Below are 44,585 nucleotides of genomic sequence, written 5' to 3' on the forward strand. Positions count from 1 at the left end.
AAGTTCTGGGCGCTCACGCTCAGCCTCGTGTGGATCTTCGTCATCACCTTCGTCATCGTCGCCGACCCCGGATTCGCGCACGGCATGAAGTAACCGGGGCGTCGTACCCTGGGGCCATGCCGAAAGCGCTGGTGGTCGCCGACGAGGTCGACGAGCGGTTGTGGACCGATGCGGTCCGCACCGTCTCCGTCGACCTCGTCATCGGCGCCGGCGACCTCCCCTACGACTACCTCGCGTTCCTGGCCGGCGCGCTCGACGTGCCGTGCGTGTTCGTGCCCGGCAACCACGACCCGGACCTGAGCGGCTACACGCGCTACGGCGGACTGTCCATGAAGGACGGTTTCCCCACGCCGTGGCCCGGTCCGGCGGGTGGTGTCAACGCCGACGGCCGGGTCGTCGACGTCGCCGGGCTGCGGTTCGCCGGGCTCGGCGGTTCGATCCGCTACAACGACGGCCCCAACCAGTGGACCCAGCGCCAGCAGGCCCGCCGGGCCCGCGGCCTGGTGCGGCGCGCGAAATGGCGGCGGTGGCGCGACGGCCGCGACGTCGACGTGCTGCTGACGCACTCGCCGCCGCTGGACCTCGGCGACCGGCCGGACCCGCCGCACCGCGGGTTCGCGTGCCTGCACCGGACGATCGACGTGCTGCGCCCGAAGTGGCTGCTGCACGGGCACATCCACCCCCACGGCGAGCCGGTGCCGGACCGGGTCGTCGGCGAAACCCGCATCCGCAACGTGGTGGGCCACCGGATCATGGAGTTCTCATGAAAGAGACGGGGTTCCCCCGCGCCGACGCGGAGAACGACTTCCTCCGCGCGCGCCGGGGCCAGGTGCTTTCGCGGCTTTCGACGTGGCTGCGCCGCGAGCCCGACGACGTCAACATCATGTTGCCGTTCCACGAGGTGGTGGAGGCGCTCGGCTACCTCGGCGAGCACCGGATCGGGTTGCGGGTGATCAAGCTGGACTCGATCGCCGGCACGGTCGACCGCAGCCGCGACTTCGACCGCCGCTTCCGCCCGACGTCGGCCCGGGTCCGCGAGCGCTGGGAACGCCTGGCGCTGGCCGCCCGCCGCGGCGAGGAGATCCCGCCGATCGAGGTCTACCGCGTCGGCGAGCTGCACTTCATCATCGACGGCCACCACCGGGTGTCGGTCGCGCTCGCGCAGGGACTGTCCACAATAGAGGCTTCGGTGACGGTCGTGAAGACCAAGCTGGACCCGAGCGGCATCCGCCACCGCGGCGACCTGATCGTCAAGGACTACCGTCGGCTGTTCCTGGAGCGCGTCCCGCTGACCGGCCACGCGCGGGCGTCGGTGATCGTGTCGGACCCGTGGGACTACGCGAAGCTGGGCGAACACGTGGAGGCGTGGGGGTTCCGGCTGATGCAGGACGAAGGCAAGTTCTGCGACCGGGCGAACGTGGCGCAGCGGTGGTTCGAGGAGGAGTTCGTCCCGGTCGTGGCGATGCTGCGGCAGGCGGGGCTGATCGGCGACCGGACCGACGCCGAGGCGTACATGTGGGTGGCGGCGGAACGGTACCGGCTGATCCGGACCCACCGCTGGGACGACGAGGTCATCGAGGCGCTGCGATCCCGCCGGCACTAGGCAGGTGGTAGACGACCAGCGTCTGCTCGGGCCGTTCGGCGACGGGGAACGCGGCGTGCGCCATGGTGATCACGCCCAGCCGGGGATGCCGGAAGCGCTTGCGGCCCGCGTGGCTGAACTGGATGTCGTACCGCGGCCACCACTCGCGCACCTCGGGGCTCGCGTCGGTCAGCTCCGCCACGAGCCGCTTCACGCGCGGGTGGCCGGGGTGCCGCCCCGCGACCGCGCGCAGCCGGGCCAGGATGGTGCGCGCCTCCTGCTCCCAGTCGACGAGCACCTCGCGCGCGGCGGGCTCGGTGAACACCCAGCGCACGACGTTGCCGCCCGGCCCGATGCCCCGGAGCAGCTCCGCGGCGGCGGCGTTGTGCGCGAGGACGTCGTAACAGATGCCGGTGACGTACGCGGGGTTGTCGCCCAGCAACGCCGGGACGCCCGCGACCTCGGGCGCGACCTCCTCGGGGGCGTCCTCCGCGGCCGTCGCTCCTCCCCCGGCGAGGCGGCGCAGGTGCTCCTGCTCGGCGGCGCTCAGCCGCAGTGCCCGGGCCAGGGCGTCGAGCACCTGGCCGGACGGGCGGACGTCGCGGCCCTGCTCGAGGTAGGTGAGCCAGGTGGCGCTGATGCCGGCCAGCAGGGCCAGCTCCTCGCGGCGCAGCCCGGGCGTACGGCGGCGCCCGGTGACCGGCAGGCCCGCGTCGGCCGGGGACAGCCGCTCCCGGCGGCTGCGCAGGAACGTGCCCAGCTCGACGCTCACCCTGGAACCTCCAATACCAGAATAACCCGATTCTGGATACCAGCTTAACGAGTCGCGAGGCTGGTCCCATGCGAGCTTGGACTGTGACTGCACAAGACGACGACGTACGCCTCTCCGACGTGCCTGCCCCCACCCTCCAGGGCGGTGGCGTACTCGTGGAAGTGCTCGCCGCGCACCTCCCGGCGTACACGAAAGCGGTGGTGCAAGGGAACCGCGGCACCCTGCCGGTCCCCCTGATCCTGGGTCCCTCCTGCGTCGGGCGCGTGCTCGACGTCGCGCCCGACGTGTTCCACGTCGCCCCGGGTGACATCGTGCTGGACACGGCGTTGCTCGACGCGGGCGGCGGCGACGAGATCCTGGTGGGCTGGGTCGGCCTGGGCGGTTCCGGCGCCGGCAGCGAACGCACGGATCGCATGCGCGCGGTGTGGCGCGACGGCGTCTTCGCGGAAAAGGCGCTCTGCGCCAAGGAAACGCTGGTCAAGCTGCCCGGTGCGGAGAACCACCCGGACCCGGCCCGCCTGGCGTTCCTGCCGTGGCTCGGCATCGCCGCCGCGGGCCTGCGCGCGGCGGGCCCGCTGACCGGCCGCGACGTCGCGGTGGTCGGGGCGACGGGCCAGCTGGGCGGCGCGGCGGTGCTGACGGCGCTGGCGGAAGGCGCGGCGACGGTGACGGCGGTGGGCCGCAACGAAAAGGCGCTCGACCGGCTGGCCGCGCTCGGCCCCCGGGTGCGCGTCCACCGGCTGACTGGCGACCGCGCGGCGGACGCGGCGGGCATCGGCCCGGTGGACATCGCTCTCGACGCCCTCGGCGCCACGCCGACCGCGGACGCGACCATGGCCGCCTACGACAGCTTGCGCGTGCGCGGCACCCTGGTGGTCATCGGCGGCGTGCGCCAGGACCTCACCATCCCGTACGGCGACCTGATGCACCGCAGGCTCACCCTGCGCGGCTCCTGGATGAGCGACGACGAGACGGTGACCAAGGTGTGGCACCTGGTCCGCGCCGGGCTCTTGGACCTCTCGGCGGTCGAACCGCGGACGGTCGGCCTGGACGACCCGGCGGCCGCCCTCGACCTGGCGGAGCGGACGACGGGCCTCGGTTTCGTGGCCCTGGTGCCCTAGAAGTCCAATCCCGGCGTCAACGCCAGCTGCCGCACCTGGGCGAGGGTCAGCGTCGGCTCCGGGCGCTGCTTCGGCAGGTGGACGCCCATCTGCTGCAGCACCCCGCTGTTGTTCGACGTGAACTGCACCTGCGCGCCCGGTGCGGACAGTGCCACGCGGTGGGTCACGACATCGCCGGAGCGCAGCGTCGACTGCCACAGCACTCCCTGGGGCGTCGGTTCCACGCGGCAGGCGATCTCTTCCGGGTTGTCGCCGCACGGCGGGCCACCCGAGTTGCTGCTGGGCACGAGCAGGACGTACACCGACCCGGAACCCCGCGCGTCGGTCACCCGGACCCCCATGTGGAACAACGCGTCCTGGGGCCGGGGCGAGTCCCCGGCCGGGTCGGCGATCAGGTGGAACGGGTCCGCCGGCGGCGTCTCCCCCGGGATCGTCAACCGCGTGATCTGCGCGTCGGAAGGCAGCAGCGCACGCACCGCGTTGCCGATGACACAGCTCAGCCGGTCGACCAGAGCCTCGCGCGTGGCCGACGCCGTCGGGCACGGGCGGCTCGCGACTTCGGCCCGGTGCGGCAGGACCACGACCGCGAGCCCCAGCGCCAGAATCACCACGGCCAACGCCACCGCCCCCGTGAGCAGGTACCGGCGGCGCGAAAGGCGCGCCGCCGCGAGGACCTCCTCCCCGGACAGGCCGATCGGCGGTTCGCCTTCGGTCACGTACGCCGTCAACGCGGTCCGGACGTCTTCCATCACGACTCCTCCGTCGTCGGCGCCGGCAGGGCCGCGCGCAAGGCCTCGACCCCGCGGGCCGTCTGGGACTTGACCGTGCCTTCGGCGACGCCGAGCAGGGCCGCGACCTCGGTCACCGGGAGGTCTTCGAGGAACCGCAGCACGACCATCGCGCGCTGGCGAGGCGTCAACCCGGCCAACGCGCGCTCCACGTCGAGCCGCAGAGACGTGTCCCGGCTCGGAAGCGACGCCGTGTCCGGCACGAAAGACGTCACGTACTCCCGCCCGGACCTCCGCTGCCCGGCGAGGAAGAGGTTCAGCAGGATCCGGCGCGCGTAGGCGTCGACGGTGTCCGGCCGCACCCGCCGCCAGCGCCGGTACAGCTGGACGAACATGGTCTGGACCAGATCCTCGGCCGCGTGCCAGTCACCGCAGAGCGCGAAGGCCACGCGGCGGAACCGCTGCACGCGCGCGGCGAAGTACTCGCTGAAATCGAGGTCTCTCGACGTCGCCACCGTGCCTCCTTCCCCCGCTCCCAGTGTTACTAGTGCGCCGGGGCCCGGAAAGGTTCAAGTGACTTGTCCCCCGTGCGAGCTACGCGCAGGTGTCCACCGCGAGGTGACGATTCCCGGCCGCCGGATCCCTAGCGTTCTTCGCAGCCGCGGCAGGCAGGCCCGCGGGATTCGAAGGAGTTCTTCATGAGGCTGGTCTGGCAACTGCTGGCCGTCGCGGCGGTCGCGTTCGTCGGCGGTCAAGTCGTCAACGCGGTGGGGAATCCGTGGCTGACGCTCGTCCTCGGAGCCCTGACCGCCGTGCTCGCGGTGGTCGTCTACCGGTGGGTGGTGCGGCGGACCGAGCACCGCCCGGTCACCGAGCTGGCCCGACCGGGTGCCGGGCTCGCGTTCGGCCGGGGCGCGCTGGCCGGGGTCGCGCTGTGCGGGCTCGTCATCGCGAACATCGCGCTGCTGGGCGACTACGAGGTCCGCGGCTGGGGCTCGGTGCCGGCCGCGGTGGGGCTCGTCGGCTTCATGGCCGCCGCCGCGGTGACGGAGGAGCTGCTGTTCCGCGGCGTCCTGTTCCGGATCGTCGAAGAACGCACGGGGACGGGGATCGCCCTGGCGCTGACCGGCGTCCTGTTCGGCCTGGTGCACTTGTTCAACGCGGACGCGACGCTGTGGGGCGCCATCGCCATCGCGATCGAGGCCGGCGGCCTGCTGACCGCCGCGTACGTCGCCACCCGCAAGCTGTGGCTCCCGATCGGCCTGCACTTCGGCTGGAACTTCGCCTTGGCCGGCATCTTCGGCACGGAGGTCTCGGGCAACGGCACCCCGCAGGGGCTGCTGGACGCCGCGACGTCGGGTCCCGTGGCCATCACCGGTGGCGACTTCGGTCCGGAGGGCAGCCTCTACTCGGTGCTGTTCTGCGTGCTGGCGACGGGCGCTTTCCTGTGGCTGGCCCGCCGGCGCGGCAATCTGGTGCCCCGCCGTCGCACCGGACGCCTCGACGACGTCACTACACTTTCCCGGTGATCGATCACCGGGCGGCCTTGGCGCGGTGGCGCCGGCTCGACGTCGTGGTCCGGGACCTCCCGCTCGGGTTGCTGTTCCTGGCGGCGACGTTCGTGCCGGCCCTCGAAAGCCACGGGACCGAACTCGGCGGCGTGCCGTCACGCTCCTTCGACGCGCTGGCCGTCGGGGTGGTCCTCCTCGAATGCCTCCCGCTCTCCGTGCGACGGCGGTGGCCGGCCCTCTGCCTCACGCTGGTGTCGCTCGGCTTCGCCGTCGACCAGGTCCGCGGCTACCACCTGGCCGCGGGCGCCGCACTGGCCGTCGCGCTGATGAGCGCGGGAGCCCACCTCGAGCGACGACGGCGCGCCACGGCCGCCGGGTTTTCGGTGGCGTACGCGCTGCTGGCGGTCGTCCTCTTCCGGCTCGGTTCGGAGCCGCCCGTCGAGTTCGTCACCTTCTACCTGCTGCTGGTGTTCGCCTGGGGAACCGGCTCGTGGCTGCGCGCCACCCGTGCCGCGGAAGCGGAACGCCGCCACCGCGTCGCCGACGACACCCGGGCCGCCGAACGCAACCGCATCGCCCGCGAACTCCACGACGTCGTCACCCACCACGTGACGGCGATGGTCGTGCAGGCCGAGGCGGCGCGGTACCTCACCGCCGCACCCGACCGCCTCGACGAGACGCTGACCGCGATCACCGGCACCGGCCGCCGGGCCATCGCCGACCTGCGGCACCTGCTCGACCTGCTCAACCCCGACCACGGCCCCGAGATCACGCCGCCACCCGGCGGCCTGCGCACGCTCGTGGAGCACGCCCGCGAGGCCGGGCAGCCGGTGGAGTTCGCCGAGGAGGGCACGGCGGCGGAGTCGGCGGGCAGCGCCGACCTCGTGGCCTACCGGGTCGTGCAGGAAGCCCTGACGAACGCCCTCAAGCACGCGCACGGCAGCCGGACCTCGGTGCGGGTCCGCCACGACGAACGGGAGATCGAGGTGGAGGTCGGCACGGACGGTCCCGGCTCGCGGGACGCGTCCCCCGGCGGGAGCGGGCGGGGCCTCGCCGGCCTCCGCGAACGGGTTCGCGTCCTGGGCGGCGACTTCAGCGCGGAGCAGGCCGACGCGGGCTTTGTCGTCCGGGCGCGGATTCCCACCGGGAACCGGTCGTGACCGCGCCGATCCGGGTCCTGGTCTGCGACGACCAGATGCTGATCCGCACCGGGCTCGTCACGATCATCGGCGCGCAACCCGACTTCGAGGTGGCGGGCGAATGCGGCGACGGGCGCGCCGCGGTCGACCTCGCCGGAAAGCTGCGCCCGGACGTCGTCGTGATGGACGTGCGCATGCCGGTGCTCGACGGCATCGAAGCCACCCGCCTGCTGGCCGGCGCCGGCGTCCCGCACCCGGTGAAGGTGCTCGTGCTGACGACCTTCAACCTCGACGAGTACGTCTACGAGGCGCTGCGCGCGGGGGCGAGCGGGTTCCTGCTCAAGGACGCGCCGCCGGACCGGCTGCTGCACGGGATCCGGACCGTCGCCTCGGGCGCGGCCCTGCTGGACCCCGAGGTGACTCGCCGGCTGGTGGGGCGGCACGCGGCCCGCATCCGGCCCGCCGCCACGACACCCGATCTTCCGTTGACGCCTCGCGAACTGGAGGTTCTGCGGCTCATCGCGGACGGCCTTTCCAACAGCGAAATCGCCGCGAGCCTCGTGATCAGCCCGGAGACCGTCAAGACGTTCGTGTCGCGCATCCTCGCCAAGCTCGACCTGCGCGACCGCGTCCAGGCGGTCGTCTACGCCTACCGCCACGGCCTGGTGACTTGAACGGGCCTCCCCGGGAGGAGGCCCGTTCACCCACGACAGGAACTACAGGTGGACGGCACCCGGCGCCGCTTCGCCCTTCGGGACGCCCGGGCGCAGCAGGAACGCGGTCAGCACCGCGCCCGCCACGTAGATCACGGCCGCCCAGGTGAACGCCGTCGTGTAGCTCTCGATCGACGCCTCGGCCGCGAGCTGCGGCGTCGGGACCTTGCCCGCGAGGTACGCCGTCGCCGCGTTGCCGGCCAGCGTCGACAGCAGCGCCGTGCCGATCGAGCCGCCGACCTGCTGCATCGTGTTCACCGCCGCCGACGCGACGCCCGCGTCGTGCGCCTCGACTCCGAACGTCGCGACGCTCATCGCCGGCGCCATCGCCAGCCCGATGCCGAAGCCCATCACCAGGAGCGGGCCCAGGACGCCGGACGCGTACGTGCTGTCGAGGCCGATCCCGCTGAGCCAGAACAGGCCCGCGGCGGCGATCGCCATGCCGGTCGGCACCAGCGGCCTCGGGCCGAAGCGCGGCAGCAGCACGGCCGTCGCCGACGTGGCGGACAGCATCAGCGTCGCCACCATCGGCAGGAACCCGACGCCGCTCTGGATGGGCGTGAACTGGAGGTTCTGCTGCACGTAGAACGTCAGGAACAGGAAGATCGCGAACATGCCGATGGCGAGCAGGAACATCGCCAGGTACGAGCCGCCGCGGTCCCGGTCGAGCAGCACGCGCAGCGGCAGCAGCGGGTGTTCGACGCGCTGCTGCAGCCACACGAACACGCCCAGCAGCACCACGCCCGCGGTCAGGAAGCCCCAGACCGAGGCCGACGACCACGAGTCCGACGCGGCGTTCGCGAAGCCGTAGACCAGGGCGAACAGACCGGCCGACGCGGTGATCGTGCCCGGCAGGTCCAGCTTCGGGCGCGGGCCGGCGTCCCTCTGGTTGCGCAGGAGGACCATGCTGCCGGCGAGCGCGACGACCGCGAAGATGATGTTCACGAACATGCACCAGCGCCAGTCGAGGTACTCGGTGAGCACGCCGCCGAGCAGCAGCCCGACCGCCGCGCCGCCACCGCCGATGGCGCCGAACACGCCGAACGCGCGGCCGCGTTCCTTCGGGTCGGTGAACGTCGTGGTCAGCAGCGAAAGCGTGGCGGGCGCGAGCAGCGCGCCGAACACGCCCTGGGCCGCACGGGCGACCAGCAGCATTTCGATGTTGGTGGCCGCGCCCCCGAGCGCGGACACCGCGGCGAAGCCGGCCAGGCCGACGAGAAGGGTGTTCTTGCGGCCGAAGAGGTCCGCGAGCCGGCCGCCGAGCAGCAGCAGGCTGCCGAACGCGAGGGCGTACGCCGTGACGACCCACTGCCGGGCGTCGTTGGAGAAGCCGAGGTCGACCTGGGCGGACGGCAGCGCGATGTTCACGACGGTCGCGTCCAGCACGACCATCAGCTGCGCGATCCCGATCATCACCAGGATCAGCCACCGTCTGGCGTGGTGGGGGTTCTCGGCGGCGCGCGTGTCCCCCGACGGCGCGACGGCGAGCGTGGACTCGGTCATGGAATGTCCTCACAGAGAGTGATCAAGACACTATGTGGAGTAGGTATCTCCCCTTACGTGGCCCAAGGTACACAAGAACCGGAGACGGTGCCTCTACTTCAGGGGTTAGACTGGCGGTATGGCACGGGACACTGGTCCCGCCGCACCGGCGCGGCCGCTGCGACGTGACGCTGAACTCAACCGCCGTCGCATCCTCGCGGCGGCCCGCGAAGTGTTCGGCCTGCGCGGGCTCGAAGCCACGCTGGACGACATCGCCCACCACGCCGGCCTCGGCGTCGGCACGGTCTACCGCCGGTTCCCCAGCAAGGAACACCTGGTCGAGGCCATGTTCGCCGAGCGGATGGAAGAAATCGGCCGGCTCGCCGAGGACGCGCTGAAGACCGAAGACGCGTGGCAGGCGTTCGTCGACTTCACCTGGAAAGCCGTCGAACTGCACTCCTCCGACCGCGGGCTCCGCGAGATCATGCTGTCCAACAAGTTCGGCCACGAGCACGTCGCCGAAGAGAAAGCCCGCTTGGTGCCGTTGGTCACACAGCTCGTCGAGCGCGCCAAGGCGCAGGGCGGGCTGCGCGCCGACTTCGCCCCGACGGACATCCCGCTGCTGCACATGATGGTCGGCTCGGTGGTCGAGTTCACGTGCGCGGTGGACCCGGACCTGTGGCGCCGCTGCCTCGCGATGCTGCTCGACGGCCTCCGCGCCGAGCCCGGCAAGGCGTCGGAGCTGCCCCACCGGCCGCTCGAGGTGGCGGAAGTCGAAGAAGCGATGTCCTGCTGGCAGCCCTGATGGGGTGATCGCCACGGGATCCCGGCGCCGCCCTCCCGCCCGGACACTGCTGCCCGCGCGATCATGGCTGACGGGGAGGTGCGCGGGTTGGCGTATTACAGCGTTCCGGCGATCAGGCGGCTGCAGCTCGGGAGAGAGCTGAAGGCCTGGCGGGAACAGGCCGGGCTGACGCTGGAGCAAGCCGGCGGGGACCTCGATCTGTCGAAGAGCACGCTGTCGCGGCTGGAGAAGGGGCAAGGAGCCATTCACCCGCTCCACGCGCGGGCGATGGCGGAGCTGTATCGCGTGCCCGAGGACGATCTCGTCCGGTTGGTCGACATCGCCAGGGAAGCGCGGCGGCCCAACCAGAACCGGATCGAGGGGGTGTCGGCCAACAGCTACCCGGCGCTGGAGGCCGAGGCGGTCTCGGTCCGCAACTTCGAGCTGGCGTATGTGCCGGGACTCCTCCAGACCGAAAGCTTCACCCGCGCCCTGTACGCGCACCACGGCACTCGGGAACGCAACCACAAGCTGCACGTGCGTATGCGCCGCTGCGAGCGGTTGAAGGGCGACGATCCGCTGCGGCTGCACGCGATCGTGGACGAAACCGCACTGGTGCGGCCGATCGCGGAGCAGCACGTGCTCGTTGCTCAGTTGCTGCACATCGCCGAACTGACCGAGTTGCCGAACGTCACCGTCCAGGTGGTGCCTGCCGAAACCGGGCTGTACCGCGGGTTGCGGGGCGCATTTTCGCTGCTCAGCTTCCCGCCGGACACAATCGGCGATCTCGCCTACGTGGACCACGCCGCCGGTGCCCTGCAGTTGGTCAAGCCGGGCCAGCTCGTCGAGCTTTCCCGTCGATTCAAGGACATCGGTAAGCTCGCTCTGAGCGAGGCGGAATCCTGCAATCTCCTGCTCCGGCTCGCGGACCGGCTGAGCGAGTAGGGGTGTGCAGTGGACCTGGTATGGCGTAAGAGCAGCTACAGCGGCGACGAGAACCAAGCCTGCGTCGAGGTGGCCCTCACCTCTCCCGCCGTGGCCGTCCGGGACTCCAAGGACCCCGCCGGACCGCACTTCGCCGTCGGGGCCACCGCTTGGCGCGGCTTCCTCACCTCCGTCACTCGGACGGAATGACCGCCCACATGATCAGGTAGGCCACGAACTGCGGCCCGGGCAGCAGGCAGGACAGCACGGCCAGCAGCCGGACCGTTCCGGTCTTCATGCCGTACCGCTGCGCCAGGCCCGCGCAGACGCCGCCGATCATGCGGCCGTGGCGGGGACGGGACAGCCGTCGTGTGACCGGTGCGCTCATCGTCGTTTCCCTTTCCTCGAAGTTCCGATACCGCTACTTCACCACCGGAGTACCCGCTTCCGCATCGCTCGCGGGAAGGATCGTTCCCTTAGGGGATGGTAAATCCGAAAATCGTTCAGCCGCCTGGGGAACCATGCGAAGTCCGGGCGGAAATCCGATGACCTGCGCGTTCTTCTCCCGATGTCGGGTCAATAGTGAGACATGTCCCCGTCAGGGCTGGTTTTTCGGCCCGATGTGGTGATACTTGCACCCCGTGTACCCGCGTTCGAAATCCTTGGTCGTCGCGATGCTCTGCGCCCTGCTCGCCGCCGGTTGCGCGAAGACCCAGGCCGCGCCCGAGCAGAGTTCCGGGCCCACCCCGCTGACCGCTTCCGCCGCCCTCGGCGACTTCGGGAGCGTCGACTACTGCAGCCTGCTGGACGTCCCCGAGGTCGCGCCCGGCGCCGTGGCCGTCCCCACGTTCGAAAGCTGCCGGGCCACGCTCGGCCCGCGCACGATCCTCGTCGGGCCGCTGGCGTTCGACTCCGACCCGAACATCAAGCCCTACGCCTACCTCGGGCAGGTGCCCGACGGCGTCGCGATCCAGCAGTCGATGTTCAACGACCGCAGCGCGTGCACCCGTGCGATCACCTTCGCCGACGGCAACCGGCTCGACCTGTCGGTCACCGACACGGGCACTGACCAGGCCTCGCGCTGCGGCGTCGCGGACGCCGCCGTCGGCTCGGCGCTGGACGCGATCACCGCGGACAAGGTCCGGCGGCTGACGTTCCCGGACCGCTCGTGGGGCCGGGTCGCGCCGTGCGTCCTGCTCGACAGCCACGACCTCGACGCCGCCGCCGGGGCCGCCAGCCGGCCGACGACCGGCCTGTCCGGGCACAGCTGCATCCGCGGCAAGGTCAGCCTCAAGCTGACGGTGGAAACCGAGGTCGCGGACAGCCCACCCGAGGCACTGGGTGGCCGCGAGGCCCGGGTCCGCGTGGCGGGCGCGTTCTGCCTGGTCGACACCACCCAGCCGGCCCCGGGCCTGCCTGGACGCCGTGAGCTGGCGGAGATCAGCGTCGTCGAAACCGCGGGCACCGCGGGCGACGCCACGTGCGCACTGGCCCGCACGGCGGCGGCGTCGATCCTCCCCCGCCTCCCGACCCCCGGACAGCCGTGAAGGCCATCCCGGAACTCCGAGATGGCCTTCACGGACCTGCTCAGTCCTCGTAGGTGAGGTTCTTGCCGTTCGAGGGGTCGAACAGCTTGATCTTGTCCGCGTCGTACCAGACCTCGAGGTCCGCGTTCTCCGCCGCGGACGACTCCGCCGAGAGGCGGGCCACGATCTGGGACTCCGCGCCCGGCACGTCCGCGGACCCGCTGTCCGCGGCCAGCTCGGCCAGCTCCGCGGCGGTGGCGGCTTCGCCCTCCAGCGTGAAGTGGGCGAACTTCTCCGAGCCCATCGACTCGAGCACGTCGATGTGCGCGGTGAAGGTGGCGCCGCCCGTCTTCTGGCCGGCTTCCACCAGCGCCGCGTCTTCGAAGTGCTCCGGCCGGATGCCGACGATGACGTCGCGGGGCGCGTTCGCCCGCTCCACCAGCTGCCGGACGCGGTCCGTCAGCGGCGTCGTGCCCAGCGCACTCCGCAGTTCGTTGTTCTCCAGCGTCGCCGGGACGAAGTTCATCGACGGCGAACCGATGAACCCGGCCACGAACAGGTTCGCCGGGTTGTCGTAGAGGAACTGCGGCGAGCCGATCTGCTGCACGTACCCGGCCCGCAGCACCACGACCCGGTCGCCCAGGGTCATGGCCTCGGTCTGGTCGTGCGTCACGTACAGCGTCGTCGTGCCGAGCTGCTTCTGGATCTTCGACACCGAGGTCCGCATCTGGCCGCGGAGCTTGGCGTCCAGGTTGGACAGCGGCTCGTCCATCAGGAACGCCTTCGGGTTCCGGACGATCGCCCGGCCCATCGCGACGCGCTGGCGCTGGCCACCGGAAAGGTTGGCCGGCTTGCGGTCCAGGTGCTGGGTCAGGTCGAGGATCTGGGCCGCCTCCTCCACCTTCGCGCGCACCGTCTTGTCGTCGACCTTGGCCAGCCGCAGCGGGAACGCCATGTTCTCCCGGACGCTCATGTGCGGGTAGAGCGCGTAGGACTGGAACACCATCGCGATGTCCCGGTCCTTCGGGGCCTTCTCGTTGACGCGCTGCCCGTCGATGCGCAGCTCGCCGGAGGTGATGTCCTCCAGCCCGGCCACCATGTTCAGCATGGTCGACTTCCCGCAGCCGGACGGGCCGACCAGGACCAGGAACTCGCCGTCCCCGATCGTCATGTCCACTTCGGACACCGCGAGCGCGCCGTCGGGGTACTTCTTCGACACCTTGTCGAGCACGATCTCTGCCATAGCGCTACCCCTTCACCGCACCGGAGGTCAGCCCCGCCACGATGCGACGCTGGAAGAACAACACGAACACAATGATCGGGATGGTGATCACGACCGCGGCCGCGCACACCTGCCCGGTCGGGTCCTCGAACTGCGAGGACCCGGTGAAGAACGACAGCGCCGCCGGCACCGTGCGCGACGCCGTGGTCGATGTCAGCGAGATGGCGAACAGGAAGTCGTTCCAGCAGAAGATGAACACCAGGATCGCCGTGGTGAACACGCCCGGCGCGGCCAGCGGCGCGATCACCTTGCGGAACGCCTGGGCCGGCGTCGCGCCGTCCATCTTCGCCGCCTTTTCCAGCTCCCACGGGATTTCCCGGAAGAAGGCGGACAGCGTGTAGATCGACAGCGGCAGCGCGAACGTGATGTAGGGCAGGATCAGCCCGGGCCAGGTGTCGAACAGCCCGATGTTCCGCTCGATGTTGAACAACGGCGTCACCAGCGACACCTGCGGGAACATCGCGATCAGCAGCGACAGCCCGACGAGCAGCTGCTTGCCGGGGAAGTCGAGCCGGGCGACCGCGTACGCGGCCATCGTGCCCAGCACCACCGCGATCAGCGTGGAGATGATCGCGATGCCGATCGAGTTCACCAGCGCCAGCAGGAACTCCGAGGTCGCGAAGATGTCCGCGTAGTTCTGCCAGGTCCACGACTGCGGGATGAACGACCCGTCGGTGATCGTGTCCTTGGTCTTGAACGACAGCGAGATCACCCAGAGCACCGGCACCAGCGCGAACACCAGCACGAGGATGTCGACGAGGCCCCACCTGACCTTGCGGCCCGTCGTGACGGTTCCCATCGTCATCAGCGCTTACCCCCGTTGTCCGAACCCGGTGCGGCCGTGCCGAACACCTTGATGAAGATGAACGCGATGATCGCCACCGTGATGAAGATCAGCACCGCCATCGTCGACCCGACGCCGAGGTTGAGGCCCTTGACCAGGTTGTCGTAGGTCTGCATGGACACCGAACCGGTGTCCTGCGCGCCGTTGGTGAGCACGTAGATGTTGTCGAAGATGCGGAACGCGTCGAGCGTGCGGAACAGCAACGCCACCAGGATCGCCGGCTTCATCACCGGCACCATCACCTTCGTGAACCGCTGCCACGCGGTCGCGCCGTCCATCGCCGCGGCCTTGAGCAGGTCGTCCGGCACCAGCGCCAGGCCCGCCATCAGCAGCAGCGCCATGAACGGCGTGGTCTTCCACACCTCGGCGCCGATGATGATGAACAGCGACGGCCACTGCTCGGTGAGCGGGGCCGCGTCGGAGGCGAGGAGGTTCGCCAGGTAGCCGGTCTTCGGCGTCCACGCGTAGTACCACGAGAACGCCGCGACGACGGTGACGATGCCGTACGGGATCAGCGCGACGGTGCGGACCAGGCCACGGCCGACGAGCGTCCGGTGCATGATCAGCGCCAGCGCCATGCCGAGCACGAACTCGATCGCCACGGACACCACGGTGAGGAACATCGTCGTGCCGAACGCCGTCCACCAGTACGAACTGGACAGCACGGCCGCGTAGTTGTCGAACCCGATGAACTTCTGCTGCGCCGGGAACCGCAGGTCGTACCGCTGCAGCGACAACCAGAGCGAGTAGAGGATCGGGTAGCCGGTGACCGCGATCATCACGATGAACGCCGGCGCGCACAGCCACAGCCCGAGCCTTCTCTCGGCTTTCTTTCCTTCGGAGAGCACGGGTTTGGCCTTCTTGCGGGACGTCGCCTCCTCGGCGACGGTGGCCCCGGCCGGGGTCGAGTCCTGGACGGTCACGGGATCACTCCCTTCGACTGGAGCGCGTCACCGAGCTGCTCGCGCAGCTTGGCCGCGGTGGCCTGCGGGTCGATTTCCGACGGCGGCGAAAGGACCTTCGACATGACCGTCGAGGCGTTCTGGTACGCCGGGGTCAGCGGGCGCACCGCGGCGGTCTTGAGCGCGGTGAGGATCGCTTCGCGCATCGGGTACTGGATCGCCATGTTCGGATTGTCGGCCGACGCCGGCTTGCCCGGGTCGAGCGGGACGTCGTTGTGGTACACCGATTCGATGCTCGGCGGCACGCCGTCGTTGATCGCGGAGATCTTCTGGCTTTCCGGGCTGCGCAGGCACAACGCGGCCTCGAAGGCTTCCGGCTTGTGCTGCGAGTAGGTGCTCACCGCCAGGTCGAACCCGCCGATCGTGGTCCGGGCGGGCATCCCGGCCTGGGCCTCCGGGTAGACCGCCCACTTGAAGTGCGGGAGGTCGGCCTTCTTGTCCTTGGCGTAGGCGGCGTAGACGTACGGCCAGTTGAGCTGGAACGCGGCCTGGCCGCGCTGGAACGCCTGCCGGATGTCGTCCTCCTTCATGTTGCTCAGCGACGGATCGGTGAGCCCCGAGGTCGAGACCTTCTTGAGCAGTTCCAGCGCCTTCACGGCGCCGTCGTCCATCACGACGGACTTGCCGTCGTCGGACAGGATGTGCCCGCCCATCGACGCGACCAGCGTGTTGTAGAAGACCACCAGGCCTTCGTACTGCGCGCCGGTGAACACGATCTCGTAGGGCTTGCCCCGTTGCTTGAGCTCCTGGGACTGCTGCATCATCTCGTCCCACGTCTTCGGCGGCGTGGGCGTGACGCGGTCGTCGTACCAGAGCAGCTGGACGTTGGTGTTCTTCGTGGCCGCGTACAGCTTCCCGTTGTGGGTCGCCGTGTCCAGCGGCCCCTGCAGGACGCCCTGCGACGCCTCCACCTTGTTCTGGCCGGTCCATTCCTCGGCCCAGCCCGCTTCGGCGAACTCCGAGACCCACGTGACGTCGAGGCCCAGGATGTCCATGGCGGTGTCGCCCGCGGCCAGCCGGCGCGCCATCTGCAGCCGCTGGTCGTCCGCCCCGCGCTGCAGCTTGTTGTAGACGATTTCGTACTTCCCGGCCGCCTTCACGTTGCAGGCGTCGACAACCTTCTGGAAGTTGTCCTCGGGCGACATGTAGATATTGATCTTGAGTCCGGAACTCGTCCCGCACCCGGCCAGCATGCCCGTCACCAAAGCCCCTGCCCCCAGCAGGACCGCGGTGCGGCCGGGCGAGCGTCCCCGTTTGCCCGCGCCGATCCTCTTCCCCATCAGGCCTCCTCACCCGCGTGCACGCCGGTTACCGCGGTACCCGGTGGGCACCGCGACGCGATGAGGCGAACCGCGCCAGCACCCCGACGTGCTAGTGCTCGGGCCGCCGCGCTGGTTGGGCGAGGCCGCCCGACTGGTGTCGGCCAACTTATGCCGGGCGATCACACCCCGCAAGCAGTATCGGTAACGATTCAGCGCACCGCGCGCCGAATCGTGATTTTTCCCTGGTAAAGACCCGCTTTTTCAGGCGTTCGCGGACGGCGGTTTCAGAGCGAGCTTGGCGAGCAGTTCCCGGCCCTGCTCGGCCGAGCGCGGCTGGCACAGGACGTCGTAGCGGCCGGCGACCAGCTGGCTCGCCGACGAGAAGTCCCGCCGTCCCCGCGACATGCTGTACCCGATGGCGGCGAACATCAGCCCGGACAGCACACCGAGCACCAGCCCGGTCAGCAGCTGGAGCGCGAAGCCCTGGTTGACGAACAACCCGAGCAGCAGCCCCGCGAACAGACCGAACCACGCCCCGGACACCGCGCCGGTGCCGAGGACCCGGCCCCAGCTGAGCCTCCCGATGACGCGCTCGACCAGCATCAGATCGACGCCGACGATCGTGACGTCACCGACCGAAAACTCGCTGTCCGCGAGGAAGTCGACCGCCTGCTGCGCCTCGCCGTAGGTCGCGTACGACCCGATCGGCCAGCCGGTCGGCGGGGTCGGCAGCCGCGGCAGCCCACCTTGCGCCCGGCCCCCGCCAAAGGGACTACTCACCATCATCACCTGCGCACTCGTGGTCCTGGGTGTCCATCTTGTCAAGAACACCCGGACCGTGCGAGCCGCTTACCCCGAAAGGCCGGGCGGGAATTGTCGATTCGACGACAAAGCGCGTCCCGGACTTCACGAGCGGGACTTGTACTCCCGCAGCAGGCCGCGGCTGATGATGGTCTTCTGGATCTCGCTGGTGCCCTCGCCGATCAGCAGGAACGGCGCCTCGCGCATGAGCCGCTCGATCTCGTACTCCTTCGAGTACCCGTAGCCGCCGTGGATGCGGAACGCGTCCTGCGTGACCTCCGCGCAGTACTCGGACGCGATGAGCTTCGCCATCCCGGCCTCGACGTCGTTGCGCGCGCCGGAGTCCTTGAGCCGGGCCGCGTTCACCATCATCAGGTGGGCCGCCTCGACCTTGGTCGCCATCTCGGCCAGCTTGAACGCCACGGCCTGGTGCTCGGCGATCGCCTTGCCGAACGTCTTGCGCTGCTGGGCGTACTCCACCGCGAGCTCGAACGCCCGGATCGCGATGCCGCAGGCGCGCGCCGCGACGTTGACGCGGCCGACCTCGACACCGTCCATCATGTACGCGAAGCCCTTGCCCGGCGCTTCGCCGAGGACCATGTCGGCGCCGATCTTGTAGCCGTCGAAGACCGCTTCGGTCGTGTCGACGCCCTTGTAGCCCATCTTGTCGATCTTGCCGGGGATGGTCAGCCCGGGAGCCACCTCGCCGAAGCCCTCGGGCTTCTCGACCAGGAACGTCGTCAGGTTCTGGTGCGGCTTCTCGGCGCCTTCGTCGGTCTTGACGAGCAGCGCGATCAGGTTGGACGAGCCGCCGTTGGTCAGCCACATCTTCGAGCCGTCGATGACGTACCCGTCGCCGGTCTTCTTCGCCTTCGTCTTGATCGCGGCGACGTCCGAGCCGAGGTCGGGTTCCGACATCGAGAAGGAGCCGCGGACTTCGCCGGTCGCCATCCGCGGCAGGAAGTGCTGCTTCTGCGCTTCGGTGCCGTGGCGGGAGATCATGTGCGCGACGATGAAGTGCGTGTTGATCACCCCGGACACGCTCATCCAGCCCCGCGCGATCTCCTCGACGACCAGCGCGTAGGTGAGCAGCGACTCGCCGAGCCCGCCGTACTCCTCCGGGATCGTGATCCCGAACAGGCCCATCTCCTTCATGCCCTCGACGATGTCGGCGGGGTAGGTGTCGGCGTGCTCGAGCTCCTGCGCGTGCGGGATGACCTCCTTGTCCACGAACTGGCGGACGGTCGCGAGGATCTCCGACTGCACGTCGGACAGGCCGGCGGTCTGGGCGAGACGGGCCATCACAGCTCCCTTTCCGGAGTACGACGCCGCTCCCGGCGCTGGGTTACCGGTGAGTATGACCCGAAAGCCGCAACGCTGCTATGAGGACGCTCACGCTCCCGGCGGTCACGGTCGGTGGATCTCCCGCGGGCGGCGGCCGGCGAGCGGCTAACGTGGGAGCCCTGCACGCATCGAGGGGACTCGTCATGACCGACCCGTCCGGGGACAAGGACCGTCCGGCCACCGACCCGACCGCGGCGTACGACCCGCCGCCGACCGGCGACCCGGCGCCGTACGCGCCGGAGAACTACGACCCGCCGGCGTCCGACGCGACCACGTCCGACACTGCGGTGTCCGACACGACGGTGCCGGACCCGGCCATCGACGGCACCACGGCCGCTCAGGACACCCCTGCCGCCCACGACAACACCGCCGCCTCCGACAACCCCGCCGCCCCCGACAGCACCGTCACCTCCGAGCAGCCCGGTCAGCTGCCGCCCGGTGCGTTCGAGACGCCCGCGGCACACATCCCCGGCACGCCCTACGCCGCTCCGGGCGAACCGCAGCCGGTGTACCAGCCGCCGTTCCAGCAGCAGACCTTCCAGCAGCCCTACCCGCCGCCGTACGGGCAGCCGTACGCGCCGCCTGCGCCGTACGGGCAGCCGTACCCGGCTCCGCCGCGCGGGCAGGACAACGCCCTCGCGATCGGCGCCCTGGTCTGCTCGATCCTCGGCTTCTGCTCCGGCATCACGGCGCTCGCCGGGCTGATCATGGGCCACATCGCGCTGAGCAAGACGAACCGCGGCGAAGCGGGCGGCCGCGGGCTGGCCACGGCCGCCGTGATCGTCGGCTACGTCGTGATCGCGCTCTGGGTCGGCTTCTTCACCACCCTGATCATCCTCGGCGCCAACGGCTACCTGAACTAGTCGGCTGCGGGCAGCACGGCGTCGCCGGGGCTGCGCGGCGACGGCGCCGCGTGGCCGTTCGCCTCCGGCTTCGCCTCCACGGCTTCGGGTTCCGGCTTGGCCTCGGCAGCGGGTGCCGCGGCCGCGGGCTTCGGCGTCTGCGCGTCCAGGAACCGCAGCAGCTCCACCGGGAACGGCAGCACCAGCGTCGAGTTCTTCTCCGACGACACCTGCACGACCGTCTCGAGCAGCCGCAGCTGCAGCGCCGCCGGGGTGTCGGCCATCTGCGCGGCCGCCTGCGAGAGCTTGTACGACGCCTGCAGCTCGCCGTCGGCGGAGATGACGCGCGCGCGCCGTTCCCGCTCCGCCTCGGCCTGCCGCGACATCGAGCGCTTCATCGCCTCCGGCAGCGCGACGTCCTTGATCTCGACGCGGTCGATGTGGATGCCCCAGTCCAGCGCCGGGCTGTCGATCATCAGCTCCAGGCCCTCGTTGAGGCGTTCGCGGTTGGACAGCAGGTCGTCGAGGTCGCTCTTGCCGATGATCGAGCGCAGCGACGTCTGCGCGACCTGGCCGACCGCCGACCGGTAGTCCTGCACGTTGACGGCCGCGACGACCGGGTCGATGACCTTGAAGTACACGACCGCGTCGACCCGGACCGTGACGTTGTCCCGGGTGATGCCGTCCTGGGCGGGCACCGGCATGGTCACGATCTGCATGTTGACCTTCTGCAGCCGGTCCGCGAACGGCACCAGCACCATCAGGCCGGGCTCCGCGATCCGCGACCGCACCCGGCCGAACCGGTAGACCAGGCCGCGTTCGTACTGCTTCACCACACGCACGCTGGCCGCGAGCCAGGCTCCACCCGCGACGACGACGGCGCTGAGAATCTCCACCACCATGACTGCTCCCGGGGTTGCGTTATCCCGTGAAATCCCAGCGTACGCTCGTGCGGACCCCGACGAAACGCACTGGACGCGGCCGCCACGATGGGGTGGTGAACGATCTCCGCGTACCCCCGCTGTTCGCCGCCCGCGCACCACGGGTGCTCGGCGCGGAGGCCGTCCCGTGGCTCGCGGCCCTGCCGGACCTCGCCGCGGGCTACGCCCGGAGGTGGGGCCTGACGTTCGAGGGCGAGGCGATGCACGGCTACGTCGGCGTCGTGCAGCCCGCGCGCCGGGCCGACGGCACACCGGTGGTGCTGAAACTGGGCTGGCGCAACTGCCGCAACAAAGAGTCCGCCGACGAGCCGCTCGCACTGTCCACATGGGCCGGTCGCGGTGCGGTGCTGCTGCTGGAGTCCGCGCCGGACGACGGCGTCCTGCTGCTCGAACGGCTCGACGCCGGGCGCACCCTGGACGACCTCCCGCTGCGCTCGGCGATCCCGCTCATCGGTTCGCTGGCGCGGCGCCTCGCCGTTCCCGCGCCGTCGTCGATGCGGCGACGGCTGCGCGACGAAGCGGCGCGGTTGACCGATGAACTCCCTCTCCGCTGGGCGGCGCTCGGCGGGCCGTTCGACCGGCGGCTCGTCGACGACGCCGTGGCGATCTGCCGCGAACTGGGACCGTCGGCGGGTGAACTGCTCGTGAACGAGGACCTGCACTTCCAGAACGTCCTGGGCGGCACGCGCGAGCCGTGGCTGGTGATCGACCCGAAGCCGCTGTCCGGCGACCTCGAGTGGGGCGTCATCCCGTTGTTCTGGAACCGTTTCACCGAGTCCACACTGGACGATCGGTTCGCGCTGATCGTCGCGTCGCAGGAGCTGGACGCCGCGAAGGCGCGGGCCTGGACTCTCGTGCGGGCGGTGCAGAACTGGATCTGGATGCTCGAGGAGTACACGGCGTCCGGCGAAGACAGCGACGACCCGGCCTACGTCACAGTGCCGGAAATCGCTGTCTGGGCGGCCAGCCGATAGTGTCAGCGGCATGGCCGGGGTCAACAGGGTTTTCGCAGCTCAGCTGTCCGGGTTGCCGGTATTCGGCCCGGACGGCGAGTCGATCGGCCGCGTCCGCGACCTGGTCGCCGGTCTGCGCCTCGACGCGCAGCCGCCGCGGATCCTCGGCCTGGTCGTCGAGCTGAGCACGCGGCGGCGCGTCTTCGTCCCGATGCTGCGGGTCACCTCGATCGAACCCACCGCCGTGACGCTCGCGACCGGCTCGGTCAACATGCGCCAGTTCAACCAGCGGCCCAACGAGGTCCTGGTGCTCGGCCAGCTGCTCGACGCGCACGCCACGCTCGCCGGGTCGGACACGCGGATCACCGTCGTCGACGCCGGGATGGAGCCGACCCGCACCCGCGACTGGGTCCTGGCCAAGCTCGCCATCCGCGAACGGCGCGTGGGCCTGGGCCGCCGCCGCTCGGCGATGCAGGTGCTGCCGTGGTCGGAGGTGGCCGGGCTGGGGCTCACCGACCTCACCGGCCAGCCCCAGGGCGCCGGGCAGCTGCTGATGCTGTTCGACACCATGCGCGCGGCCGACATCGCCGCCACGGTGCGCGACCTGCCGCTGAAGCGGCGGCACGAGGTCGCCGACGCGATGGACGACGAGCGCCTCGCCGACGTCATCGAAGAGCTGCCGGACGACGACCAGAAGGAGCTGCTGGCCTACCTGGCCGAGGAGCGCGCGGCCGACGTCCTGGAGGCGATGAACCCCGACGACGCGGCCGACCTGCTGGCCGAGCTGGCGCCGGCCGACCAGAGCAGGCTGCTGGAGCTGATGGAGCCGGAGGAGTCCGCGCCGGTCAGGCGGCTGCTGGAGTACTCGTCGGACACCGCGGGCGGCCTGATGACGCCGGAGCCGGTGGTGCTGACCCCGGACACGACGATCGCCGAGGCGCTGGCCCACATCCGCAACGCCGAGCTGCCACCGGCGCTGGCCAGCATGGTGTTCGTCTGCCGGCCGCCGACTGCGACGCCGACGGGGCGCTACGTCGGCGTCGTCCACTTCCAGCGGCTGCTGCGGGAGCCGCCGGCGGAGCTGGTGGCCAGCGCCGTGGACACCGGGCTCCCGCCGCTGAAACCGGGGGCCTCGCTGGCCGAGGTCACGCGGTACTTCGCGGCCTACAACCTGACCTGCGGGCCGGTCATCGACGCCGAGGACCACCTGATCGGCGCGGTGACCGTCGACGACGTCCTCGACCACCTGCTGCCCGAGGACTGGCGGGAGACCGGGCTGCACGACACCTTGGAGGAAGACCGTGCCTGAGCTGACTTCGGGACGGCGGCTCGACCAGCCCCGCGGCCAGAACCGGTTCAGGCTGAACATCGACCCCGACACCTTCGGACGGCTGTCCGAGCGGCTGGCGCGGTTCCTCGGCACCGGGAAGTACCTGTTCTGGCAGACGATGCTCGTGGTCGTCTGGGTCGTGCTGAACATCACGGCGGTGTCGCTGCAGTGGGACCCGTACCCGTTCATCCTGCTCAACCTGGCGTTTTCGACGCAGGCGGCGTACGCGGCACCGCTGATCCTGCTCGCGCAGAACCGCCAGGACGACCGCGACCGCGTCTCCCTGGACGAGGACCGCAACCGCGCGGCGCAGACGAAGGCCGACACCGAGTACCTGGCCCGGGAGCTGGCGGCGCTGCGGCTGGCGGTCGGCGAGGTGGCGACGCGCGACTACCTGCGCAGCGAGCTGGACCGGCTCCGCGAGGACCTGTCCATCCAGCCCAGGAAGTCCCGCACTCCTACCGGCTCGTAACATGGACGGGGTGACCAGCACCCAGCAGCTCCCCAGCGTCGACGACGTCCGCAGCGCGCTGAAGAGCGTGCAAGACCCCGAGATCCGGAAACCCATCACGGACCTGGGGATGGTCAAGGACGTGGTCGTCGGTGACGACGGGGTGGTCACGGTCGGGATCTACCTGACGGTGGCGGGCTGCCCACTGAAGGCGACGCTGACCAACGACACGAAGGCCGCCGTCTCGAAGCTCCCAGGCGTTTCGGAGGTCCGCGTCGAGCTGGACGTGATGAGCGACGAGCAGCGCACGGAGCTGCGGAAGTCCCTGCGCGGCGACGCGGCGGAGCCGGTGATCCCGTTCGCGCAGCCGGGCTCGATGACGCGGGTGTACTGCGTGGCGTCGGGCAAGGGCGGCGTGGGCAAGTCGTCGGTGACGGTCAACCTGGCGGCGGCGATGGCCGCGCGCGGCCTCTCGGTGGGTGTCGTGGACGCGGACATCTACGGCCACTCGATCCCCCGCATGCTGGGCGCGCGCGAGAAGCCGACCAAGGTCGACACGATGATCATGCCGCCGCAGGCGCACGGCGTGAAGGTGATCTCGATCGGCATGTTCACCCCGGGCAACACGCCGGTGGTGTGGCGCGGGCCGATGCTGCACCGGGCGTTGCAGCAGTTCCTGGCGGACGTGTTCTGGGGCGACCTGGACATCCTCCTGCTGGACCTCCCGCCGGGCACGGGCGACATCGCGATCTCGGTGGCCCAGCTGATCCCGAACGCGGAGATCCTGGTGGTGACAACCCCCCAGCAGGCGGCGGCCGAGGTCGCGGAACGCGCGGGCGCGATCGCGCTGCAGACGCGTCAGCGAGTGGCCGGCGTCATCGAGAACATGTCGTGGCTGGAGACACCGTCCGGCGAGCGCATGGAGATCTTCGGCTCCGGCGGCGGCGAGGCGGTGGCCGCGTCCCTGACGAAGTCGATCGGATCCGAGGTGCCCCTGCTCGGCCAGGTGCCGCTGGACCCCCGCGTCGTGTCCCAGGGCGACGCGGGCACGCCGATCGTGCTGTCCGACCCGGAGGCACCGGCGTCGGTGGTCTTGCTGGAAGCGGCGAAGAAGCTTTCGGTCCGGGCGCGCGGGCTGGCCGGGATGATGCTGAACGTGACCCCCGCGGGCCGCTGAGCAGCCTGCCTCCGCCTTCCGCAGCCCTACCCGCCCTGGGCAGATCGGACTACGTGGCGTCCGGGTCGACTGGCGGGCGCTCACCCGGCTTGAGCGGCTCCGGCTGGGACGGCGTCTGGCCGGCCAGGTAGCCGTTCGAGCCGTTGGTCCCATTCGTCCCGCCCGTCGGCGTGCTGCCGCCGTTCGTGATGCCCTTCAGGCCGAGCGGGTCGGCGTCGCCGTCGAAGAGGTGCTGCGTCACGACCCGTTTCGGGTCGAAGTTGCGCAGCCCGCGCAGGTCTTCCAGCGGCTTGCGCAGCTGGTCGAACTCCGGGCCCATCTCCTCCCGGAGCTGCTCCTTCGCACCGGTCGCGAAGTCGCGGACCTTCTTCACGCTCTTCGCGAGCCAGGACGCTGCCTCCGGCAGCCGTTCCGGGCCGAGGATGAAGAGACCGGCGATGATGAGGACGAGGATTTCCCCCCATCCGACACTGTCGAACACCCGTCTACCTCCGCTCGGAACCTACCCGCCCAGGGTACCCGTCACCCGCCGCGCTCCGGCAGGCCGAACACGGGAACTCAGTCGGAAGCCAGGGTTACGTCGACGACGAAGCTCGCGCCGTCGCGGGCCAGCTGCACCGGGACCACCTCGCCGACGTTGTGCGCGCGCACCGCGACCGTCAGTTCGGCGGAGTCGCGGACGAGCCGGTTGCCGATCTTCGTGATCACGTCGCCCTCCTTGATGCCCGCGTTCGCGGCCGGGCCGCCGGGCGCGACGTTCTTCACCTGCGCGCCCATCGTGGCCGAGCCGGCGACCGTCGAGGAGGCGTTGATGCCGATGTCGGCGTGCTGGACCTTGCCGTCCTTGATCAGCGCCTTCGCGATCTTGATCGCGTAGTCGCTCGGGATGGCGAAGCCGATGCCGATGCTGCCGCCGTCCGCGCCGGCCGAGCGGATCGACGAGTTGATGCCGACCAGGGCGCCGGTGGAGTCGACGAGCGCGCCGCCCGAGTTGCCGTGGTTGATGGCGGCGTCGGTCTGGATGGCCTCGTAGGTGACCGGCGGGGCGCCGTTGTCGCCGCCCGCGGTGATCGGCCGGTTCAGCGCGCTGACGATCCCCGCGGTGACCGAGTTCTGCAACGCAAGCGGCGAGCCGATCGCCATCACGGTGTCGCCGACCTGCAGGTCCGAGGACTTGCCGATCTGCAGGACGGTCGGGTTGGTGACGTTGACCTTCACGACGGCGAGGTCGGTCTTCTGGTCGGCACCGACCAGCTTGGCCTCGGTGCGGGTGCCGTCGATGAAGACGGCCGTGACCTTGACACCCGGGTCCGCGGCGGCGGAAGCGATGACGTGCTCGTTGGTGAGGATGTAGCCCTGCGGGTCGATCATCACGCCGGAGCCCTGCTCACCGGAGTCGGCGCCGGGCTTGAACACCTCGAGCGAGACGACGGCGGGGGCGACGCGCTTGGCGATCTCGGCGACCGAGCCGGCCGGGCGTTCCTTGCCCGCCTCGGCTTCGGAGATCGTGGCGGAACCGGTGAGCTCGCTGCCGGTGTCGGCGACCCACCAGCCGACGAGCCCGCCGACGGCGCCGACGAGCAGCGCGACGACACCGAGCAGGACGAGCGCCTTCGGCTGCACGCGGCGGCCGAACAGCACCTCGGGCAGGCTGAGCAGCGCCCCGGGCGGCCGTTTGGCGGGTTTCTCCTCGTCCTCGGCGGGCATCGCGGGCCCGGCGAGCACGGCGGCGGCCCCCGGATCACGCCAGGGATCACTGGTGCCGGTCCACAGCGGCGGTTCGGCGTCCGGCGCGTCACCGGTGGCTTCCCGCGGCCGTTCGAGAAGAACGCCTTCGGCCCCGGGCGGCCGCCGGAAGGCCTCGGCGAGCGACTCGGGCGCGGGCGGCGCGAGGTTGACGCCGTTGGCTTTCTGCGGGGTGTAGAGCTTGTTGAACGCCCCATCGACCCCGTGCGGCCTGCCGAACACGGCGGCCTGCGCCGGATCGACAGCGGGCCGCGCGAGCGGCCGCGGACCCAGCCGGTCGGCTTCGCGCGCGCCGGGCTGCTCGGGATTCTCGTTCGGCTCGGTCATCATTCCCCGGTGCAGAAGATCAGGTGGCTGGGCGTGACGATACCCAAGCCCAGTGCTCCGAGTCTGCCGGTCCGCCAGTGAAATGGCTGTTTCTTGGCGGGGCCGGCAGCAGCGCCCGGCACGAGAGCCGCTAGGCGCATGACGAAGGCCGCCGCGAGGATTTCCTCACAGCGGCCTTCAAAGACCCGTGAAAACCAGGCTCAGCGAATCCCGGCCGGAACCGCGACCGGCGTGGTGCTCGGCGCGAGGGAAGTCGGCGCCTGCTGCTGGGGTACCGCCATCTGGGCCGGGAGCAGGTTCGCCGGCTGGGGCGCTCCGCCGCCCGTTTCCGGGACGCCGTCTCCGCCGTCCGCGGACGTGCCCACCAGCGCCAGCGCGCTCAGCACCAGCCCGGACACCACCACACCCGCTCCCTGCGCCGCACGGCGCTTGAAGCGGCCGCCGCCGAGGACGTTCGGGGACTGGCCCAGCGGCGCCGACGATCCCAGCGGCGCGACGCCGCCCAGGACGCCCGCGTCGCGCAGGCCCGCGACGCGGTCGGGGCGCTGGACCGCGACCAGCTGGCCGTCGGCCGTGATCGCCAGGTTGTCGGGGGTGCTCGGCAGGTCCGTGTGCTGCGGGATGGACTGCAGGCTCGCCAGGAAGCCCGCCGACATCGACGGCGCCGACGCGCGGCGGATCGCCTCGACCGTCTGACGCTGCGCGCGCACTTCGGCCGCGCACGCCGCGCAGCGGGTGATGTGCGACGCCGCTCGGTCACGGGCGCCGTGCGACAGCTCGCCGTCGACGAACGCCACCACGACGTCCGGCAACAGGTGCGACTCGGGGAGTGCCCAGCCTCGCGGTGCGGTCATACCGTCACCTTCGCAGATTCCGGTGTGTAAGCGCGCCGGCGCTCCAGCGAAGCGCGCAGCGCCTGGCGGCCGCGGTGGATCCGGCTGCGGACGGTGCCCAGCTTGACACCCAGCGTCGCGCCGATCTCCTCGTAGGACAGCCCTTCGACGTCACACAGCACGACGGCGGCGCGGAACTCCGGCGGCAGCTCGTCGAGCGCCGCCTGCAGGTCCGGGTCCAGGTGGGTGTCCGAGTAGACCTGCTCGGGGCTCGGGTCGTCGCCCACGATGCGGTCGGTGTCCTCGGGCAGGCCTTCCATCCGCACGCGCGAGCGGCGGCGGGCCATGTCCAGGAACAGGTTGGTGGTGATCCGGTGCAGCCAGCCCTCGAACGTGCCGGGCTTGTACGACGCCAGCGAGCGGAAGACCCGGATGAAGGTCTCCTGCGTCAGGTCCTCGGCGTCGTGCGCGTTGCCGGTCAGGCGGTAGGCGAGCCGGTAGACCCGGTCACCGTGTTCGCGGACAACCTCGTCCCAGGACGGCGGCGTCCAAGCCGCCTCGTCCAAGGTCACGGGCTGAACCGCGACAGCGTCATCGGCAACGGCGTTCTGCATCGCGGGAGCAGGCACCTCCATCTGCGTATCTCCTGTCTGCTCCACCCAACGCGGGCCCTCGGTACGGTGTTCCCGTGTGTTCGGATTTCAGTCTGTCCGGGTTCCTTATGGTTCTAGTGAGACTGGACTGAGAGCAGGCTGAGAACTTCTTCCCGGGTGCTTACCAGGGAGCCTGCGCGGATTTATCGACAACCAACGCTAACCTCCGTGCGTGAACACGCCCACCCCTGCGGCCGCACCGGCCGATTCCGGGTTCGTCGACGGGTACCTGCCCGACGACGAGGTGCTGTCTTCGGCGCGGGCACGGGCCGAAGACCTGGGCTGCGTCCCGCTCAGCGCGGGTGCGGGCGCGACGCTGCGCTTCCTGGCCGCGACACTGCGAGCGAAGGCGGTCGTCGAGGTCGGCACCGGCGCCGGGGTGAGCGGGCTGAGCCTGCTGCGCGGGATGGCGCCCGACGGCGTGCTGACGTCGATCGACGTCGAACCGGAGTACCAGAGGGCCGCGCGCGCGACGTTCCGCGAAGCCGGGTTCGCGCCGGGCCGCACCCGGCTGATCATCGGCCGGGCGCTCGACGTGCTGCAGCGGCTCACGCCGGGCGGCTACGACCTGGTGTTCGTCGACTCCGCGCACATCGAGTACCCCGGCTGCTACGAGCTGGGCGTGTCGCTGCTGCGGCGCGGCGGGATCATCGCGTTCCACAACGTGCTGGTCGGCGGCCGGGTGATCGACCCGTCCCACCGCGACCCCGAGACCCTCGCCCTCCGCGAGGTGGCCCGCGCGTTCCGCGAGGACGAACGCCTGGTCCCGGCCCTCCTGCCGGTCGGTGGCGGCCTGCTGGTCGCGGCCGCAATCTGAGTTGTCACAGGCTCGCCTTGACCGATACGCTCGCAGCTCGGTACCCACTACCCCGAAGCCGGATTGTGACTACGGACGGCAGCGCCGCGTCAAGACGGGAAAGCGTGCCTTGACCCGGCACTACCGTCCGTGTTCTGGGTTTGTGGGAGGGGTCTGGGTGGGGCGCAGGTCATGCCTCAGCGTTCCGATGACTCCATGCGGTCGGGGGGCTCAGCCCGCGTTCACCAACTCGGCCCGCCCCACGCGCACCCGCGTCCCGGTGCCGACCACCGCCACGGCCAGCAGCAGCCACGCCGCGACCACGGCGATCAGCCACGGCCAGCCCGCGTGGCCGTACACCCACGCTCCGGCCGCGCCGCCGACACTGCTGCCGAGGTAGTACGACGCCGTGTACGTACCGCCGACCTGGCCGCGCGCGTCCTCCGGGGCCTCCGCCGCCGCCCAGCCGTTCGCCACCGCGTGCGCCGCGAAGAATGCGCACGTCAGGAGCAGGAAACCGGCGATCACCAGCGGCAACGAGTCGGGCAGCGTCAGCGCCGCGCCGGCCGCCGTCAGCAGCAGTGAGCCGATCAGTGCCCGGCGGCGGCCGACCCGCGCCACCAGGCGTCCGGCCGCGGCCGACGACACCGAACCGGTCGCGTAGGCGAGGAACACCAGCGACGCGACCGCCGGGGACAGGTGCAGCGGATCGCCGGTCAGCCGGAAGCCCGCGGCGTTGTAGAGGGCCACAAACGAACCCATCGCGAGCAGCGCGACGGCGTACTGGGCCAGCAGCACCGGGCGGCGCAGCGCCGTGACCAGGCCGGTCGCGACGGCCCTGAGCCGGACGTTCCCGCGGCTGGTGCCGGGCGGCAGCGTCACGACGGTGATCGCCGAGCACACCGCGCCCACCCCCGCGACGACGTACAGCGCGCCGCGCCAGCCGAGCGGTCCGGCGGTGAACCCGCTGGCCAGCCTGCCGAGCATGCCGCCGACCGTGTTGCCCGCGATCATCGCGCCGACCGCCGCGGCGACGCCCGCGCGGCCCAGCCGTTCGGCCAGGTAGGCGGCCGCGACCCCGGGAAATCCCGCGATGGCGATGCCCTGGAATGCCCGCATGACGAGCAGCGCGGGGTACGTCGGCATCAGCGGCACCAGCAGCCCGAACACGACCGACGCGACGACGGACGTCAAGATCACCGGCCGGCGGCCGACGACCTCGGACAGCGCGGCGATCGGCAGGACGGCGATGGCGAGCGCGCCGGTCGCGACGCTGATCGCGAGCGCCGCGCCACCGGGGTCGAGGTGGTACTGCGCGGCGAGCTGCGGCAGGACCGGCTGCGGGGCGTAGAGCAGGGCGAAGGAGGAGATCCCCGCTGCGGCGACAGCGGTCTTGACTCGGCGCGTGGTCACGCCTTGAAAGTAAGGAATGCTAATCAATACGTCTAATGCGCTCGTTTGGAATGATTGATGCGGTGACGTATGATTCGCTGTCGGCGCAGGTCGCGCCGCACCTGCCGTTGCTCGCCGCGCTGCGGGAGACGAGGAACGTCACACGCGCGGCGGAGCTGCTGGGCGTGCCGCAGCCGACGGTGAGCCGCCGTCTCGCCGCGCTGGCCGACGCGCTGGGAGCACCCCTCACCGTCCCCGATGGCCGCGGCATCCGGCTCACGCGCGCGGCGGAACTCCTGGCGGAGGCGGCTACCCGCGGACTGGCAGCGGTCGAGAACGGCGTCCGGCTGGCGCGCGAGGAGGTGTCGCCGGAGTCGGGGCACGTCGTGCTCGGGTTCCTGCACCTGCTGGGGCGGTCGCTGGTGCCTTCGCTGCTGCGCGGCCACCGGGCGCGGTACCCGGGCGTGCGGTTCACGCTGGTCCAGGGCTCACGGCAGGACATGGTCGACCGGCTGGCCGGCGGCGAGCTGGACCTGGCGCTGGTGGCGCCGCTGCCGGTTGTCCCCTCGTTGACCTCGGCGGGCCTGGTGGACGAGGAGATCCTGCTCTCGGTCCCGGCGGGCCACCGCCTGGCGGGACGGCACTCGGTGCGGGTGGCGGAACTGGCGGACGAGGAGTTCGTGCTGCTCGAGCAGGGCTACGGGGTGAGAACGCTGACGGACGAGCTCTGCGCGGCGGCGGGCTTCACGCCGAAGATCGCCTTCGAGGGCCAGGAGTCGGACACGGTGCGCGGCCTGGTGGCGGCGGGGCTGGGGGTGGCGCTGCTGCCGCGGTTCGGGCCGGGGACACCGGCGGGGGTGGCGGAGGTGCCGCTTTCACCACGGCCGTTCCGGACGATCGGGCTGGTGTGGCGGGCCGAGGAGCCGATGACGCCGGCGGTGACCGGCTTCCGCGACCACGTCCTGACGACGGCGGCCAGGAGCTGAAGACACCCCCACCCTCCCTGGGGGGCGTCCCCACGTCCAGTCTATCGGCGCCCACCGACAAACCCGCCCACGAGCAGCTGGTTGTCCACAGCCCAGCCACCTTGTGGATTCCGGCGAAACCCCAGCTCAGAAGCAACTCGCCAGCCCAGCGGACGACTCAGCCCAGCGAGGCCGCCAGCTCCACCAGGGTCCTCGCCGCGAAGCCCGTCGCGCCCGGCACGACCTCGTCGTAGTTCTTCTCCGAACGGGCCGGGCCCGCGATGTCCAGGTGCGCCCAGGGCAGGCCGGCCGTGAACTCGCGCAGGAACAGCGCCGCCGTGATGCCGCCCGGGCCCGGCGGGGTCTGGCGGACGTCGCCGAACTCGCCGCGGACGTTGTCCGCGTAGTCCTCCACCAGCGGCATCCGCCACCACGCCTCGCCCACCCGCGCACCCGCCGCGGACACCAGGGCGGCCAACGAGTCGTCGGACGCGAACAGGCCGCCCGTGCGCAGGCCCAGCGAGACCTTCATCGCGCCCGTCAACGTCGCCGCGTCGACCACGTAGTCCGGGGAGAACCGCTCGATGCCGTACGCCAGCGCGTCGGCCAGGACCATGCGGCCCTCCGCGTCCGTGTTCGCCACCTCGGTCGTCTTGCCGCCGTAGTGGCGGACGATGTCGCCCGGCCGGTACGACGATCCCGAGACGTGGTTCTCCGCCGCCGGGACCAACGCCGTCACGCGGACCGGCAGCTCCAAAGCGGCGATCGCGCGGGTCGCCGCGATCACCGCCGCGCCGCCCGCCATGTCCGTGCGCATCAGGTGCATTCCGTCGGCCGGCTTGATCGACAGGCCGCCCGTGTCGAACGTGATGCCCTTGCCCACCAGCAGCAAATGCCGGGAAGCCCCCTGCGGCCGGTAAGCCAGCTCGATCAGCCGCGGCGGCCGGGCCGAACCGCCGCCCACCGCCAGGACGCCGCCGAAGCCCTGTGCCGCCAGCCATTTCTCGTCCCGGACCGTCGCTTCGACACGCGGGCCGGCCACCCGGGAGGCCGTGTCCGCCAGCCACGCCGGGGTTTTCACGTTGGACGGGGTGTTCGCTAGGTCGCGGGTCAGCGCCGTCGCCGCGGCCAGCGCCGAAGCACGGGCGGCCAGGGAAGCCGCTGCCGCGTTCTCGGTCACCAGCCGGACCGTGCGCACCGACGGCTTCGGGTCCTCGCCGGACACCTTGTACCGGTAGCCGCCGAGCAGCAGGCCCAGCACCAGCTCGGTGACGTGCTCGCCGTCGGCCTCCTCGGGCAGCGCGAGCTGCACCGCGCGGAACGCCTTGCCGCCGTGGTCGACGTCCTCCGCCAAGGCCGCGTTCACCGCGCGGACCAGCGCCGCGCCGGTCTTGCGGTACTCCTTCGGCTCGCCGCCGCCGAGCCCCGCGACCCAGCGGGGGCCGTCGCCGGGCACCGTCTGGACGTCGCCCGCCTTGCCGCTGATCCGGACGCCCTCGATCTCCAGGGGCTCGACGTCATCGTTGTCAGGAGCCGCCACCAGCCGGGCCGCCGGGACGCCGCGGCGGGGTTCCGCCACGACCTCGATGTCGAGCAGAGTAGTCGGAACGGGCGGTAGCGGATTACGCACAGTGAGCAACCTTCGGGCGCAGAGGAACCGCGACCCCGGCCTCCGAACGGAGACCGGGGTGCGACGGAAGGACGGTTCGAGGGGGCCTGCTCAGCCGGTGACCTCCGCCAGCGCGGCGCCGAGGTCCTTCGCTTCTTCCGCGGAGAGTTCGACGACGAGTCGCCCACCACCCTCGAGCGGTACGCGCATCACGAGGCCCCGCCCCTCCTTAGTCACTTCGAGGGGACCATCTCCGGTCCGGGGCTTCATGGCCGCCATAGCGTGCTCCCTCCGTCTCAACCGGCGCGCCCGGGTCGCGCTCGCGTGAAAGCCAGCCGGGTCTGGTGTCCATTGTCCCTCATCAGCGGCCGGGCGCATCAGCGGAGGGGATCTTTTGCCGCCGTATCGGTGCTGGTATGCGGCCCGCGCGAGGTGAAAGACTCTCGGCCGACCGAAGTTTTCCGCGCAAGGAGAAGACGTGACCACATCCGACGTCCTGTTGATCGCCGACGCCGACGGGGTACGCACCCTCACCCTCAACCGGCCCCAGGCGTACAACTCGCTGACCGTCGAGCTGAAGGAAGCACTGCTCGCGGCGTTGCGCGAGGCGGCGGACGACAAGGGAGTCCGCGCGGTCGTGCTGACCGGTTCCGGCAAGGCGTTCTGCGCCGGCCAGGATTTGAAGGAGCACGTGGGACTGCTGCAAGCGGGTGACCCCGCTCCGCTACACACGGTGAAGGAACACTACAACCCGATCGTCAAGACGATCGTGGAAATGCCGAAGCCGGTCGTCGCGGCGGTCAACGGCACCGCCGCCGGCGCTGGGGCCGCCTTCGCCTACGCCAGTGACCTGCGGATCGCCGCCGAGTCGTCGTCGTTCCTGATGGCGTTCGCCAACGTCGGGCTCGGCCCGGACTCCGGCGCGTCGTGGACGCTGCAGCGGCTGGTCGGCTACGGCCGCGCCGCCGAGCTGATGCTGCTGGCCCGCACCGTCGACTCGGCCGAGGCGCTGCGGCTCGGGCTGGTCGGCGAGGTCGTGCCGGACGAGGAGCTGCCGGCGCGCGCCCAGCAGATCGCGGCGAAGCTCGCGGCCGGGCCGACCGTGGCCTACGCGAAGATCAAGGGCGTGCTCAACCTGGCCGCCCAGTCGACGTTCGACGAGGCACTGGCCGCCGAGGACGCCGCCCAGACCGCGCTCGGCGCGACCGCCGACCACACCGAGGCCGTCGAGGCCTTCGTCGGCAAGCGCAAGCCCGCCTTCCAGGGCAAGTGAGCTCGTGAGTGAGAAACAGTGTTAGAACACTGTTTCTCACTCACGACGCCCGGAAGCAGCCCTGGACGTGGTCGTCGACCATGCCGGTGGCCTGCATCAGCGCGTAGCACGTCGTCGGGCCGAGGAAGACGAAGCCGCGCTTCTTCAGTTCCTTGGCCATCGCCTTGGACTCGTCCGTGATGGCCGGGACGTCCGCCATCGTCTTCGGACGCCGGGGGGAAGCCGGCGCGAACGACCACAGCAGCTCGTCCAGCGGCTCGTCCAAGACGGCGATCGCCTGCGCGTTCCTGATCGCGGCCAGGATCTTCGCCCGGTTCCGCACGATCGACGCGTCCTGCATCAGCCGCTCGACGTCGGCGTCGCCGAACTTCGCCACCTTCGCCGGCTTGAACTGCTTGAACGCCTTCCGGAACGCCTCCCGCTTGCGCAGGATCGTGATCCACGACAGGCCCGACTGGAACGACTCGAGGCACAGCCGCTCGTACAGCTCGTCCTGGCCGTGGAGCGGCACGCCCCACTCCGTGTCGTGGTACTCGATGTAGTCCGGGGCCGAATTGCCCCAGCTGCACCGCGGGACGCCGTCGGTGCCGATCAGTTCACTCATTCCCGCCCACCGAATAGTTCTCCGCGAACCGCGCGAACCGCCGCAGCGACTGGCGCACCCCCAGCGCGAACACCGGCCGCGCGACCGGCCAGCCGAGCCTGCCCAGCGGCCCGAACGGCAGCCGCAGGTGCTCGGCCCAGACGAACGTCGAGCGCGTCGCGCCCTTCGGCACCACCTGGAACACGCCGGTGCCCTGGACGACGCTGCCGAGGTGCCGCACCGCGCACCGGACCGGCGGCTCCCAGCTGGTGATCTCCATGGTGTCGGTGAAGCCGATGCCGGCCACCCCGGTGAACGCCGCCAGCCGCGACCCGACGCTGCGGCCGTTGCCCTCGACGACCTCGACCCGGGTGCCGAGCATCCACTCGCCCTGGCGCGTCCAGTCGGTCAGCGCGAGCCAGGTCGTCCCGGCCGGCGCGCGGACGTCGACCGAGAGCACCAGGTCCGTCACGGGGCACCCTCGGCCGGGCTCTTCCGCTCGTGCTCACGCTGCTCCAGCTCGGCGACGCGGGCGCGCAGCTCGTCGATCTCGACGCCGAGCCGCCGCACCACCCAGTCCACTTCGGACATCTTGTAGCCGCGCAGGACAAGCTGGAAGCGCACGTCCTGCAGGTCTTCGCCGGTGATGTCCTCGGCGGGCAGCCGTGTCGGCGAACTGCCGGGGGGCAGCGGGGCGAGCTCCTCACCCCGGCCGAACACCACCGCGGCGAGCAGGAACACCACGGCCGCCACCAGCAGCATGACTACGAGGTAGATCAGCGCGGTCGTCACGCGACGATCGTGGCATACCCACCCCAGGAACGTCTCGCGAGCACGACGAGCCGGAGGGAAAGCAGCACCCAGGCGATCATCAGCAGCGCGCACGGGACGCTGAGGAACAGCCTCGAGACGTCGACGAACCCGGTCGCGGAGATCAGCAGTCCGACCGAGGCGAGGTTGACGCCGACCGCGAGCGCGATGAGGATCCCGCAGAACCGGGCGAGCCCGGCGCCGTCCAGCCGCCGGCTCAGCCAGCGGATGCCGAAGAGCGCGAGCACGCCGATCACCGGCACGACGAACACCGCGCCGTGAGCGGCGTGCGTGACGATCTTGTACCACTCCGGGGTCGGCGTCGAGAGCTTCGTCCACTCGCCGAAGGTGAGGATCCGCGCGTAGTCCCACGCGATCTGCATCGCCGGGACGCCCAGTACCAGCTTCCACAGCGTGCGGACGCCGCTGAGCATGCCCAGCTCGGCCTGGTAGTCACGGGCGACGACGGCCGCCGGGCCGAAGTCGGCGACGGCGCGGCGCTCGGCCTCCTCGTCGGTCCAGCCGCCGGCGCGGTAGGCGTCGGCGGCGTCGTGCAGGCCGTCGCGGGCCTCGGCCAGCAGGTCGGCCTTGAAGCGGCCGCAGCCGTGCAGCCGCCGGTCGAGGTCCCCCAGGTACGCGTCGATCATGCTTCCAGTACTCCCCCGATGACCGCGGTGAACTCCCGCCATTCCGTGCGTTCGGTGGCCAGCGCCTGCTGGCCGGTGCGGGTGAGGCGGTAGGTGCGCCGCTTGCGGCCGGACACGACGTCCCACTCGCTGGCGAGCCAGCCGGCCCGCTCGAGCCGGCGAAGCGCCGGGTAGACGGTGCCGGTCGGCAGGTCGAGCGCGCCGTCGCTGCGCAGCTGGAGGGCCTCGATGATCGCGTAGCCGTGCAGTTTCCGGCCATCGAGCACGGCCAGCAGCAGCGCGTCGAGGTGCCCGCGCAAGGTGTCCGCCTTCATGAGTACGCAGTCTACACGTCGACTGCCTACATGTAGCCAAGCTACGTGTAGCCTGCCTACATGAACGCACTTCCGATCGCGAGACTCCAGTTCGCGACGACGACCTCGTTCCACTTCCTGTTCGTGCTGCTCACCCTGGGCCTGGTCACGCTGGTGGCCGTGATGCAGACGCGCTGGACCGTCGGCGGCAAGCCGGAACTGCTGCGGATGACGCGCTTCTGGGGCCGCCTCTACGTGATCAACTACGCGCTGGGGATCGTCACCGGAATCGTGATGGAGTTCCAGTTCGGGCTCACCTGGACCGGGCTGTCCGCCTTCGCCGGCGACGTCTTCGGCGCGCCGCTGGCCATCGAGACACTGGTCGCGTTCTTCCTGGAGTCGACCTTCCTCGGCCTGTGGATCTTCGGCTTCGGGCGGATGAACAAGTGGCTGCACCTGACGCTGATCTGGCTGGTCACGCTGACCGCGTACGCGTCGGCGCTGTTCATCATGCTGGCGAACTCGTTCCTGCAGAACCCGGTCGGCAGCCACGTCGAAAACGGCACGCTGCACCTCGACGACTTCGGTGCGTTGTTCGCCAACCCGGCGCTGGTCGCGTCCCTGCCGCACGTGGTCGGCGCGGCGATCGTGACCGGCGGGTTCTTCGTCGTCGGCGTCAGCGCCTGGCACTTCCTCAAGCGCACCACCGAGATCGAGTTCTTCCGGCGGTCGATGCGCGTCGGCGTGGTGGCGGCGCTGGTCGGCTCGATCTTCGTCGTCAACCAGGGCTTCGCACAGTTCGGCGAGCTGAAGATGTACCAGCCGGACAAGCTCGGCATGGGCGCGGTCGGCGCGCCGCTGGGCGCCATGATCGGGCTCGGGTTCCTCATGTTCCTCTGCGCGATCCTCGGCACGGTGCTGCTGATCCGGAACTGGGTGACGCGGGCCCGGCTCCTGCACTACCTGATGGTCGCGGCGATCCCGCTGCCGTTCGTGGCCGCGATCCTCGGCTGGCTGGTGCGCGAGCTCGGCCGCCAGCCGTGGCTGGTCTGGGGGAAGCTGCGCACCGCCGACGCGATCGCGGACGTCCCGGCCGGCCAGATCCTGTTCTCCTTCATCGCTTTCTCACTGCTGTTCGCCGCGCTCGCCGTGGCCGACTGGGTGCTCATGGCGCGCGTCGCCAAGCGCGGCCCGGACCCGGTCGAAGCGCCCGCCGAACTGCCCGTCCTGAGCGGAGTCTGACCGATGGTGACCTTCTGGTGGTGCGTGCTGGGCTTCCTGACCTGCGGGTACTTCGCGCTGGCGGGGTACGACTACGGCGTCGGCATGCTCCTGCCCGGTTTCGAGGCCGGCGAGCGGCGGCGACGGCAGACGCTCGGCGCGCTCGGGCCGTTCTTCCTCGCCAACGAGGTGTGGCTGGTGGCCGCGGTCGGCCTGCTGTTCGGCGCGTTCCCGCACCTGGAGGGCAAGGTGTTCGCCGGGGCGTACGTCCTGGTCGTGACGCTGCTGCTCGGCCTGGTCACGTTCACGGCGTCGATGCAGCTGCGCAGCCGCCGCCCGGACGCCCGGCGCGGCGCGTGGACGGCGGGCATCGTCGGCGGTGCGCTGGTGACGGCGCTGTCCTGGGGCCTGTTCCTCGGCAACCTCGTCGCCGGGCTGCCGTTGTCCCCCGACGGCTCGCCTTCGGGAGACGTACTCGCGCTGTTCTCGCCGTATGCGGTGCTGTGGGGCCTCGGGTTCGTCGCCCTGTTCTGCCTCCAGGGCGCGGCGTTCCTCGCCGTGCGCGCGCCGGCGGAGCTGACCGGTCGCGCGGCACGGCTGGCTCGCGCCTTCTCGGCGCCGGTCTTCGCCTTCCTCGTCGTCGCCACGGGGTGGGGCTTCTTCGCCGTCCACGGCGTCACTGCGCTCGGCGCCGGCGTGGTCGTGCTGGCCTTCGCGGCATTCGCCGTCGCCTACCTGGGTCTGGCGGCCCGGCGGTACCGGGTGGCGCTCGTCGGGTCGATGGCGCTTTCGGCCTGCCCGGCTCTGCTCGTGGGCACGCTGCGGTTCCCCATCGTGCTGGCTTCTTCGGAGTACGCCTTGACTCTCGAGCAGGCAGCGACGGCGCCGGAGACGTTCGCGGTGCTGGCCTGGTTCGGGCCACCGGCCGTGCTGGTGCTGCTGGTGGTGCAGTGGCTGACCTGGCGCGCGCATCGCCGTCCCGTCGACCAGCACTCGCTGCTGCACTTCTAGGGGGGACGTCGTGCCCGCACTGCCCGGACTCCGGCGCTACCTCTTCTTGTTGAGCCTGCTCGGCGTGTTCACCGCCTCGGCGGTGCTCCTCCAGGCCGAAGGCCTCGCCACGCTGCTGACCGGCGGCGGGGTTTCGGTCTTCCTGATCGCGGCGATCGCTTCTCGGGTGCTGCTTTCGTGGGGCCACGGCGTCCTCAGTGGACGGTTCGCCGCTACGGTGCGAGCCGGGTTGCGGCGACGTCTGCTCGAGTCCTCTTCGGATCGTGCCGGTGTCGTCGCGACCCAGGTGACGCGCGGGGTCGACGCGACCGACAGCTACCTGACCGGGTACCTGCCGTCGCTCGTCGTGTCGGTGGTCGTGCCGGTCGCGGTGATCGCGCGGCTGTTCACCACGGACCTGACGTCGGCGCTGGTCGTCGTGGCCACCTTGCCGCTGATCCCGGTGTTCGCGATCCTCGTCGGCCGGCACACCCGGGCGTCCGTCCAGTGGCGGCTGCTGACGAAACTGGGCGGCCACTTCCTCGACGTCGTGCGCGGCCTCGGCACGCTGAAGGTGTTCGGGCGGGCTCGGGCCCAGGCGCGTACGGTCCGTTCCCTCGCCGATGCCCACGCCGACGCGACGGTGAAGACGTTGCGGGTGGCTTTCCTTTCGGCGCTGGTGCTGGAACTGGTGGCGACGCTGTCGGTGGCGCTGGTGGCGGTGCCGATCGGGTTCCGGTTGCTGGCCGGGGGCATGGACGCGCGGACGGCGCTGGTGGTCCTGCTGCTGACGCCCGAGGCTTACCTGCCACTGCGGGCGGCGGGCGCGAAGTTCCACGCCGCGGAAGAGGGGCTGACGGCGTTGCGGGAGGCGCTCGCGGTTCCGGTGGCCACTTCGCGTTCGGGTACTTCCGTTCGCCGCCGGGGTGCGCCTTCGCTGGTCTTGGAACGGGTTTCGGTTTCCTACGACGGCGCTCCGGCTTTGTCCGAAGTGGACCTTTTCGTGCCCGCCGGTTCGAGTGTCGCGCTGGTGGGGCCGAGCGGGTCGGGGAAGAGCACGTTGCTGTCGGTGCTGCTCGGATTCGTGACGCCCACTTCGGGCCGGGTACTGGTGGACGGGGTCGACCTGCGTTCGTTGTCGGCGTCCGGCTGGCTGGCCGACGTGGCCTGGGTCCCGCAGCGGCCGACGTTGTTCCGGGGGTCGCTGGCTTCGAACATCGCTCTCGGCGTCCCGTCGGCGGACATTCCCTCGGCGGCCCGGGCGGCGGCCCTGGATTCGGTGGCGGCGGGCTTGCCGCTGGGGTTCGACACTCAGGTGGGCGAGCTGGGTTCGGCCCTGTCGGCGGGTCAGCGGCAGCGGGTGGGGGTGGCCCGCGCGTTGGCGCGGTCCTCGGCGGGACTGGTGCTGCTCGACGAACCGACGGCCCGGCTGGACTCCCACACGGAAGCGGCGGTGCTCACGGCGACCCGCCGGCTGCTGCCGGGCCGGACGGCCGTGCTCGTCGCCCACCGGCCGGCGATGCTTTCCCTGGCCGAGCGCGTGGTGGAGCTGCGCGGAGGCCGGGTTCGTAGCGAGGTGGCGGCGTGATGTCAATTCGCTGTCCACAGGGCAGGGACTCACCGTCCGCTGGGCGGCAGTTGTCCACAGATCGGCGAACGGCCCGTTTTTCCTGGCTGGGGCCGATAGACTGGGTTCGGGGACGCCCCCCGGGGAGGGTGGGGGCCGCTCTGGAGCTGTGGGCGGTGTCCACAAAGGACGTCCGACGACTTCTCCGCGCCGCGCTTCTGGGTGCCGGGGCCGAACTCGCCGCTCTCGCTCTCATGGCCACCGCCGCCTGGCTGCTGCTCCGGGCCGCCGAACGGCCTCCGCTCGCCGCGCTGACCCTTGCCATCGTCGCCGTCCGGACTCTCGCCCTGCTTCGCGGCGGTCTGCGGTATGCCGAGCGGCTCGCCGGGCACGAAGTCGTCCTGCGGTGGCTCGGTGCCCTGCGTGGCCGGGTCTACCAGGCCCTCCTGCCCGGGTCGCGGTACTCCGGCGGGGACCTCGTCACCCGGCTCGTGTCCGATGTGGACGCTCTGCAGGACGCCGTGCTGCGGTGGCTGCTGCCCGCGGGGGTCGCCGCCATCGTCGGGCTCGTCGGCGTCGGTGTCACCGCCGTCACGTCCGTTCCGGCCGCGCTGGCTCTCGCGGCCGGGCTGGCCGTCGCGGGCGGGATTCTGCCGTGGCTGGTCATCCGCGCCACGAGGGAAGCCGCCCGGGAGAACGCTCCCAACCGTGCCGAGCTGGCCGAACGCGCCGTCGAACTCGTCACCGGGCACCGCGAACTGGTCGCCGCGGGTGTCCTCGAAGAGAACCGTGCTCAGGCAGCCGGGGTCGTCGAGGACCTTGCCCGTGGCGAACGCACCTCCTCCGCCAAGACGGCCCTGCTCACCGCCGCCGGGGTGCTCGTCCAGCTGCTCACGACCCTCGCCGTCGGGCTGCTCGCCCACGCCTCGGTGCCCTGGACCGCCGCGCTGACCCTGGCCGCCATGACGACGTTCGAGGTCGTCCTCCCGCTGATCGGCGCCGCCCGGCGCGTGCCCGAGATCCGCGCGTCGGCCGCCCGGGTGCGAGCCGTGCTCAGCGAACCGGCCATCCCGACGGGAACCCGCACCACGGCGGAAGGCCATTTCCGGCTCGAGAAGGCCGGCGTCCGCCACCCCGGCCGGGCCCCGGCGCTCAAGAAAATCGACCTCGACCTTCCCCCCGGCAAGCGCGTCGGCGTCCTCGGCCCCAGCGGCGCCGGCAAGACGACCCTCCTCCGCCTCCTGCTCGGCAGCGAAACCCCCACGGAAGGCAGCGTCACCCTCGACGGCCACCCGCTCGGCGAGTACGCCGACCTTTCCCGCGTCATCTCGGGCGCCGAGGCCGACGCCCACGTCTTCCACACGACCGTCCGCGAGAACCTCCTGCTCGCGAAGCCCGGCGCGAGCGACGAAGAGCTGAAGGAAGCCTGCGAAACCGCCGGGTTCGACCTGGACCTCGACCGCGACACCGGCCCGGACGGCGAAGCCCTGTCCGGCGGTCAGCGGCAGCGGCTGATCCTCGCCCGGGCCGTCCTCGCTTCACCCAAGGTTCTCGTGCTCGACGAACCCGTCGAAGGCCTCGACACCGCCCACGGCGACGCCGTCCTGGCCCGGGTCCTCGCTAAAGCGAAAGGCAGCGTGGTCCTCGTCACCCACCGCCCCGAGCACCTCGACGGCTTCGACGAGGTCCTCACTCTCGAGGACGGGCTAGTACGTCCCGCATCGGCGGCCGGTCGGCGACCCGGACGTCCGTGACGTCCGGCAGCCACTCCTCGTCGACCTGCACGAACTGCGTGAACGGCGCGTCGGCGGCCGGGACTCCGCAGCGGTCCAGTGCCGTGCCGAGAATCTGCCGGGACATCACGCCCAGCTGCCGCAGTGACCGGTTCCGGTGCTTGCGGACCCCGAGGTTGACCTGCGCGAGCCCGTCGAGGCCGTACCGCGCTTCGGCGTCGAGCAGGAGCCCGATCTCGACGCCATAGCCGGCGGCGAACGGCACCGACTCGAGGAACTCGCGTGTGCCCGCGTACTCGCCGCCGAGGGGCTGGATCAGCCCGCCGAGCGCGGGGCGCAGCGCCGAAAGCACCGGCCGCGCGAGCAGCTCGGTGACGCGCCCGCCGCCGCTGCTCTCCAGCCGCAGGGGGCGGCGGTAGAAGCCCTTGACCAGGTGGACGCCGCTTTCGGAGACCAGCGGCCCGAGCAGCGACGGCACGAACGCCGGGTCCGGGTCGACCAGGTCCGAATCGAGGAACACGACGAAGTCGCCGCTGGTCGCGGCCAGGGAACGCCACAGCACCTCGCCCTTGCCGGGCACCGGCGGCAGGTCCGGCAGGACGTCCTCGCGGCGGACCACCCGCGCGCCGGCCGCCTCGGCCGTTTCCACCGTGGCGTCGGTGGAACCCGAATCCATGACCACCAGCTCGTCGACGACCCCGCCGACCAGCGGCCGCACCGACGCGACGACGTCACCGACGGTCCGCTCTTCGTCCAGCGCCGGCAGCACGACCGAAACCGTCCGGTCACCCTTCGCGGCCAGGATGTCCTCGGGCGTCCACCCGGGTTCCTGCCACGTACGCCGCTCGAACCAACTCACGAGTAACGATCGTGCCATGCTGGTGGCTCCGCCACCGAGGAGGAGGACCCGTTGATCGCGCTGCTTGTCCGGTTCGTACTGGGACCGCTGGTCAGGGCGGTGTACCGGCCCGAGGTGCATGGCGTGGAAAACGTGCCCGCGACGGGCCCGGTGCTCCTGGCCGCCAACCACCGCGCGGCGCTCGACACCGGCGTGATCACGTTCGCGACGCCGCGGCAGGTCAAGTTCCTCGGCAAGGCGGAGTACTTCGTCGGCAAGAGCCTCAAGGGCAAGCTGCTCGCCGGGTTCCTCGGCGGCCTCGGGTACGTCCCGGTCGAGCGCGGCAACGCCCAGGCCGGGCTCGCCGCGCTGGAAGCGGCCCGCAAGGTCCTCGACGCGGGCGGTGTCTTCGCGATCTACCCCGAGGGCACCCGCTCGCTGGACGGCCGGCTGCACCGCGGCCACACCGGCGTCGCGGCGCTGGCCCTGGCGACCGGCGCGAAGGTGGTCCCGGTGGCGTTGTCCGGCACCGAAAAGCTCCAGCCGGAGGGCGCCCGCGTCCCGCGCCTCGCGAAGATCGGCATCACGTTCGGCAAGCCCCTCGACTTCTCCCGCTACGAGGGCCAGGACTACGCGCCGGCGATCCGCCGGTCGGTCACCGACGAAGTGATGTACGCGATCCTGGAGCTCTCCGGCCAGGAGTACGTCGACACCTACCACAAGCGCCCGAGCGAAGACGCCGTCTGAGGCGTCGCCGGGAGCAGCGGTCTCAAAACCGTCTCAAAGAGACACAAAAGCGCTGGCCGGCGGCCTGAGGGCGCCGTCGGCCGGGTCTGTGACGCGGATCGCGCGGCGGGAAATCCCCCTGATCGGGCGCTGACCTGCGGTTTGAACTTTTTCGAATGAGCCGGACCCAACCTTGGGGAGCACCAGGAACCCCGACGAAAGGCCTGGCCATGAAACTCCCCGAAACCACGTCCCCCGCGAAGACCACCTCGCCCGGCCGGCGGAAGGTCGTGCTCGCCGCCGCGATGGCCGCTCTCTCGCTCGGCGGGGTCGTGAACGTCGTCAGCGCGCCCGCCGCGGTCGCCGCGGTGTCCACGGCCCTGGCGGCCGCCGGCTCGGTGGCCGACGCGCCGATCTCCCGCAGCGAGGTCATGACCCGGTCCCAGTCGTGGATCGACGAGCAAGTGCCCTACAGCCAGTCCGGAACGCATGACAACCAGTACGGCTCCTACCGGCCGGACTGCTCCGGGTACGTGTCCATGGCTTGGCACCTCGGGTTCGCCCGCTACACGGGCAACCTGCCCGATGTGATGCACAACATCGCGAGATCCGAGCTGAAACCCGGGGACGCCCTGTTCCGCCGCGACGCCAGTGTGCAGCACGTCGCGTTGTTCGTGCGCTGGAACGACGCGGCCCACACCAGCCCCGTCGTCCGCGAGGAATACGACTTCGGCCACGTCGCGGTCGAGCGTGCGTGGTCCGTCGCCTACGCGAACACCTTCGCTTCCATGCGTTACAACAACATCGTCGACGACGGCCCGACGCCGCCGAAGTACGCGACGGTCACCCGCTACGGCTTCAGCAACGGCGCGGGCGTCATCCTCGCCAAGGACGAGCGTGACGGCTCCTGGGCCACGCTCAACCCCGACGGCCGCGCGACCCAGTGGGTCTTCGACGGCGACCGGATCGGCGCCATCCTCGACGGCAACTTCCTGCTCAAGAACGGCCTCTACGACAGCTGGCACCTGATGGCCGACGGACACGACGTCAAGCAGATCGCCCTGAACAACGGCCGGATCGCCTTCAGCAACGGCGCCGGGATCATCTTCGTC

49 protein-coding genes are annotated in these 44,585 nt (G+C 71.0%); 24 read left to right on the plus strand and 25 right to left on the minus strand.

The annotated features are described in order from the left end of the window. The first annotated feature begins 116 nt into the window (after positions 1-116). Both CF165_RS17800 and CF165_RS17805 read left to right on the plus strand, forming a co-directional pair. Positions 117-767 (plus strand): metallophosphoesterase family protein, encoded by a 651-nt coding sequence (locus CF165_RS17800; protein ID WP_093948653.1) that lies wholly within the window; start codon positions 117-119, stop codon positions 765-767. Continuing rightward, the gene (locus CF165_RS17805) at positions 764-1,603 is read left to right on the plus strand and encodes a chromosome partitioning protein ParB (protein WP_093948654.1); all 840 of its coding nucleotides are present in this window, start codon (positions 764-766) and stop codon (positions 1,601-1,603) included. Before CF165_RS17800 ends, CF165_RS17805 begins: the two co-directional genes overlap by 4 nt. On the opposite strand, the gene CF165_RS17810 is transcribed toward CF165_RS17805, so the two are convergent. Continuing rightward, positions 1,572-2,354, minus strand: coding sequence for a helix-turn-helix transcriptional regulator (locus CF165_RS17810; protein WP_093948655.1), 783 nt, complete (start codon positions 2,352-2,354; stop codon positions 1,572-1,574). The two genes, CF165_RS17805 and CF165_RS17810, sit on opposite strands and share 32 nt — an antisense overlap. Before the next feature lie 83 nt (positions 2,355-2,437). On the opposite strand from CF165_RS17810, the gene CF165_RS17815 reads away from it, so the two are divergent. Continuing rightward, entirely contained in the window at positions 2,438-3,475 is a 1,038-nt protein-coding gene (locus CF165_RS17815; protein WP_240521651.1) for a zinc-binding dehydrogenase, read from the plus strand. Here CF165_RS17815 and CF165_RS17820 read toward each other — a convergent pair. Continuing rightward, on the minus strand, positions 3,472-4,224 hold the full coding sequence (locus CF165_RS17820) for a hypothetical protein (RefSeq protein ID WP_093948657.1): 753 nt from the start codon (positions 4,222-4,224) through the stop codon (positions 3,472-3,474). The two genes, CF165_RS17815 and CF165_RS17820, sit on opposite strands and share 4 nt — an antisense overlap. Continuing rightward, positions 4,224-4,718, minus strand: a complete 495-nt coding sequence (locus CF165_RS17825) for a SigE family RNA polymerase sigma factor (protein WP_093948658.1) — start codon at positions 4,716-4,718, stop codon at positions 4,224-4,226. Before CF165_RS17825 ends, CF165_RS17820 begins: the two co-directional genes overlap by 1 nt. 183 nt (positions 4,719-4,901) lie before the next feature. Between CF165_RS17825 and CF165_RS17830 the strand changes: the two genes are divergently transcribed. Genes CF165_RS17830 through CF165_RS17840 form a run of 3 tightly spaced genes read left to right on the plus strand, consistent with a single transcriptional unit; the run spans position 4,902 to position 7,527 of the window. After that, a complete protein-coding gene (locus CF165_RS17830) occupies positions 4,902-5,732 on the plus strand; it encodes a CPBP family intramembrane glutamic endopeptidase (protein WP_093948659.1) in 831 nt (276 codons plus the stop codon). Next, positions 5,729-6,874: a sensor histidine kinase gene (locus tag CF165_RS17835; RefSeq protein ID WP_093948660.1), complete on the plus strand. Its 1,146-nt coding sequence runs from the start codon at positions 5,729-5,731 to the stop codon at positions 6,872-6,874. Before CF165_RS17830 ends, CF165_RS17835 begins: the two co-directional genes overlap by 4 nt. Beyond that, positions 6,871-7,527, plus strand: coding sequence for a response regulator (locus CF165_RS17840; RefSeq protein WP_093948661.1), 657 nt, complete (start codon positions 6,871-6,873; stop codon positions 7,525-7,527). Before CF165_RS17835 ends, CF165_RS17840 begins: the two co-directional genes overlap by 4 nt. 42 nt (positions 7,528-7,569) lie before the next feature. On the opposite strand, the gene CF165_RS17845 is transcribed toward CF165_RS17840, so the two are convergent. Continuing rightward, on the minus strand, positions 7,570-9,069 hold the full coding sequence (locus CF165_RS17845) for an MFS transporter (protein ID WP_093948662.1): 1,500 nt from the start codon (positions 9,067-9,069) through the stop codon (positions 7,570-7,572). Between the two features lie 118 nt (positions 9,070-9,187). On the opposite strand from CF165_RS17845, the gene CF165_RS17850 reads away from it, so the two are divergent. From CF165_RS17850 to CF165_RS17860, 3 genes are all read left to right on the plus strand, one after another. Continuing rightward, positions 9,188-9,853 (plus strand): TetR/AcrR family transcriptional regulator, encoded by a 666-nt coding sequence (locus CF165_RS17850; RefSeq protein ID WP_093948663.1) that lies wholly within the window; start codon positions 9,188-9,190, stop codon positions 9,851-9,853. A gap of 87 nt (positions 9,854-9,940) precedes the next feature. Beyond that, positions 9,941-10,777: a helix-turn-helix domain-containing protein gene (locus tag CF165_RS17855; RefSeq protein WP_158226795.1), complete on the plus strand. Its 837-nt coding sequence runs from the start codon at positions 9,941-9,943 to the stop codon at positions 10,775-10,777. A 9-nt stretch (positions 10,778-10,786) separates the two neighbouring features. Continuing rightward, positions 10,787-10,966: a DUF397 domain-containing protein gene (locus CF165_RS17860; RefSeq protein WP_093948665.1), complete on the plus strand. Its 180-nt coding sequence runs from the start codon at positions 10,787-10,789 to the stop codon at positions 10,964-10,966. On the opposite strand, the gene CF165_RS17865 is transcribed toward CF165_RS17860, so the two are convergent. Further along, entirely contained in the window at positions 10,950-11,144 is a 195-nt protein-coding gene (locus CF165_RS17865; RefSeq protein WP_093948666.1) for a PspC domain-containing protein, read from the minus strand. The genes CF165_RS17860 and CF165_RS17865 overlap by 17 nt on opposite strands. 286 nt (positions 11,145-11,430) lie before the next feature. Between CF165_RS17865 and CF165_RS17870 the strand changes: the two genes are divergently transcribed. Continuing rightward, positions 11,431-12,303: a hypothetical protein gene (locus tag CF165_RS17870; RefSeq protein WP_093948707.1), complete on the plus strand. Its 873-nt coding sequence runs from the start codon at positions 11,431-11,433 to the stop codon at positions 12,301-12,303. A 40-nt stretch (positions 12,304-12,343) separates the two neighbouring features. Here the strand turns inward: CF165_RS17870 and CF165_RS17875 are convergent, their stop codons facing one another. From CF165_RS17875 to CF165_RS17900, 6 genes are all read right to left on the minus strand, one after another. Continuing rightward, on the minus strand, positions 12,344-13,525 hold the full coding sequence (locus CF165_RS17875; protein ID WP_093948667.1) for an ABC transporter ATP-binding protein: 1,182 nt from the start codon (positions 13,523-13,525) through the stop codon (positions 12,344-12,346). Positions 13,526-13,529: 4 nt separating this feature from the next. After that, complete coding sequence (locus CF165_RS17880) at positions 13,530-14,369, minus strand: carbohydrate ABC transporter permease (RefSeq protein ID WP_093948668.1); 840 nt, start codon at positions 14,367-14,369, stop codon at positions 13,530-13,532. Next, positions 14,369-15,331 carry a carbohydrate ABC transporter permease gene (locus tag CF165_RS17885; RefSeq protein WP_093948669.1) on the minus strand — a complete coding sequence of 321 codons (963 nt, stop codon included), beginning with the start codon at positions 15,329-15,331 and terminating at the stop codon, positions 14,369-14,371. The genes CF165_RS17880 and CF165_RS17885 overlap by 1 nt, the downstream gene beginning before the upstream one ends. Next, positions 15,328-16,650 carry an ABC transporter substrate-binding protein gene (locus CF165_RS17890; protein WP_093948670.1) on the minus strand — a complete coding sequence of 441 codons (1,323 nt, stop codon included), beginning with the start codon at positions 16,648-16,650 and terminating at the stop codon, positions 15,328-15,330. Before CF165_RS17890 ends, CF165_RS17885 begins: the two co-directional genes overlap by 4 nt. Before the next feature lie 243 nt (positions 16,651-16,893). Continuing rightward, positions 16,894-17,418 carry a YflT domain-containing protein gene (locus tag CF165_RS17895; protein WP_167441494.1) on the minus strand — a complete coding sequence of 175 codons (525 nt, stop codon included), beginning with the start codon at positions 17,416-17,418 and terminating at the stop codon, positions 16,894-16,896. Between the two features lie 120 nt (positions 17,419-17,538). Beyond that, positions 17,539-18,735 carry an acyl-CoA dehydrogenase family protein gene (locus CF165_RS17900; protein WP_093948672.1) on the minus strand — a complete coding sequence of 399 codons (1,197 nt, stop codon included), beginning with the start codon at positions 18,733-18,735 and terminating at the stop codon, positions 17,539-17,541. A gap of 185 nt (positions 18,736-18,920) precedes the next feature. On the opposite strand from CF165_RS17900, the gene CF165_RS53420 reads away from it, so the two are divergent. After that, positions 18,921-19,640: a DUF4190 domain-containing protein gene (locus CF165_RS53420; protein WP_093948673.1), complete on the plus strand. Its 720-nt coding sequence runs from the start codon at positions 18,921-18,923 to the stop codon at positions 19,638-19,640. On the opposite strand, the gene CF165_RS17910 is transcribed toward CF165_RS53420, so the two are convergent. Further along, positions 19,637-20,521: an SPFH domain-containing protein gene (locus tag CF165_RS17910; RefSeq protein ID WP_093948674.1), complete on the minus strand. Its 885-nt coding sequence runs from the start codon at positions 20,519-20,521 to the stop codon at positions 19,637-19,639. The two genes, CF165_RS53420 and CF165_RS17910, sit on opposite strands and share 4 nt — an antisense overlap. 92 nt (positions 20,522-20,613) lie before the next feature. Here CF165_RS17910 and CF165_RS17915 point away from each other — a divergent pair, with 92 nt between their 5' ends. The 4 genes from CF165_RS17915 to CF165_RS17930 are packed head-to-tail and all read left to right on the plus strand — an operon-like array spanning position 20,614 to position 24,471. After that, positions 20,614-21,534, plus strand: coding sequence for an aminoglycoside phosphotransferase family protein (locus tag CF165_RS17915; protein WP_093948675.1), 921 nt, complete (start codon positions 20,614-20,616; stop codon positions 21,532-21,534). Between the two features lie 10 nt (positions 21,535-21,544). Next, the gene (locus CF165_RS17920; RefSeq protein WP_093948676.1) at positions 21,545-22,822 is read left to right on the plus strand and encodes a magnesium transporter MgtE N-terminal domain-containing protein; all 1,278 of its coding nucleotides are present in this window, start codon (positions 21,545-21,547) and stop codon (positions 22,820-22,822) included. Then, positions 22,815-23,315, plus strand: a complete 501-nt coding sequence (locus CF165_RS17925; RefSeq protein ID WP_093948677.1) for a DUF1003 domain-containing protein — start codon at positions 22,815-22,817, stop codon at positions 23,313-23,315. Before CF165_RS17920 ends, CF165_RS17925 begins: the two co-directional genes overlap by 8 nt. A 10-nt stretch (positions 23,316-23,325) precedes the next feature. Continuing rightward, positions 23,326-24,471 carry an Mrp/NBP35 family ATP-binding protein gene (locus CF165_RS17930; protein ID WP_167441490.1) on the plus strand — a complete coding sequence of 382 codons (1,146 nt, stop codon included), beginning with the start codon at positions 23,326-23,328 and terminating at the stop codon, positions 24,469-24,471. 49 nt (positions 24,472-24,520) lie between these two features. On the opposite strand, the gene tatB is transcribed toward CF165_RS17930, so the two are convergent. From tatB to sigE, 4 genes are all read right to left on the minus strand, one after another. After that, complete coding sequence (tatB, locus tag CF165_RS17935; RefSeq protein ID WP_093948679.1) at positions 24,521-24,952, minus strand: Sec-independent protein translocase protein TatB; 432 nt, start codon at positions 24,950-24,952, stop codon at positions 24,521-24,523. A 77-nt stretch (positions 24,953-25,029) separates the two neighbouring features. Then, positions 25,030-26,547, minus strand: coding sequence for a S1C family serine protease (locus CF165_RS17940; RefSeq protein WP_167441491.1), 1,518 nt, complete (start codon positions 26,545-26,547; stop codon positions 25,030-25,032). A 197-nt stretch (positions 26,548-26,744) separates the two neighbouring features. Then, on the minus strand, positions 26,745-27,398 hold the full coding sequence (locus CF165_RS17945; RefSeq protein ID WP_093948681.1) for an anti-sigma factor family protein: 654 nt from the start codon (positions 27,396-27,398) through the stop codon (positions 26,745-26,747). Then, complete coding sequence (gene sigE / locus CF165_RS17950; RefSeq protein ID WP_093948682.1) at positions 27,395-28,012, minus strand: RNA polymerase sigma factor SigE; 618 nt, start codon at positions 28,010-28,012, stop codon at positions 27,395-27,397. Before sigE ends, CF165_RS17945 begins: the two co-directional genes overlap by 4 nt. Positions 28,013-28,202: 190 nt before the next feature. Here sigE and CF165_RS17955 point away from each other — a divergent pair, with 190 nt between their 5' ends. Continuing rightward, a complete protein-coding gene (locus CF165_RS17955) occupies positions 28,203-28,847 on the plus strand; it encodes an O-methyltransferase (RefSeq protein WP_093948683.1) in 645 nt (214 codons plus the stop codon). 210 nt (positions 28,848-29,057) lie between these two features. Here the strand turns inward: CF165_RS17955 and CF165_RS17960 are convergent, their stop codons facing one another. Then, positions 29,058-30,239, minus strand: coding sequence for an MFS transporter (locus CF165_RS17960; RefSeq protein WP_093948684.1), 1,182 nt, complete (start codon positions 30,237-30,239; stop codon positions 29,058-29,060). Positions 30,240-30,289: 50 nt separating this feature from the next. Here CF165_RS17960 and CF165_RS17965 point away from each other — a divergent pair, with 50 nt between their 5' ends. Continuing rightward, entirely contained in the window at positions 30,290-31,204 is a 915-nt protein-coding gene (locus tag CF165_RS17965; protein ID WP_205660893.1) for a LysR family transcriptional regulator, read from the plus strand. 157 nt (positions 31,205-31,361) lie between these two features. Here the strand turns inward: CF165_RS17965 and CF165_RS17970 are convergent, their stop codons facing one another. Together CF165_RS17970 and CF165_RS17975 are read right to left on the minus strand one after the other, a co-directional pair. Beyond that, positions 31,362-32,813: a leucyl aminopeptidase family protein gene (locus CF165_RS17970; RefSeq protein ID WP_093948686.1), complete on the minus strand. Its 1,452-nt coding sequence runs from the start codon at positions 32,811-32,813 to the stop codon at positions 31,362-31,364. A 90-nt stretch (positions 32,814-32,903) separates the two neighbouring features. Next, positions 32,904-33,071, minus strand: coding sequence for a DUF3117 domain-containing protein (locus CF165_RS17975; protein ID WP_013222969.1), 168 nt, complete (start codon positions 33,069-33,071; stop codon positions 32,904-32,906). Between the two features lie 199 nt (positions 33,072-33,270). Here CF165_RS17975 and CF165_RS17980 point away from each other — a divergent pair, with 199 nt between their 5' ends. After that, a complete protein-coding gene (locus tag CF165_RS17980) occupies positions 33,271-34,065 on the plus strand; it encodes an enoyl-CoA hydratase-related protein (RefSeq protein WP_093948687.1) in 795 nt (264 codons plus the stop codon). Positions 34,066-34,105: 40 nt separating this feature from the next. Here the strand turns inward: CF165_RS17980 and CF165_RS17985 are convergent, their stop codons facing one another. From CF165_RS17985 to CF165_RS18005, 5 genes are read right to left on the minus strand one after another with little or no spacing between them, the layout of a single operon-like run. After that, on the minus strand, positions 34,106-34,669 hold the full coding sequence (locus CF165_RS17985) for a DNA-3-methyladenine glycosylase I (RefSeq protein ID WP_093948688.1): 564 nt from the start codon (positions 34,667-34,669) through the stop codon (positions 34,106-34,108). Continuing rightward, positions 34,662-35,120 (minus strand): SRPBCC family protein, encoded by a 459-nt coding sequence (locus CF165_RS17990; RefSeq protein WP_093948689.1) that lies wholly within the window; start codon positions 35,118-35,120, stop codon positions 34,662-34,664. Before CF165_RS17990 ends, CF165_RS17985 begins: the two co-directional genes overlap by 8 nt. Further along, positions 35,117-35,440 (minus strand): DivIVA domain-containing protein, encoded by a 324-nt coding sequence (locus CF165_RS17995; RefSeq protein WP_093948690.1) that lies wholly within the window; start codon positions 35,438-35,440, stop codon positions 35,117-35,119. The genes CF165_RS17990 and CF165_RS17995 overlap by 4 nt, the downstream gene beginning before the upstream one ends. Continuing rightward, complete coding sequence (locus tag CF165_RS18000; protein WP_093948691.1) at positions 35,437-36,105, minus strand: permease prefix domain 1-containing protein; 669 nt, start codon at positions 36,103-36,105, stop codon at positions 35,437-35,439. Before CF165_RS18000 ends, CF165_RS17995 begins: the two co-directional genes overlap by 4 nt. Then, a complete protein-coding gene (locus CF165_RS18005) occupies positions 36,102-36,419 on the minus strand; it encodes a helix-turn-helix transcriptional regulator (protein WP_093948692.1) in 318 nt (105 codons plus the stop codon). The genes CF165_RS18000 and CF165_RS18005 overlap by 4 nt, the downstream gene beginning before the upstream one ends. A gap of 60 nt (positions 36,420-36,479) precedes the next feature. Between CF165_RS18005 and CF165_RS18010 the strand changes: the two genes are divergently transcribed. The 4 genes from CF165_RS18010 (at position 36,480) to cydC (ending at position 41,930) form a co-directional block, all read left to right on the plus strand. Next, positions 36,480-37,640: a cytochrome ubiquinol oxidase subunit I gene (locus CF165_RS18010; RefSeq protein ID WP_093948693.1), complete on the plus strand. Its 1,161-nt coding sequence runs from the start codon at positions 36,480-36,482 to the stop codon at positions 37,638-37,640. Between the two features lie 3 nt (positions 37,641-37,643). Then, entirely contained in the window at positions 37,644-38,630 is a 987-nt protein-coding gene (locus tag CF165_RS18015; RefSeq protein WP_093948694.1) for a cytochrome d ubiquinol oxidase subunit II, read from the plus strand. A 10-nt stretch (positions 38,631-38,640) separates the two neighbouring features. Then, the gene (gene cydD / locus CF165_RS18020; RefSeq protein ID WP_240521652.1) at positions 38,641-40,197 is read left to right on the plus strand and encodes a thiol reductant ABC exporter subunit CydD; all 1,557 of its coding nucleotides are present in this window, start codon (positions 38,641-38,643) and stop codon (positions 40,195-40,197) included. Positions 40,198-40,337: 140 nt separating this feature from the next. Next, positions 40,338-41,930 (plus strand): thiol reductant ABC exporter subunit CydC, encoded by a 1,593-nt coding sequence (cydC, locus tag CF165_RS18025; RefSeq protein WP_093948709.1) that lies wholly within the window; start codon positions 40,338-40,340, stop codon positions 41,928-41,930. Here the strand turns inward: cydC and CF165_RS18030 are convergent. Then, positions 41,866-42,768, minus strand: coding sequence for a glucosyl-3-phosphoglycerate synthase (locus CF165_RS18030; protein WP_093948695.1), 903 nt, complete (start codon positions 42,766-42,768; stop codon positions 41,866-41,868). The two genes, cydC and CF165_RS18030, sit on opposite strands and share 65 nt — an antisense overlap. Positions 42,769-42,819: 51 nt before the next feature. On the opposite strand from CF165_RS18030, the gene CF165_RS18035 reads away from it, so the two are divergent. Both CF165_RS18035 and CF165_RS51215 read left to right on the plus strand, forming a co-directional pair. Next, complete coding sequence (locus tag CF165_RS18035) at positions 42,820-43,494, plus strand: lysophospholipid acyltransferase family protein (RefSeq protein WP_093948696.1); 675 nt, start codon at positions 42,820-42,822, stop codon at positions 43,492-43,494. 209 nt (positions 43,495-43,703) lie between these two features. After that, on the plus strand, positions 43,704-44,585 hold an 882-nt coding region (locus tag CF165_RS51215; protein WP_205660894.1), incomplete at its 3' end, for a hypothetical protein.

Source organism: Amycolatopsis vastitatis (assembly GCF_002234595.1).
In the GTDB taxonomy this organism is placed as follows: domain Bacteria; phylum Actinomycetota; class Actinomycetes; order Mycobacteriales; family Pseudonocardiaceae; genus Amycolatopsis; species Amycolatopsis vastitatis.

What these genes read in the sequence shown, in the direction of transcription:
- CF165_RS17800 (WP_093948653.1), top strand. Translation starts at nt 117, where the DNA reads ATGCCGAAAGCGCTGGTGGTCGCCGACGAGGTCGACGAGCGGTTGTGG.
- CF165_RS17805 (WP_093948654.1), top strand. Translation starts at nt 764, where the DNA reads ATGAAAGAGACGGGGTTCCCCCGCGCCGACGCGGAGAACGACTTCCTC.
- CF165_RS17820 (WP_093948657.1), bottom strand. Translation starts at nt 4,224, where the DNA reads ATGGAAGACGTCCGGACCGCGTTGACGGCGTACGTGACCGAAGGCGAA.
- CF165_RS17830 (WP_093948659.1), top strand. Translation starts at nt 4,902, where the DNA reads ATGAGGCTGGTCTGGCAACTGCTGGCCGTCGCGGCGGTCGCGTTCGTC.
- CF165_RS17845 (WP_093948662.1), bottom strand. Translation starts at nt 9,069, where the DNA reads ATGACCGAGTCCACGCTCGCCGTCGCGCCGTCGGGGGACACGCGCGCC.
- CF165_RS17850 (WP_093948663.1), top strand. Translation starts at nt 9,188, where the DNA reads ATGGCACGGGACACTGGTCCCGCCGCACCGGCGCGGCCGCTGCGACGT.
- CF165_RS17865 (WP_093948666.1), bottom strand. Translation starts at nt 11,144, where the DNA reads ATGAGCGCACCGGTCACACGACGGCTGTCCCGTCCCCGCCACGGCCGC.
- CF165_RS17870 (WP_093948707.1), top strand. Translation starts at nt 11,431, where the DNA reads ATGCTCTGCGCCCTGCTCGCCGCCGGTTGCGCGAAGACCCAGGCCGCG.
- CF165_RS17875 (WP_093948667.1), bottom strand. Translation starts at nt 13,525, where the DNA reads ATGGCAGAGATCGTGCTCGACAAGGTGTCGAAGAAGTACCCCGACGGC.
- CF165_RS17880 (WP_093948668.1), bottom strand. Translation starts at nt 14,369, where the DNA reads ATGACGATGGGAACCGTCACGACGGGCCGCAAGGTCAGGTGGGGCCTC.
- CF165_RS17890 (WP_093948670.1), bottom strand. Translation starts at nt 16,650, where the DNA reads ATGGGGAAGAGGATCGGCGCGGGCAAACGGGGACGCTCGCCCGGCCGC.
- CF165_RS17895 (WP_167441494.1), bottom strand. Translation starts at nt 17,418, where the DNA reads ATGATGGTGAGTAGTCCCTTTGGCGGGGGCCGGGCGCAAGGTGGGCTG.
- CF165_RS17900 (WP_093948672.1), bottom strand. Translation starts at nt 18,735, where the DNA reads ATGGCCCGTCTCGCCCAGACCGCCGGCCTGTCCGACGTGCAGTCGGAG.
- CF165_RS53420 (WP_093948673.1), top strand. Translation starts at nt 18,921, where the DNA reads ATGACCGACCCGTCCGGGGACAAGGACCGTCCGGCCACCGACCCGACC.
- CF165_RS17910 (WP_093948674.1), bottom strand. Translation starts at nt 20,521, where the DNA reads ATGGTGGTGGAGATTCTCAGCGCCGTCGTCGTCGCGGGTGGAGCCTGG.
- CF165_RS17920 (WP_093948676.1), top strand. Translation starts at nt 21,545, where the DNA reads ATGGCCGGGGTCAACAGGGTTTTCGCAGCTCAGCTGTCCGGGTTGCCG.
- CF165_RS17940 (WP_167441491.1), bottom strand. Translation starts at nt 26,547, where the DNA reads ATGATGACCGAGCCGAACGAGAATCCCGAGCAGCCCGGCGCGCGCGAA.
- CF165_RS17945 (WP_093948681.1), bottom strand. Translation starts at nt 27,398, where the DNA reads ATGACCGCACCGCGAGGCTGGGCACTCCCCGAGTCGCACCTGTTGCCG.
- sigE (WP_093948682.1), bottom strand. Translation starts at nt 28,012, where the DNA reads ATGGAGGTGCCTGCTCCCGCGATGCAGAACGCCGTTGCCGATGACGCT.
- CF165_RS17965 (WP_205660893.1), top strand. Translation starts at nt 30,290, where the DNA reads ATGATTGATGCGGTGACGTATGATTCGCTGTCGGCGCAGGTCGCGCCG.
- CF165_RS17975 (WP_013222969.1), bottom strand. Translation starts at nt 33,071, where the DNA reads ATGGCGGCCATGAAGCCCCGGACCGGAGATGGTCCCCTCGAAGTGACT.
- CF165_RS17985 (WP_093948688.1), bottom strand. Translation starts at nt 34,669, where the DNA reads ATGAGTGAACTGATCGGCACCGACGGCGTCCCGCGGTGCAGCTGGGGC.
- CF165_RS18000 (WP_093948691.1), bottom strand. Translation starts at nt 36,105, where the DNA reads ATGATCGACGCGTACCTGGGGGACCTCGACCGGCGGCTGCACGGCTGC.
- CF165_RS18005 (WP_093948692.1), bottom strand. Translation starts at nt 36,419, where the DNA reads ATGAAGGCGGACACCTTGCGCGGGCACCTCGACGCGCTGCTGCTGGCC.
- CF165_RS18010 (WP_093948693.1), top strand. Translation starts at nt 36,480, where the DNA reads ATGAACGCACTTCCGATCGCGAGACTCCAGTTCGCGACGACGACCTCG.
- CF165_RS18015 (WP_093948694.1), top strand. Translation starts at nt 37,644, where the DNA reads ATGGTGACCTTCTGGTGGTGCGTGCTGGGCTTCCTGACCTGCGGGTAC.